At 64.7% G+C, this 54,658-nt stretch carries 61 protein-coding genes, 1 tRNA gene, 1 pseudogene and 1 riboswitch (1 of these 64 cut by a window edge); of the genes and pseudogenes, 32 read left to right on the top strand and 31 right to left on the bottom strand.

Features of this window, described 5'->3' with window-relative positions; translation table 11 throughout:
• Positions 1-120, top strand: partial view of an MFS transporter gene (locus tag ACX80K_RS12975; protein WP_459272298.1) — the 3' end only. The gene continues 1,218 nt to the left of window position 1, outside the view; only the last 120 of its 1,338 coding nucleotides appear in the window; its start codon lies off the left edge, out of view; it ends in the stop codon at positions 118-120.
• 143 nt (positions 121-263) lie between these two features.
• A complete protein-coding gene (locus ACX80K_RS12970; protein ID WP_459272297.1) occupies positions 264-1,373 on the top strand; it encodes a spore photoproduct lyase family protein in 1,110 nt (369 codons plus the stop codon).
• Positions 1,374-1,439: 66 nt separating this feature from the next.
• On the opposite strand, the gene ACX80K_RS12965 is transcribed toward ACX80K_RS12970, so the two are convergent.
• The 3 genes from ACX80K_RS12965 to ACX80K_RS12955 form a co-directional block, all read right to left on the bottom strand.
• Positions 1,440-2,336 carry an NAD-dependent epimerase/dehydratase family protein gene (locus ACX80K_RS12965; protein WP_459272296.1) on the bottom strand — a complete coding sequence of 299 codons (897 nt, stop codon included), beginning with the start codon at positions 2,334-2,336 and terminating at the stop codon, positions 1,440-1,442.
• A gap of 106 nt (positions 2,337-2,442) precedes the next feature.
• Positions 2,443-3,273: an oxidoreductase gene (locus tag ACX80K_RS12960; protein ID WP_459272295.1), complete on the bottom strand. Its 831-nt coding sequence runs from the start codon at positions 3,271-3,273 to the stop codon at positions 2,443-2,445.
• Positions 3,274-3,418: 145 nt separating this feature from the next.
• On the bottom strand, positions 3,419-4,498 hold the full coding sequence (locus ACX80K_RS12955; protein ID WP_459272294.1) for a TerC family protein: 1,080 nt from the start codon (positions 4,496-4,498) through the stop codon (positions 3,419-3,421).
• A gap of 291 nt (positions 4,499-4,789) precedes the next feature.
• On the opposite strand from ACX80K_RS12955, the gene ACX80K_RS12950 reads away from it, so the two are divergent.
• From ACX80K_RS12950 to ACX80K_RS12940, 3 genes are read left to right on the top strand one after another with little or no spacing between them, the layout of a single operon-like run.
• Entirely contained in the window at positions 4,790-5,491 is a 702-nt protein-coding gene (locus tag ACX80K_RS12950; RefSeq protein ID WP_459272293.1) for a histidine phosphatase family protein, read from the top strand.
• Between the two features lie 15 nt (positions 5,492-5,506).
• Positions 5,507-6,061 carry a DUF3090 domain-containing protein gene (locus tag ACX80K_RS12945; RefSeq protein WP_459272292.1) on the top strand — a complete coding sequence of 185 codons (555 nt, stop codon included), beginning with the start codon at positions 5,507-5,509 and terminating at the stop codon, positions 6,059-6,061.
• Positions 6,061-6,828, top strand: coding sequence for an SCO1664 family protein (locus ACX80K_RS12940; RefSeq protein WP_459272291.1), 768 nt, complete (start codon positions 6,061-6,063; stop codon positions 6,826-6,828). The genes ACX80K_RS12945 and ACX80K_RS12940 overlap by 1 nt, the downstream gene beginning before the upstream one ends.
• A gap of 95 nt (positions 6,829-6,923) precedes the next feature.
• Here the strand turns inward: ACX80K_RS12940 and ACX80K_RS12935 are convergent, their stop codons facing one another.
• Positions 6,924-7,382, bottom strand: a complete 459-nt coding sequence (locus tag ACX80K_RS12935; RefSeq protein WP_459272290.1) for an Lrp/AsnC family transcriptional regulator — start codon at positions 7,380-7,382, stop codon at positions 6,924-6,926.
• A 93-nt stretch (positions 7,383-7,475) separates the two neighbouring features.
• Here ACX80K_RS12935 and ACX80K_RS12930 point away from each other — a divergent pair, with 93 nt between their 5' ends.
• The 3 genes from ACX80K_RS12930 (at position 7,476) to ACX80K_RS12920 (ending at position 10,860) form a co-directional block, all read left to right on the top strand.
• Positions 7,476-7,910, top strand: a complete 435-nt coding sequence (locus ACX80K_RS12930; RefSeq protein ID WP_459272289.1) for a rhodanese-like domain-containing protein — start codon at positions 7,476-7,478, stop codon at positions 7,908-7,910.
• Between the two features lie 275 nt (positions 7,911-8,185).
• On the top strand, positions 8,186-8,824 hold the full coding sequence (locus ACX80K_RS12925; RefSeq protein ID WP_459272288.1) for an isochorismatase family protein: 639 nt from the start codon (positions 8,186-8,188) through the stop codon (positions 8,822-8,824).
• A 905-nt stretch (positions 8,825-9,729) separates the two neighbouring features.
• Positions 9,730-10,860, top strand: a complete 1,131-nt coding sequence (locus ACX80K_RS12920) for an excalibur calcium-binding domain-containing protein (protein ID WP_459272287.1) — start codon at positions 9,730-9,732, stop codon at positions 10,858-10,860.
• Positions 10,861-11,087: 227 nt separating this feature from the next.
• Here ACX80K_RS12920 and ACX80K_RS12915 read toward each other — a convergent pair whose 3' ends face one another.
• The gene (locus ACX80K_RS12915; RefSeq protein WP_459272286.1) at positions 11,088-11,261 is read right to left on the bottom strand and encodes a CsbD family protein; all 174 of its coding nucleotides are present in this window, start codon (positions 11,259-11,261) and stop codon (positions 11,088-11,090) included.
• Positions 11,262-11,902: 641 nt separating this feature from the next.
• Between ACX80K_RS12915 and ACX80K_RS12910 the strand changes: the two genes are divergently transcribed.
• From ACX80K_RS12910 to ACX80K_RS12885, 6 genes are all read left to right on the top strand, one after another.
• The gene (locus ACX80K_RS12910; protein ID WP_459272285.1) at positions 11,903-12,520 is read left to right on the top strand and encodes a hypothetical protein; all 618 of its coding nucleotides are present in this window, start codon (positions 11,903-11,905) and stop codon (positions 12,518-12,520) included.
• 181 nt (positions 12,521-12,701) lie between these two features.
• Positions 12,702-13,616 carry a YsnF/AvaK domain-containing protein gene (locus ACX80K_RS12905; RefSeq protein WP_459272284.1) on the top strand — a complete coding sequence of 305 codons (915 nt, stop codon included), beginning with the start codon at positions 12,702-12,704 and terminating at the stop codon, positions 13,614-13,616.
• 357 nt (positions 13,617-13,973) lie between these two features.
• Positions 13,974-14,146: riboswitch (cyclic di-AMP (ydaO/yuaA leader) on the top strand.
• Positions 14,147-14,334: 188 nt separating this feature from the next.
• Positions 14,335-14,706: an NlpC/P60 family protein gene (locus ACX80K_RS12900; RefSeq protein WP_459272283.1), complete on the top strand. Its 372-nt coding sequence runs from the start codon at positions 14,335-14,337 to the stop codon at positions 14,704-14,706.
• 335 nt (positions 14,707-15,041) lie between these two features.
• A complete protein-coding gene (locus ACX80K_RS12895) occupies positions 15,042-15,362 on the top strand; it encodes a hypothetical protein (protein WP_459272282.1) in 321 nt (106 codons plus the stop codon).
• A 242-nt stretch (positions 15,363-15,604) separates the two neighbouring features.
• Positions 15,605-16,024, top strand: coding sequence for a MarR family winged helix-turn-helix transcriptional regulator (locus ACX80K_RS12890; protein ID WP_459272281.1), 420 nt, complete (start codon positions 15,605-15,607; stop codon positions 16,022-16,024).
• A 787-nt stretch (positions 16,025-16,811) separates the two neighbouring features.
• Positions 16,812-17,684, top strand: a complete 873-nt coding sequence (locus ACX80K_RS12885) for a GAF domain-containing protein (protein ID WP_459272280.1) — start codon at positions 16,812-16,814, stop codon at positions 17,682-17,684.
• Positions 17,685-17,727: 43 nt separating this feature from the next.
• On the opposite strand, the gene ACX80K_RS12880 is transcribed toward ACX80K_RS12885, so the two are convergent.
• The 4 genes from ACX80K_RS12880 to ACX80K_RS12865 form a co-directional block, all read right to left on the bottom strand.
• On the bottom strand, positions 17,728-17,889 hold the full coding sequence (locus ACX80K_RS12880) for a hypothetical protein (protein ID WP_459272278.1): 162 nt from the start codon (positions 17,887-17,889) through the stop codon (positions 17,728-17,730).
• A 43-nt stretch (positions 17,890-17,932) separates the two neighbouring features.
• Positions 17,933-18,271 (bottom strand): hypothetical protein, encoded by a 339-nt coding sequence (locus ACX80K_RS12875; RefSeq protein WP_459272277.1) that lies wholly within the window; start codon positions 18,269-18,271, stop codon positions 17,933-17,935.
• A 107-nt stretch (positions 18,272-18,378) separates the two neighbouring features.
• Positions 18,379-19,320 carry an alpha/beta fold hydrolase gene (locus ACX80K_RS12870; protein WP_459272276.1) on the bottom strand — a complete coding sequence of 314 codons (942 nt, stop codon included), beginning with the start codon at positions 19,318-19,320 and terminating at the stop codon, positions 18,379-18,381.
• 616 nt (positions 19,321-19,936) lie between these two features.
• Positions 19,937-20,608: a hypothetical protein gene (locus ACX80K_RS12865; RefSeq protein ID WP_459272275.1), complete on the bottom strand. Its 672-nt coding sequence runs from the start codon at positions 20,606-20,608 to the stop codon at positions 19,937-19,939.
• Positions 20,609-20,860: 252 nt separating this feature from the next.
• Here ACX80K_RS12865 and ACX80K_RS12860 point away from each other — a divergent pair, with 252 nt between their 5' ends.
• From ACX80K_RS12860 to ACX80K_RS12850, 3 genes are all read left to right on the top strand, one after another.
• Entirely contained in the window at positions 20,861-21,031 is a 171-nt protein-coding gene (locus ACX80K_RS12860; RefSeq protein ID WP_459272273.1) for a hypothetical protein, read from the top strand.
• Between the two features lie 127 nt (positions 21,032-21,158).
• Entirely contained in the window at positions 21,159-21,578 is a 420-nt protein-coding gene (locus ACX80K_RS12855; protein WP_459272272.1) for a hypothetical protein, read from the top strand.
• 191 nt (positions 21,579-21,769) lie between these two features.
• Positions 21,770-22,228, top strand: coding sequence for a GrpB family protein (locus tag ACX80K_RS12850; protein WP_459272271.1), 459 nt, complete (start codon positions 21,770-21,772; stop codon positions 22,226-22,228).
• 205 nt (positions 22,229-22,433) lie between these two features.
• Here the strand turns inward: ACX80K_RS12850 and ACX80K_RS12845 are convergent, their stop codons facing one another.
• From ACX80K_RS12845 to ACX80K_RS12815, 7 genes and pseudogenes are all read right to left on the bottom strand, one after another.
• Entirely contained in the window at positions 22,434-22,712 is a 279-nt protein-coding gene (locus tag ACX80K_RS12845) for a hypothetical protein (RefSeq protein ID WP_459272270.1), read from the bottom strand.
• A gap of 89 nt (positions 22,713-22,801) precedes the next feature.
• Entirely contained in the window at positions 22,802-23,353 is a 552-nt protein-coding gene (locus ACX80K_RS12840) for a hypothetical protein (protein ID WP_459272269.1), read from the bottom strand.
• Positions 23,354-23,722: 369 nt separating this feature from the next.
• Entirely contained in the window at positions 23,723-24,079 is a 357-nt protein-coding gene (locus ACX80K_RS12835; RefSeq protein ID WP_459272268.1) for a YciI family protein, read from the bottom strand.
• Between the two features lie 385 nt (positions 24,080-24,464).
• Positions 24,465-25,742, bottom strand: coding sequence for an RNA polymerase sigma factor (locus tag ACX80K_RS12830; protein WP_459272267.1), 1,278 nt, complete (start codon positions 25,740-25,742; stop codon positions 24,465-24,467).
• Positions 25,739-26,104: a YciI family protein gene (locus tag ACX80K_RS12825; protein WP_459272266.1), complete on the bottom strand. Its 366-nt coding sequence runs from the start codon at positions 26,102-26,104 to the stop codon at positions 25,739-25,741. The genes ACX80K_RS12830 and ACX80K_RS12825 overlap by 4 nt, the downstream gene beginning before the upstream one ends.
• A gap of 211 nt (positions 26,105-26,315) precedes the next feature.
• Positions 26,316-26,624 carry a DUF6958 family protein gene (locus ACX80K_RS12820; RefSeq protein ID WP_459272265.1) on the bottom strand — a complete coding sequence of 103 codons (309 nt, stop codon included), beginning with the start codon at positions 26,622-26,624 and terminating at the stop codon, positions 26,316-26,318.
• Positions 26,625-26,779: 155 nt separating this feature from the next.
• Positions 26,780-26,908, bottom strand: a pseudogene (locus ACX80K_RS12815) (SDR family NAD(P)-dependent oxidoreductase); the annotation flags it as partial.
• Positions 26,909-27,014: 106 nt separating this feature from the next.
• Between ACX80K_RS12815 and ACX80K_RS12810 the strand changes: the two are divergent.
• Positions 27,015-27,608, top strand: coding sequence for a YdeI/OmpD-associated family protein (locus ACX80K_RS12810; protein ID WP_459272264.1), 594 nt, complete (start codon positions 27,015-27,017; stop codon positions 27,606-27,608).
• A gap of 236 nt (positions 27,609-27,844) precedes the next feature.
• On the opposite strand, the gene ACX80K_RS12805 is transcribed toward ACX80K_RS12810, so the two are convergent.
• Genes ACX80K_RS12805 through ACX80K_RS12795 form a run of 3 tightly spaced genes read right to left on the bottom strand, consistent with a single transcriptional unit; the run spans position 27,845 to position 30,301 of the window.
• The gene (locus tag ACX80K_RS12805) at positions 27,845-29,065 is read right to left on the bottom strand and encodes an MFS transporter (protein WP_459272263.1); all 1,221 of its coding nucleotides are present in this window, start codon (positions 29,063-29,065) and stop codon (positions 27,845-27,847) included.
• Positions 29,062-29,883: a helix-turn-helix domain-containing protein gene (locus ACX80K_RS12800; RefSeq protein WP_459272262.1), complete on the bottom strand. Its 822-nt coding sequence runs from the start codon at positions 29,881-29,883 to the stop codon at positions 29,062-29,064. The genes ACX80K_RS12805 and ACX80K_RS12800 overlap by 4 nt, the downstream gene beginning before the upstream one ends.
• Positions 29,813-30,301: a PI-PLC domain-containing protein gene (locus ACX80K_RS12795; RefSeq protein WP_459272261.1), complete on the bottom strand. Its 489-nt coding sequence runs from the start codon at positions 30,299-30,301 to the stop codon at positions 29,813-29,815. The genes ACX80K_RS12800 and ACX80K_RS12795 overlap by 71 nt, the downstream gene beginning before the upstream one ends.
• On the opposite strand from ACX80K_RS12795, the gene ACX80K_RS12790 reads away from it, so the two are divergent.
• The 5 genes from ACX80K_RS12790 (at position 30,239) to ACX80K_RS12770 (ending at position 33,717) form a co-directional block, all read left to right on the top strand.
• Positions 30,239-30,637, top strand: coding sequence for a hypothetical protein (locus ACX80K_RS12790; RefSeq protein ID WP_459272260.1), 399 nt, complete (start codon positions 30,239-30,241; stop codon positions 30,635-30,637). The two genes, ACX80K_RS12795 and ACX80K_RS12790, sit on opposite strands and share 63 nt — an antisense overlap.
• A gap of 298 nt (positions 30,638-30,935) precedes the next feature.
• A complete protein-coding gene (locus ACX80K_RS12785) occupies positions 30,936-31,592 on the top strand; it encodes a hypothetical protein (protein ID WP_459272259.1) in 657 nt (218 codons plus the stop codon).
• Between the two features lies 1 nt (position 31,593).
• Entirely contained in the window at positions 31,594-32,208 is a 615-nt protein-coding gene (locus tag ACX80K_RS12780) for a TetR/AcrR family transcriptional regulator (RefSeq protein WP_459272258.1), read from the top strand.
• Positions 32,205-33,179 carry an NADP-dependent oxidoreductase gene (locus tag ACX80K_RS12775; RefSeq protein ID WP_459272257.1) on the top strand — a complete coding sequence of 325 codons (975 nt, stop codon included), beginning with the start codon at positions 32,205-32,207 and terminating at the stop codon, positions 33,177-33,179. The genes ACX80K_RS12780 and ACX80K_RS12775 overlap by 4 nt, the downstream gene beginning before the upstream one ends.
• 127 nt (positions 33,180-33,306) lie before the next feature.
• Positions 33,307-33,717 (top strand): RidA family protein, encoded by a 411-nt coding sequence (locus ACX80K_RS12770; RefSeq protein ID WP_459272256.1) that lies wholly within the window; start codon positions 33,307-33,309, stop codon positions 33,715-33,717.
• 455 nt (positions 33,718-34,172) lie between these two features.
• Here the strand turns inward: ACX80K_RS12770 and ACX80K_RS12765 are convergent, their stop codons facing one another.
• The 3 genes from ACX80K_RS12765 to ACX80K_RS12755 all read right to left on the bottom strand — a co-directional run bounded on the left by ACX80K_RS12765 (position 34,173) and on the right by ACX80K_RS12755 (position 37,376).
• Entirely contained in the window at positions 34,173-35,213 is a 1,041-nt protein-coding gene (locus tag ACX80K_RS12765) for a hemolysin family protein (RefSeq protein ID WP_459272255.1), read from the bottom strand.
• On the bottom strand, positions 35,206-36,588 hold the full coding sequence (locus ACX80K_RS12760; RefSeq protein WP_459272254.1) for a hemolysin family protein: 1,383 nt from the start codon (positions 36,586-36,588) through the stop codon (positions 35,206-35,208). Before ACX80K_RS12760 ends, ACX80K_RS12765 begins: the two co-directional genes overlap by 8 nt.
• Positions 36,589-36,821: 233 nt before the next feature.
• Positions 36,822-37,376 (bottom strand): GNAT family N-acetyltransferase, encoded by a 555-nt coding sequence (locus tag ACX80K_RS12755; protein ID WP_459272253.1) that lies wholly within the window; start codon positions 37,374-37,376, stop codon positions 36,822-36,824.
• Between the two features lie 784 nt (positions 37,377-38,160).
• Between ACX80K_RS12755 and ACX80K_RS12750 the strand changes: the two genes are divergently transcribed.
• From ACX80K_RS12750 to ACX80K_RS12740, 3 genes are all read left to right on the top strand, one after another.
• On the top strand, positions 38,161-38,796 hold the full coding sequence (locus tag ACX80K_RS12750) for a recombinase family protein (protein ID WP_459272252.1): 636 nt from the start codon (positions 38,161-38,163) through the stop codon (positions 38,794-38,796).
• 1,030 nt (positions 38,797-39,826) lie between these two features.
• A complete protein-coding gene (locus ACX80K_RS12745; RefSeq protein ID WP_459272250.1) occupies positions 39,827-40,597 on the top strand; it encodes a hypothetical protein in 771 nt (256 codons plus the stop codon).
• Between the two features lie 347 nt (positions 40,598-40,944).
• A complete protein-coding gene (locus ACX80K_RS12740; RefSeq protein WP_459272373.1) occupies positions 40,945-41,412 on the top strand; it encodes a class F sortase in 468 nt (155 codons plus the stop codon).
• 562 nt (positions 41,413-41,974) lie between these two features.
• On the opposite strand, the gene ACX80K_RS12735 is transcribed toward ACX80K_RS12740, so the two are convergent.
• Positions 41,975-42,790, bottom strand: a complete 816-nt coding sequence (locus ACX80K_RS12735; RefSeq protein ID WP_459272249.1) for an SDR family NAD(P)-dependent oxidoreductase — start codon at positions 42,788-42,790, stop codon at positions 41,975-41,977.
• Positions 42,791-42,863: 73 nt separating this feature from the next.
• Between ACX80K_RS12735 and ACX80K_RS12730 the strand changes: the two genes are divergently transcribed.
• Positions 42,864-43,313, top strand: a complete 450-nt coding sequence (locus tag ACX80K_RS12730) for a MarR family winged helix-turn-helix transcriptional regulator (protein WP_459272248.1) — start codon at positions 42,864-42,866, stop codon at positions 43,311-43,313.
• Positions 43,314-43,400: 87 nt separating this feature from the next.
• Here ACX80K_RS12730 and ACX80K_RS12725 read toward each other — a convergent pair whose 3' ends face one another.
• Entirely contained in the window at positions 43,401-43,523 is a 123-nt protein-coding gene (locus ACX80K_RS12725) for a hypothetical protein (protein WP_459272247.1), read from the bottom strand.
• A 65-nt stretch (positions 43,524-43,588) separates the two neighbouring features.
• On the opposite strand from ACX80K_RS12725, the gene ACX80K_RS12720 reads away from it, so the two are divergent.
• The gene (locus tag ACX80K_RS12720; protein ID WP_459272246.1) at positions 43,589-44,797 is read left to right on the top strand and encodes a cysteine desulfurase-like protein; all 1,209 of its coding nucleotides are present in this window, start codon (positions 43,589-43,591) and stop codon (positions 44,795-44,797) included.
• 221 nt (positions 44,798-45,018) lie between these two features.
• Here the strand turns inward: ACX80K_RS12720 and ACX80K_RS12715 are convergent, their stop codons facing one another.
• The 3 genes from ACX80K_RS12715 to ACX80K_RS12705 all read right to left on the bottom strand — a co-directional run bounded on the left by ACX80K_RS12715 (position 45,019) and on the right by ACX80K_RS12705 (position 47,880).
• Positions 45,019-45,540, bottom strand: coding sequence for a CGNR zinc finger domain-containing protein (locus tag ACX80K_RS12715; RefSeq protein ID WP_459272245.1), 522 nt, complete (start codon positions 45,538-45,540; stop codon positions 45,019-45,021).
• A 328-nt stretch (positions 45,541-45,868) separates the two neighbouring features.
• Positions 45,869-46,612, bottom strand: coding sequence for a hypothetical protein (locus ACX80K_RS12710; RefSeq protein WP_459272244.1), 744 nt, complete (start codon positions 46,610-46,612; stop codon positions 45,869-45,871).
• Positions 46,613-47,142: 530 nt separating this feature from the next.
• The gene (locus ACX80K_RS12705) at positions 47,143-47,880 is read right to left on the bottom strand and encodes a hypothetical protein (RefSeq protein ID WP_459272243.1); all 738 of its coding nucleotides are present in this window, start codon (positions 47,878-47,880) and stop codon (positions 47,143-47,145) included.
• A gap of 250 nt (positions 47,881-48,130) precedes the next feature.
• Here ACX80K_RS12705 and ACX80K_RS12700 point away from each other — a divergent pair, with 250 nt between their 5' ends.
• The gene (locus ACX80K_RS12700) at positions 48,131-48,490 is read left to right on the top strand and encodes a cupin domain-containing protein (RefSeq protein ID WP_459272242.1); all 360 of its coding nucleotides are present in this window, start codon (positions 48,131-48,133) and stop codon (positions 48,488-48,490) included.
• 210 nt (positions 48,491-48,700) lie between these two features.
• Positions 48,701-49,540 (top strand): universal stress protein, encoded by an 840-nt coding sequence (locus ACX80K_RS12695; RefSeq protein WP_459272241.1) that lies wholly within the window; start codon positions 48,701-48,703, stop codon positions 49,538-49,540.
• 417 nt (positions 49,541-49,957) lie between these two features.
• On the opposite strand, the gene ACX80K_RS12690 is transcribed toward ACX80K_RS12695, so the two are convergent.
• From ACX80K_RS12690 to ACX80K_RS12675, 4 genes are all read right to left on the bottom strand, one after another.
• Positions 49,958-50,031 (bottom strand) — tRNA-Met (locus ACX80K_RS12690).
• 175 nt (positions 50,032-50,206) lie between these two features.
• Positions 50,207-50,956, bottom strand: coding sequence for an ANTAR domain-containing protein (locus ACX80K_RS12685; protein WP_459272240.1), 750 nt, complete (start codon positions 50,954-50,956; stop codon positions 50,207-50,209).
• Positions 50,957-51,196: 240 nt separating this feature from the next.
• The gene (locus ACX80K_RS12680) at positions 51,197-51,562 is read right to left on the bottom strand and encodes an Hpt domain-containing protein (protein ID WP_459272239.1); all 366 of its coding nucleotides are present in this window, start codon (positions 51,560-51,562) and stop codon (positions 51,197-51,199) included.
• Positions 51,563-51,598: 36 nt separating this feature from the next.
• A complete protein-coding gene (locus ACX80K_RS12675) occupies positions 51,599-51,793 on the bottom strand; it encodes an excisionase family DNA-binding protein (protein ID WP_459272238.1) in 195 nt (64 codons plus the stop codon).
• Positions 51,794-52,022: 229 nt separating this feature from the next.
• Between ACX80K_RS12675 and ACX80K_RS12670 the strand changes: the two genes are divergently transcribed.
• On the top strand, positions 52,023-52,424 hold the full coding sequence (locus tag ACX80K_RS12670) for a hypothetical protein (protein WP_459272237.1): 402 nt from the start codon (positions 52,023-52,025) through the stop codon (positions 52,422-52,424).
• Between the two features lie 346 nt (positions 52,425-52,770).
• Positions 52,771-54,273 (top strand): amidase, encoded by a 1,503-nt coding sequence (locus ACX80K_RS12665; RefSeq protein WP_459272236.1) that lies wholly within the window; start codon positions 52,771-52,773, stop codon positions 54,271-54,273.
• Positions 54,274-54,658 lie beyond the last annotated feature (385 nt).

The raw sequence follows: 54,658 nt of genomic DNA, 5'->3' as shown, positions 1-54,658 counted from the left end.
GTCGTCCTGATCATCATCGTCAGCACAGCCGTCGCCATGTTCTCCATCTCCTTCGCCAAGGAGACCAAGGACGTGGACCTGGCCGACATCGACCGGAAGGAGCCCGCTCCGGTCGGCTAGACCGGCAGCAGGAAGGGGCCGCCCCGGGAAGCGGACACCTCCCGCGGCGGCCCCTTCGTCGCGTCGCCCTACCCATCGGAAGAGCTGCTCCAGTACCGGCAACGCGCGGAACAGACCCGCCGTCGGGGTTGTTGTAGAAGGTAATGACGACAGCCCAGGAACTGGACCTGACCACCCTCTCTCCGACACGCCTGTGGGTCCCCAAGCACGTGATGATCACGCGGGCTGCAGCCGAGCTGCCGCACACGGCGGAGATCATCCGACGGTGCGAGCGAGCCGGGGTCGACGACATCCGGATCATGCCCGGGAACGCGCTGACAGGCCTCCGCGGTGCCACCGAGCGGGAGACGTACGCCTCCGCGAAGAACACGCTCGCAGTGGTGGTTGCGCCTCCCAGCGCCCTCAAGCCGCAGCCCATCCCGCCGAGCGCCGACTGGCGGATCGACCTCGCGAAGGGGTGCCCGGCGCACTGCCAGTACTGCTACCTCGCCGGATCCCTGCAGGGGCCGCCGGTCACCCGCGCCTACGCCAATCTCGACGACGTGCTCGACGGGGTACGCACCCATGCGGGCCGAGGCTCCGTGACGAGCGGAACCCTCGAGCGCGGCGGCGAGGGGACGACGTTCGAGCTGTCCTGCTACACCGACCCCCTCGGCATCGAGAGCGTGACCGGTTCGCTCGCTGCCGCGATCTCCCGCGTCGGGGCCGGCGAGTTCGGCAGCGACGTCCAGCTGCGCTTCACCACCAAGTTCGACGACGTCGGTGAGCTCGTCACCCTCGATCACGGGGGCAGGACCCGGATCCGCTTCTCCGTCAACGCGGCGGAGGTGGCCAACCGCTTCGAGGGCGGGACCGCGCGCATGCCCGCCCGGCTCGCCGCCCTCCGTGCGGTGGCCGAGGCCGGCTACCGGGTGGGCCTGACGATCGCCCCGATCATGCCCGTCCCCGGCTGGCGGGAGCAGTACGGCGCGCTGCTCGACGACGTCTCCGCGGCGGTGGCCGGCATCGACGACCTCGACCTCACCGCCGAGATCATCACGCACCGCTTCACCCCCGCGAGCAAGGAGGTGCTGCTGGGCTGGTACCCGAAGACCAAGCTCGAGATGGACGAGGACCTGCGGAGCCAGAAGCGGTCGAAGTTCGGCGGCGTGAAGTACGTGTACCCGAAGCGGACCATGACGGAGATGCGCGAGTGGTTCACGGAGGAGCTGGAGCGGCGCCTGCCGGCCGCCAGGCTCCTCTACTGGACCTGATCCGCAGGCACGCGCTGAGAGCCGACTGCTTCCGGTCACTCCGCGCGGGTGGCCGGGAGCATCTGTTCAGGGTGCGACCTCCCGCGGGAGGGCCTTCCCCTCGGCGTCGAGGTAGTCGCGCCAGGATCGCCGGGGCGCCCACCCGAGCTTCCTCCGGGCCTTCGCACTGGAGATGCCCGAGGCGTCCGTGCGGTCCAGCTCGCGCAGTTCGATCCGGTCGCCGTAGTACCTCGTGAGGATCTCGGCGAAGTCGTAGCCACCCACGTTGTCGGGCGACGCGATGTAGAAGACCTCGTGCCCGGGAAGGTCCGATCCGGTGGCGAGGACGATGGCGTCGGCAAGGTCGTAGACGTCGATGTAGCTCCAGAGGTTGGGGCTCAGGACGGAGGCGTCGCGGATCTGCGGCCCCAGATTGTGCTCGTAGTTGCCCTCGAACTGGACCCAGCTGGGCCGGATCGAGATGCACCGGATGTCCGACCGGGCGACCGCGGCGTCCATGAGCTGCTCACCGAAGTGCTTGGACAGGGCATAGGGGTCCTGCGGGCGGATCGGGTGCTCCTCGTCCACGGGTGCGTAGTCGGGCAGGAAGTCGCGCTCGGGGAAGAAGAACCCGGGGACGGTCTCGCTCGAGATGTAGACGAAGCGCTTCACGCCGAAGCGGATCGCCGCTTCGAGGACGTTGAACGTGGCCATCAGATTGGTCTGGAACACGACGTGGGGAGGGTTCCCGGTCGGCTCGGGGATCGCGGCGATGTGCACGACGGCGTCCGCGCCGTGGACGACGGCGTAGGCCTCCCCCGCGTCGGTGAGGTCCGCCATCGTGTACCGGGGCGCGTCGTCGGCCTTGCGTTCGAAGCCGGGCCGGGTGAGATCGGTGGTGTGCACCTCGTGGCCGGCGTCGATCATCGCCTGCGTGGTGGCGCGACCGACCTTTCCGTGCGCGCCGGTGATCAGGACTTTCATGGTGTCTCCTCGGGTGGGGGTCGGCCGGGTGCCGGTCGACCGGGATGCTGGGGGTGGGACCCGTCTCCGCAGGGGCGTCGTCTCCCAGGGACGCCGCCCGGACCGGCTACTCGTCGACCCCGGTGCTCTCGCTGACGTGCCGCCAGGCCTCGAGCGAGTCGAGCTGCACCTGGAGGACGTCGGCGTGGGCGTCCGTCGCGTCGGCCCCGAGGATCAGTACCTCGGGGGCGTCCGCGGAGTCCACGGCGGTGATGATCGCCGCTGCCGCTTTGGCAGGGTCCCCGGGCTGCGTGCCGTGGCTGGTGTCGTTCTCCTTCCGGCGTCTGCCCGCGGTGTCGGCGTAGTCGTCGATGGTGTCCGCGGACTGCTGGAGGGACCGGCCGGAGAAGTCGGTCCTGAAGCCGCCGGGCTCGACGACCATCGCCGTGATGCCCAGGGGTTCGAGTTCCTTGCGCAGTGACCCGGTGAGCCCGTCGACCGCGGACTTCACGGCCGCGTAGTAGCCGGAACCGGCCGGGGTGATCCGTGCGCCGATCGAGGACAGGTTCACGATGGTGCCCGCGCGCCGGGCCCGCATCTGGGGCAGGACGGCCTTGATCATGTCGACGGTGCCGAAGAAGTGCGTGTCGAACAGGGTGCGCACGTCGCCGTCGTCGCCCTCCTCCACGGCGGCGCGGTACCCGTAGCCGGCGTTGTTGACCAGCACGTCGATCCCGCCGAACGTCTCGGTGCCGCGCTCCACGGCCGCCCGTACCTGGCCGGTGTCGGTCACGTCGAGGGGGAGGGCGAGCGCCGTGTCGGGGTACGCCGTCGTGAGGTCCTCGACCTTCGAGGCGTCGCGGGCCGTGGCCACCACGTTGTCGCCGCGCTGGAGGGCGGCTTCGGCGAGCGCGCGTCCGAGTCCTGTGGAGCAGCCGGTGATCAGCCAGGTGGTCATGATGTCTCCTTCGTAGCGCCGGTGCTCTACCGGGCACACCACCAGTCAACGTCATGTGCTCGCTTTTCGCGCGGTCCGTCACGACACCGCCGGCCCCCGTTCTCGCGGGGACCGGCGGTCGTCGTTCGTTCGACGGTCCCTTCTGCTACTTCTGCGCGCCTGCGGTGATCGCGTCGTCGTCGGACCGGGGATCCTCGTCGCGGCCCTCGGGGACCGCGCTGACCACCTGCCCGCCCTGCACCTCGTCGCGGTCGTTCCTGCCGCCGTCGCCGCGGGTCTTGAGCAGGCTCGCCACGGTGGCGACGGCGACGGTGGCGGCGATGAACAGCAGCGAGAGCCAGATGGGGATCTCGGGCACCCAGAGGAGCGGTTCCCCGCCGTTGATGAAGGACAGTTCGTTGACGTGCAGGGCGTGGAAGACGAGCTTGACGCCGATGAAGGCGAGGATGACGGCGAGTCCCTGGGCGAGGTAGACCAGGCGTTCGAGCAGCCCACCGATGAGGAAGAACAGCTGGCGCAGGCCCATCAGGGCGAAGGCGTTGGCGGTGAAGACGATGTACGCCTCGTTGGTCAGCCCGTAGATCGCGGGGATGGAGTCGACGGCGAAGATCAGGTCGACGAAGCCGATCGCGATGATCGTGAGCAGCATCGGCGTGACGAAGCGCTTGCCGTCCTTCTTCACGGTGAGCCTGTCCTGGTGGTACTCGTCGGTGACGGGCAGGACGCGGCGGACGAGCTGCATGAACCTGCCGTCGGCCGGGTTGGAGTCGTGGCTGCCGAAGGCCTGCCGGTAGGCGAGGACGAGCAGCAGGGCGCCGAAGATGTAGAAAATCCAGGAGAAGTTCTCGATCAGGCTCGCCCCGACGGCGATGAATCCGCCGCGGAGGATCAGGGCGATGATGATGCCGACCATCAGCACCTTCTGCTGGTACTTCTTCGGGACCGCGAAGCCGGTCATCACGATGAGGAAGACGAACAGGTTGTCGATCGACAGGGCCTTCTCGGTCAGGTAACCGGCGAAGTACTCACCGCCGAACGTCCAGCCGGACATGACGCCGATGCCGACGCCGAACAGCAGGGCGAGGCCGATGTAGAACGCGGACCAGCGGGCCGATTCCGCGATGGTCGGTTCGTGGGGTTTGCGCACGTGCGCGAAGAACTCGTAGACGAAGAAGAGGATCGTCACGGCAATGGTGATCAACCAGATCAGGGGGGTGACCTGCATGAGGGGTGCTCCAAAGGGTAGGCGTCGGACATAGGCGCCAAGGTCTCCTCCGCCCGGATGGAACCGGAACCGACAGGCCCGGGATGCTTCAGTGCATCCGTATTGACGGGCCGATCACAGACGGGAGTACTCCCCTTGATACGTCCATGCTAACGCATCGACATCTCCTGTCATCCCCCTTCCTCCGGTCGACCGGACCGGCGGCCCCGGCGCACCCGTCGACCCGCAGGGTGCCCGGCCGCTTCTCGATGGAGTGCACCTGGCCGCCGGGCAGATGGTTAGGCTGGGCGGATGGCGACAGTAATCCTCGTGCGGCACGGCCGCACCACAGCGAATGCCACCGGGCTGCTGGCCGGCCGGACCGCAGGGGTCAGCCTCGACGACGTCGGGCGAGACCAGGCGGCCCGCACCGGTGAGCGACTCGCACCCGTGCCGCTCGTCGGCGTGGTGTCGAGCCCCCTCGAGCGCTGCCAGCAGACCGCCCGGTTCATCCTCGACCGCCAGGCTGGAACCCCGTACGCGCCGCTCGATCCTGCCCTCACCGAGTGCGATTACGGCCAGTGGCAGGGCCGCATGCTCACCGAACTCGCGGCGGAGGCCCTGTGGCCCGTGGTGCAGTCGCAACCATCGGCCGTCACCTTCCCCGGCGGCGAATCGATGGCAGCGATGCAGGCCCGGTCGGTGGCAGCGATCCGGCGCCATGATGCGGCCTTCGAAGCCGAACACGGGCCGGGGGCCGTGTGGGTGGCCGTGAGTCACGGGGACATCATCAAGTCGATCCTCGCCGACGCGCTCGGCATGCACCTGGACCTGTTCCAGCGCATCACTGTGGGCCCCGCCACGGTGTCGATCGTGCGCTACGGTGCGAGCCGACCGAGCGTCTTCGCGACGAACACCGACGCGGGCGATCTGTCCTGGTTGTCGGACAGCGTCCCCTCCGGTGATGCGCCGGTGGGTGGTGGTGCGGGGCACACGGCCCCACCGGCCCGATGAGCCTAAAATAGGCCTATGCCTACAACTGTTCACGAATTCGCCTGGCCTGATCGGGTCGTCGTCGGCACCATCGGGGTCCCAGGGGAGCGCACGTTCTACCTGCAGGTGCGCACGGGGAAGCAGATCGTGAGTATCGCGCTGGAGAAGCAGCAGTCGGCCCAGCTGGCCGAGAAGATCGACGAGATCCTCGACGAACTCGGCACCCTGGAGGGCAACCCCTTCAGCATCCCCACGAGCACTCCCGTCGAACTCGTCGACAACGACGACCTCGAGGCCGTTCAGGAGCAGTTCCGCACCGGCACCATGAGCCTCGGGTGGGACCCGACGACGGCGCAGGTCGTCATCGAGGCCTACCCGCTCATCGAGGTCGAGGATGACGACACCGATGAACCGCTCGTCAACGAGGATGCCGGCGCGTCCGAGATGCTGCTCGTCCGCATGCCGGTCGGCACCGCCCGCGCGTTCGCCAAGCGCACCCTCGAGGTCGTGGGCGCCGGGCGTCCGACCTGCTCGATCTGCGGCTACCCGATCGACGCCGACGGGCACACCTGCACCCTCCCCGAGGTCTGATGCCGGGGCCCGACCTGGTGACTGCTGAGCTGACGCTCACCGGCCGCATCACGACGGCGTCGAACGCCACCTTCCTGGGCAGCATCGGCGACGCAGCAGTCGTCTACAAGCCGATCCGGGGCGAGAAGCCGCTGTGGGACTTCCCCGACGGTTACCTGGCCCACCGCGAGGTGGCCGCCTACCTGGTCTCCGAGGCCCTCGGCTGGAACGTCGTGCCGCGCACCTGGCTGCGCGATGGCCCGTTCGGTGGGGGCATGGTGCAGCTCTGGCAGGAGACGGACCCCGACCAGGACGCCGTGGACCTGATGCCGGCGGACGAGGTGCCGGCAACAGGGTGGAAGCACGTCCTCGACGGGCAGGACGAAGAGGGGCGGATCGTCGCTCTCATCCACGAGGACACGGCGGCGCTGAGGCGCATGGCGGTCTTCGACGTCGTCGTCAACAATGCGGACCGCAAGGGCGACCACATCCTCGAGATGGCCGACGGACACCGGCACGGAGTGGATCACGGGCTCACCTTCCACAGCGACCACAAGCTGCGCACGGTGCTGTGGGGGTGGATCGGCGACGAGCTGACCGCCGAGGAGCTCGAGGGCGTCGATCGCGTGCGCGACGGGCTGAAGAGTGAGCTGGGCCGGGACCTGGCGGAGTTGCTCACTGCCGGGGAGATCTCTTCGCTCGCCGCACGCTGTGCCGCCCTGCGCGCGACCGGGCGGTTCCCGGGCCCTCGAGGTGAGATGCCGGCGGTGCCCTGGCCGCTGTTCTGAGGAGCTGAGGCATCACGCTTCTCCGGTTGCTCCCGGCTGTTTCCGATCCACTCGATCGAAAGCCCCTCTGCGGAGTATCGGACAGTCCTCCGTCGTCAGGCGGGGGCTATGTGGCGGGACGGCACGGGGCTCGAGTAGACCACGCTGGTGGTGATGCCGCCGAGGGTGGCGAGACGTCCGGTGATCCGCTCGAGATCGCGCATGGAACGCGCAAGGACCTTGATCATGAAGCAGTCGGCGCCCGTGACGTGGTGGGCTTCGATGATCTCGGGTAGCGCGTCGACGAGGTCATGGAACGGCTTGTAGTTGCCGTTCGGGTAGGCAAGGCGAACGAAGGCCGTCACGGTGTATCCCAGCGCCTCCGGGTCCACCGTGATCGAGTATCCCGTGATCACGCCGCCGTCGGTCAGGCGTCGGAGGCGGTCACTGGTGGCGCTCGGTGAGAGATTGATGACCCGGGCGAGCTGCGCGACGCTCATCCGCCCGTCCTGCTGCAGATGCTGAATGATCGCGTGATCGGTGAGATCGAGATCCAGGCGTGGGTTTGACGGCATGATGGCGAATCTACCGTGGAATCCAGCGTGAGAAGAGGTTCATGGGCATGATCGGCCGTTCCCTGCCGCTGGTGGAAGAGGTTCCATTGATGCATGACGACGTCTCTTTCCGCCACTGACTTCTTCGCCGCGAAACTCGCCTACGAGACCGACCCCGCGGACCTCGCCGCTGAGCGCGCTTCCGGTTCTGGTCCGCTTGTCATCGACACACGATCTGCCGAGTCGTGGCGCCAGGGCCGCATCCCCGGCGCCGTACACCTGCCGAACGCCGACCTCGCAGCGGGCATCGCCGAGGTGGCACCCGACCCCGATGCTGCCATCGTCGTCTACTGCTGGGGGCCCGGTTGCAACGGCAGCACCCGGGGAGCGCTCATTCTCACTGCGGCGGGGTACACGAACGTCCGTGAACTCATCGGCGGTTTCGAGTACTGGTCGCGCGAAGGCTTCGCCACCGTGGGCGACAGCGGACGCACGCGTCGATCGCCGGACCCCTTGGCAGCACCGGTCCCAGTCCCAGCGACGGCGTAGCGACGGCGACGATGTCGTCCCGGTCGCTGCACGGAATGTGCGGACGAACGTGCGTCGGCTCATAGGTACCTGCCCGGCCAGGTGGTCGATGGTGAGCAGTCGACGGAGGTTGCCCAGTGCCCAGCTATCGGGTCGTCGGTGGAGCGCTGCGGGACGGAGCGATCGAGGAGCATGTCCGGTGTCGCTCGCCCAGGGTGGCAAAGGCCTGCCAGTGCGTGAAGGATGAGACAAGCGTCAGCTCCGGCGATCACTTTCCCCACCCAGGAGAATGCCCCATGAACATACCCCGTCGCGCCCTCGTCCTCGTCGATATCCAGCAGCAGTACTTCGATGGTCTGCTCGAGATCCAGTACCCGCCGCACGAGCAGTCCTTGCCATGCATCACTGCAGCTATCGATGCGGCCACCGCCGCCGGCATCCCGATCGTGGTCGTCCAGCACACGGCAGGCGAAGGAGCTCCCGTCTTCGCCCCGGGAACACCGGGGTACGAGCTCCATCCCGAGGTCGGGAGCCGCCGCGCCGCGACGTGGAAAAGCGTCGTGAAGCACTACGGGTCGGTCTATGCCGACACCGACCTCGCACAGTGGCTGCGTGACCAGAACGTCGACACCGTCACCCTGGTGGGGTACATGACCAACAACTGCATCCTCGGCTCGGCCGTCGAAGCCGAAGGCCTCGGCTTCACCACCGAAGTCCTCTCCGATGCGACCGGTGCGATCAACATCGCCAATGACGCCGGCTTCGCTGACGCCAGGACCGTGCACACCACTTTGCTCGCACTGCTCAACTCCAACTGGGCCTCCGTCGGAACCGCAGAGGCCTGGGCCGCAGCCCTGACCGCCGGGCAGCCACTCCCCGGAAGCGACCTGGGCACTTCAGCAGCCGCCGGCACCGCACGCGCCGACCGACCCTGATCCTGTCCGGGTAGCGCGGGGAAACCCGGTTCGCAGGAGATTCCGGGCGTGGTCGGCCGGGGCGTGCGGCGGGTGCGTCCGATCACTGTTGTCCGGGCCGCGGGTTATCGCTCCCTGTCAGCTGATCAACTACTTCGGACGCTCCGCCATGCCCGCTTCGTCCTCGCCTTCATCCTCCTCAACTGGCAACCGGTAGGGATCGGCGGACCGAGAGCGCCATACCGCCGAGATCCGGCACGCTCGATCGGTCTTCCACCCGCCTCATCGACCGGCTGGTGGAAGCCTGGTTCCCTGATGGCCCGTGCCGAGCTCCACGGTGGTCATCAGCCCGGCGAGTAGTGCTGTCAGGCAAGTAGTTTTTTCTCGGTGTTCGAGTATCCAACAGGCAGGTTGTTGGTAGTAACCGCTTGCTTTCTTCGGCCGATCGCTTTGATGACGCGTAGTTGTTGCTCGTGATTCCTCCTCTCCATGTTCATAGATTGAGTGTTGTACGACTGAATACTTCGCGCGATCGACCGCGCCTTCTGCATTCACTTGAAAAGTATTCGTAGCATTCGCACGCTCTGAACGTGGCACTGGGTGATTCGAACTGTCGGAGAACGATCGAACAGTTCAGGGGTCGCTTCCGGACCACGGTCCTCGGAGCGCCGCGGTGCGCGGGTGCCACTTCAGATGAATGGAGAAGGAGGCGCATTCGCGCTGCCCTCGGGAATCTCGGGTCTGCTCTCACTGGGTAGCTCCAGCGTGGGCGCCGCAGCTGGAGAGATACCCGAGGTCCGCTGCGCCATCGGTTCCGACAGAACCCGATCGTCACAACCGACATCGACCTCGACGGACGCGACGACGGGGCGCGCCTTTCGCGCACATTCACGCCCGAACTCAACCAACAGGAACAACAGGTAAATATGAACAAGCGCTCAGGGCTGCTCGCCCTCGCCGTCACTGCCGGCCTCAGCACATTCTCCGTCGCCCCGGCGTTCGCAACAGGCCACGTGGCCGGACCTGTCGGACAGGTCTGCGACGAAGGTACGAGCGGAAAGCAGGACGTTACCGGGCCTGGACGCTCAGAGGTCACCGTCACCGCCCCGGAGGGACAGCTCATCTCGAGCTACTGCGTCAAGGCCGGCTCCTCCAACCAGGGCAACGGTCCCGAGACCGTGGTCCTGCCCGTCCCCGAGTCCCAGGTGACGATCAGGCACTCCACCGGGAAGGACGTTTCCCACTACTCCTACACGCTGGTCCCCGCGCCTGTCGTCGTCACTCCCATCCCGGATACCCCCGAGGTACCCGAGACCCCGACCCCGGAGGTCCCCGAAGTTCCCGAGACCCCGACCCCGGAGGTCCCCGAAGTACCCGAGACCCCGATCCCCCATGTTCCCGAGCTACCGGCGGTCCCCGTGCCGGGAACCCCTGAGGTACCTCACACGCCGGAAACTCCCGACGTGCCTACCCCGGAAACCCCGGCAACTCCCGAGACACCGGCGGAGCCGACTCCCGAGCTTCCCGTAGAGGAAGCCCCTGTCGAAGAGGTACCGGTCGAAGAGGTGCCGGTCGAAGAGGCTCCTGCCGGAGGGACTCCTGTCGTCGTCGTGCCTGTCGAGGTGCACGTCCCTGTGACCGTGGAGGTGCCCGTTACGCCCGTCGTCATCGTGGACACCCCCGACAACGTCCTCCCGGTGCTCGACTATGCAGCGGTCGGTGTCTACTACGAGAACTGCGCCGAGGTTCGGGACGTGCTGGGCCGCTCCATCCTCCTGGGCGAAGAGGGCTTCCGCGCCGGCCTCGACCGGGACAGTGACGGTATCGGCTGTGAGCTCGACACCGACCGCACCGGGACTGACGAGGTCACCGTGAACAACGCCGGCAACGGTGGACTCCTTGTGATCGACGAAACGACCGGCACCACAGAGCAGCTCGCCTACACGGGCACCGACGACAACGTGAAGATCGCCGGGGGCATCGGCGCAGGTCTCCTGGCGCTCGGTGCCGGCGTGGTCCTCGCGGGCCGCGGCCGTCACCGCGCCGCCAGGGCATAGCACGATCCAGAAGATCAAACGGCGGGGCCGGTTCTGACGAACCGACCCCCATAGGGCGGGCTCACCGTTGACGATGCGCAAGTAGCGAGCAGCAAGTGAGCCCATCGTGCTCTCCGTGGAAGCGCCTCGCTGTAGTGGGGGAATGAGAAAGGGAGTGCGCCCGTTGCGGGCGCACTCCCTTCTTGTCGTTCATCATCTCGCGGCCGGATCAGGCGCGCGACGGAGTCCTACTTCTTGAAGACGTCCTTGATCTTCTCGCCGGCCTGCTTGAGATCGCTCTTGGCCTGGTCGCCCTGGCCTTCGGCTTTCAGGTTCTCATCGCCCGTCACGTGGCCGGCGGCTTCCTTGCCCTGACCGCCGAGCTTCTGTGCGGCGTTGCCGATCTTGTCATCGAGTCCCATGAGGCTCTCCTTCGAATTGACTTCAGTGGTTATGCCTTCGGCGTTTCAGCCGACGGGCCCAGTGTAGGCACAGCGCTACATCAGCAGAGGAGGCCCACCGGTCGCGCGATCTGAGCAGATCAGGTGCGGTGGGCGCCGTCTGCTCGGCCGGTCACGGTCTGACCCGCCAGGTTGGCTCGGTTCCTGACCCGCTGGGCTCTGCCCCTGCGTTGCTGGGCGGCGGACGGTGCGGCATTGGCCTGAGCTGCGATCCTCGGTGCTTCTTCTTCTGCCCTATCGAGGTAGCCCTCCCAGAGGCGGAACATCGGACCGATCAAGCCTCCCCCGACGACGATGACGCCGGTGATGCTCCGTGATGCGAGGGGCTCGTTTCCGGGCGCCCCAAGCGCCACCAGCAGATGTCAACCCCACAGGAGGGGTCGACAAGCGAAGAAGGCAAGCATCCTTACTATCAGTATGCTTACGTCTTGTAAGCGGAGGCGATGCCTCCACGAAGGAGTTATGAAGACGCTCTTTCAGCGCCCGAATGCGGGCGAACAATCACCCGTATGCTGCCGCGGCCTTCCATAGCGGATCCTCGACGCCCGAAGAAGGTTTCGACGAAGCGGCACGTGTACGACTGAGACGAAAGAAGATCTGACATGGCAGGAAACAACACCTCCGGGGCGAGTACCCCGAGGAGCCGCCGCAATGACGTCGTGGCGGCGGAGAAGGAACGCTTCGGCGGCATCAAGTGGGGGTCGGCGTTCTTCGGCTGGCTGACCGCGATCGGACTGACCGTCCTGCTCAGCGCCCTGGCCACCGCGATCGGTGCGGGCGTGGGAGCCGCGAACACCGGCAGCGCGTCCGACGCCGCGAACCAGGCCACACAGAACGCGGAAACCATCGGCATCGTCAGCGGCATCGTCCTGGCGATCATCCTGTTCCTGGCCTACTACTGCGGCGGGTACGTCGCCGGGCGCATGGCCCGCTTCGACGGCGTGAAGCAGGGCGTCGCCGTATGGGCGTGGGGCATCATCATCGCGATCGTCGTCGCGATCCTCGCCGCCCTCGCCGGGGACCAGTTCAACGTCCTCTCCAGCATCGGCGGAGCACCCCGGATCCCCGTCGACGGCAGCCTGCTGACCGCCAGCGGCCTCATCGCCCTCGCGATCGCCGTCCTCGTCCCCCTGATCGGGGCCATCCTCGGCGGCAAGGCCGGCATGCGCTTCCACCGCAAGGTCGACCAGGTCGGCATCGACCACCAGGCCGGCATCTGACCCACCCGCGACACAACAGCATCGCATCAGCATCACATCAGCATCGCATCAGCATCACATCAGCACGACCAGCACCCTCGACCAGCGCCATGAGGAACTGGCTCGACCCTTAGCTACTGCCCTACCTATATCGGAAGGGACCCGGGTATTACCTCCGGTTCCTTCCAGAAGGAGCTTTGCCATGATCACGCAGAACGACATCGACACCATCCTCTCCGGCCGCGGACACGTCCTGGACTCCCATGGAGCCAAGATCGGGTCGGTCGGCCAGGTGTACCTGGACGACCAGACGCAAGATCCGAGCTGGGTCACCGTCAAGACCGGCCTGTTCGGCACCTCGGAGTCCTTCGCGCCCCTGCAGGGAGCGAACGTCAACGGCAACGATGTGACCATCGGTTACACCAAGGACCAGGTCAAGGACGCACCCCGCATCGAGTCCGATGGCGCCCTCAGCCCCGAGGAAGAAGACCGCCTCTACCGCCACTACGGGCTCTCCGGCCACACCGGAACCACCGGTACGACCGGCGACACCCATGGGGACTTCCTCGACTCGGACACCACCCGCACGACCGGCACGACCGCGGGAACGACCGGGTTCGAGGCCGGCTACCAGGCCGGCGACGAGCGCGTCGACCGCAAGGACGCGCCAGGAACCGTCGGTTACGACACCTCGGGCCCCACGACGGACGACGCCATGACCCGCTCCGAGGAGCAGCTCCACGTCGGCACCGAGCGTCGTGAGGCCGGCCGTGCACGCCTGCGCAAGTACGTCGTCACCGAGAACGTCACCCAGACCGTTCCCGTGACCCACGAAGAGGTCCGGATCGAGCGCGAGCCCATCACCGACGCCAACCGTGGCGACGCGTACGACGGCCCCGCCATCAGCGAGGAGGAGCACGAAGTGGTCCTCCACGCCGAGCGTCCCGTCGTCGAGAAGGAAGCCGTCCCGGTCGAGCGCGTCCGCCTCGACAAGGAGACCGTCACCGCCCAGGAAACCGTCACCGAAGAGGTCCGCAAGGAAAAGATCGAACTCCTCGACGCCGACGGCACCGACCTGGACGGCACCACCAACGGCACGGACCGCCGCACCAGGTAGGGTCATCGGCGGGTAGATCCGCCGGCACCACCAAGAAACGCCTAGGGGCGCTGCAAATATGCAGCGCTCCTAGGCGTTTCCAGCTCGAGAAGGGTGGTCGTTCAGGGTTTCGGGCTCGGAGAAGCTGTCTCGCATGAGGAACAGTCGACCGAGCACGGGAGTGTGCTGCGCGCCGTCCTGCTTCAGCTACTTTCCAGCCTGCCGATCGCGGGCGCCAGCCCCTGCTGATGCGCTGGATGAGGTGACCGCGATGTGACATCGGGAAAGAGCCCGAGTTAGCGTGGAAGGCGTGCCGTGCCCTGACATCAGGGGCAGCACCCTTGGATGGATTGCCTAGCTCTGCCACTATCGCAAGGTTCCGTTTCAACGTTCATCTGGCAGAGGCGGGGGAACCAATGATCGGGCCCCTCGGGGTCCTAGGGGTCAAGCCGCACGAGGCCCGGACCATAAGAACGGTTCGGGTCATCTCCGGCCGGGGTGACTTCCATCCGCATCCGACAGCTCACCTCGCAGGCATCTGGAGAGGTTCTGAACATGTCCAATATTTCCCATGCCCCACGCCTTCGCAGCAGCAGCCCCGGAAGGGTGGTCCGTCCGGTGGCCGCGCTCGGCGCGGCGTCGGCGCTGATGCTCGGGGTCCGCGTTCCAGCCCAGGCCTCCGCCGGCACCAGCGCGGGCTGCTGCGGATGGCGCCTCGGAGAGCCCGACCGGGCCCTCCGTGACCTTCCCCGGCGCGGGGGCACCCGAGAGCCCCGCGTCGTCCACCAACGCGGCGATCCTCGCTTCGGCAGAATCCCAGCTGGGCGCGGGCCAGGACTGCACAGTTCTGGGTGAGCAGGCGCTGAAGGCGGCCGGGGTCGGTGGTGTCGGGGATGAATCCCCGGCCGGCCTGATGGAGTCGGCGACCCCCGTCGCGGTCCCCCACCCGGGTGATTTCATCTATTACGAAGACGGTGGCGCGGGAGTTCCGCACAACGCCGTGTACATCGGCGGCGGCGAGGCGATCCACAGCGGATTCAACGGCGGCCAGACCGTCGTCAACAGCGCTGACATCGGCTCAGGGCCTTCCTACTACCGGGTCAACGCCTAGAGTCCTACCGCACGACTGAACAGTACGGATCCGAGAAGTACCCGGCGGGGAGACCCCGCCGGGCACTTCTCCTCCGGCCCCCATCAGCATGCCCGTCCATCTACCGGCACGAAGACCCAGGTGTGACGAGAACCCTCCAGCCATGACTCCCTTGGAAGGCGATCCCGCCACGCATGATCCGTCAGGGGCGCCGGCCACGCCGAGATCGCCGAATTTGGCGAATCGGCCTTCCTGGACAGCGACCTCATGGACGAGCAACCCTGCCCTCGGCATCACGAAGGTGAACGGCCTTCAAAAAAATGTCATCCGGCCTACGGCCCGAAACGGAGAGCACGATGTCCCCTGAACCCCTCACCATCCCAGACGAGCCCCGTCCGCCCGTCGTCCGGGTAACACCCATCCCCGCCGGCAGGGAGTACGTGACACCGCTCGGAGCCACGACCATCGCAGCCCACGACGTCGTCCTCCTGGAACTCCTCGGCAAGGACGGGAACCCCGAGGCATGCCTCATCCAGCCCCCGGACGCCGCGATCGGCCTCGCCCTGTCCATCCAGGACGCCGGGACGACCCTCATCAAGCAGGAAGTCGACAACGACGGCAAGAAGCTGTCCCTGCCCACCCGCATCAGACGCATCAACAAGGCCCTCAGCGTGTAGGACTCGACCTCGTTCAAGGGATCTTCGCCCAACGCTGTCCGTCCCATCTGCTCCGGGGCATGCCCACGATCGAGTGCCCGCTCCGGTGGTGCGCGCAAATGGAGCTCAACCGGTCCCGCAGATCCCCCGGCACCTCGGGGGTTCAGCCCTCGGTCCCAGGCTCCTCCGGTTCTCCGCGATCGTCCTGGGTCTTCGGTGGGAGGAAGCACGAGTTACGGTGAGTGATGAGAGAGAAGGTGCACGTGAATACAGCACACTGGTCCACCAGTCGCCTGTTGAGTACGGCCGCCCGATTGAACGATCAGCACGAGACCCAGCGCCTGACTGATCTGGGCGTCACCCACGCGGGCGCGACCACACTGACGGCCCTGGAGGACAGCGGCCCGATCACCCAGACGCACCTTGCCGCCCTGGTACGGGTCACAGGGTCCACCATCGGACAGATCCTGGAGAAGCTCGAATTCAAGGGGCTCGTATCCAGGGCCCGCGACTTTTCGGACGCTCGTTCCATGCAAACCCGTATCACGGTGCGAGGACGGAACCTCCTCCATCGCATCGATCAACGAGCCGCAGATGCGGCTGTGTCGGCTGCATTGCCTGATCAGGTGCTGCGCAAGCAATTGATCGACATCATCACCCGACTGGGGCCGGTTCCCGCCTGACGAACGATCCAGGAGGACGTCGTCCAGTGCCCCGCGCTGTCGACGACGGCCGGGCACCGACCGCCCGCCACTGGTCCGGGTCCTCGTCGGTTCAACAAAGCCCCTGCCGGCTCAAGGGCGCCCGGCCGGTTGAGGCCTTTCGACCCTGACCGGCCTGGAGATCTCTCCGTACCCTCGACAGCAGGAGATCGTCGCGCACCATCACCGGCCGACGGCAGCAGAGGTACCCCCGCATCCGGTGCCTCCAGGCGCCCGGTGGACGGTCCACCGCCACTGACCGCGCAACCCAGCGAGGGGCCTTCGACCGCGAGACCCCCGGGGCCACCGGGGACCGGACGATCAGGTTCTGCAGGCAACTGACAGGGAAACGAGATTCACGATGACGCGCTACAGCCCGCAGGGACGAATCCAGACCCGGCAACACCATGAGCTGGGATCATCGGAAGATCTCCGCATGACTCTCGCAGCCGATGTGGCGGAGCTGCTCGCGCGCGCAGCACCTATGCGTCCGTCCGCTCGCAAAGGTACAGCGGAGACTCTCCTCCTTGATGAATCCAGCTCCGCCTTGACGGACAAGCAAGCACTCCTGCGCGCCGCCATCGCGGACCTGAGAGTGATGAACGTCCTCCTTCACGAGAACCGGCACTGATCCTCCTCACCGACCTGGAGCACCACGAACAGAGCCACCCGGCTTTGTCCAGCGAGATCCTTGGACGGGTGGGCTCTAAGGTTGACCGTGAGGACAGACCGATACGGCTTGTTCAAGCCTGTCGAAGGAAGTGCAGCAGTGATCAGCAGGTACCTGCAGCAGTGGACGACCATCCAGACGGTGCGCGTGGCCGGTTTCTCCATCGGCGATGTCTGGTCGAGCTATCTGAACGTCGGGGGCGAGCAGGACGAGATCGAGATAGCCGGGTACCTGGCCGGCATCACCGTGCTGCCCACCGTCGATCGGGACCGGATTGCGCACGCGATCAACCAGATGATCGCGGATCGTGACGTACCCGTCGACGGTGCCCACTACAGCACCGATCTCGTGGCCTACGGATCCGGCTTCGCGGATTCGCTCCGCAGGCTCATCCTCTCCCCGGACGGCTACCGGTTCGACCGTCCCGCGCGCACCGAACCAGCAGGCATCGCCGGCGACGGCAGTACACCTCTGCCAGGGCAGAGCCACCTGGATGAGAACGAGGAGCGCCGGTGCCGTGCGCTGATCGAGACCGGTCTGCTGGAGACCGGGGCCGAGGAACGGTTCGATCGCCTCACCGCCGAAGCGCGAGAGCATTTCGGGGTCAGCTCGGCATCGATCGCGTTGATCACCGACGACCGCCAGATCATCAAGTCCGTCATCGGCCCGATCGGGCAGGACGTGCCCCGGGACATCGCCCTCTGCGCCCGAACCATCCAGGCCGACCGGACCCTCGTCATCCCCGACGCTGCTCAATCCCCGGAGTTCAGGAACCACCCGCTGGTCATCGGAGCGCCACACATACGCTTCTACGCCGGCCACCCGATCTGCAGCACCGCGGGGTGGCGGATCGGCACGCTGTGCCTGATCGATGACCGCCCCCGGCCCTTCAGCGAAGCCGACGAACGGGACCTCAGGCTCCGCGCCGCCCAGGTGCAGATCGAAATATGGCTCGGGCCCACTCCCACCTGAGAGGCGACCTCGGCCGGAGCGGCGTGCGCGGGCGAGTCGCCTCCTACGTGTAGCTGGCCCGATTGATGACCATGAGGTCGGCCACGGTCACAGAAGCCCCGGACTCCATTCGTGCGCCGATGGCTGCCATGGCCTGGTTCCGGCGTTCCGGCAGCACGTCCTTGTCGGCTGCGGCCAGGGCGCCGGGCAGTTCCTGACGTGTCATTCACGGTGGTGCGGTAGTTGATGGCTCAGCGTGCGTCGAGGACCTAGAAACCTCCATGGGGCCAGTCGAAGTGGGCACGCGCTTCCGTGACCGGGAGTCGAAGGATCCGGGCGATATCGTGCCAGCTGGCTCCCTCGTTGCGGGCCAGTCGGACAGCAGCGGCCAACTCCCGATCGGCACGCTGCACCTGCTCCTGACGGTTCTCCAACAGCGTCTTCCAGTCGGCGAGGAGCCATCCACGGCGCGCCAGGTCCTCGTCGCTGTGCAGCTCGAAGCAGTCTCCGAGAAGGCGGTAGGAATGCAGCAACTTCGCGGCCTCGTCCGGCGTCAGGCCGTCGAAATCACCGGTGTCGTCAGGGCCGGCGTAGGGGGGTTGCCGCATCGCTCCCACTCCTCGAAGTTCGGACTGACTGGAAACGCCCCCCTTGAGGTAGAAGGATAGTGAAGTTCCAGGCCGGCCGCGTGGTCCCCCCTCAGGTCCCTGATGGGCTAGCCCCGGCTTCTCGCCCGCGCCTGGGCCTGCTGCTCGCGGCCTAGTTCCACTAAGCGGTCGTCATCGGTCTTGTTGCCCTTGAACTCGATGACGGCGCCCTCCACCTCGTCGACGAGGGCCTTCGCCGCGTCTGTCGGGCTGAGCGGGGCCTTCTGCTTCGGCACTTCAGGAACGACGGCGATGCTCGCACCATCGCCACGCCCTGCGCCGACGCGGACCGTGGCGACGTCGTCGCCGCTCGCCTGCGCACCGCTCGCGTGCCGGACGCAGAGCCCGGCCACCTCGCGAGCGTGAGCGTGCATCACCGAGTGGACCGCGCCCTCGATCTCGACGACGTCGACAGTGCGGGAGAATGCACTGCCCAACCGCGCGACCCAGGGGCGCGGGCACACGGCGTCGTGCTCGCCGCGGATGACGAGTACCGACGCGCCCACGCGAGCGGCCGTCCGCTCGATCGGGTAGGACATCATGCGCGGCAGGATCTTGAAGAACCAGCCGAACCCGCACGTGAGGTAGGCGACCACGGCGAGGATCTTCACGCGGGAGGGCTCATGGAGACTGGCGCGCAGGAAACGAAGGGCCTGCACGGGGATGGTGCGGGCTGAGGCGTCGATGACCGGGCTGATGAGGACGAGTGTGGTGAGATCGGGCCGTGCGGCGGCGAGATCGGTACCGATCTGCGTGCCCATCGAGTGCCCGACGATCGCAGGATCCTCGAGCCCCAGATCGTCGATGGCCTTGCCGACCAACTCCGCGAACTGGCTGATCGTCAGGGCATGACGCGCGTGCGGCACTCCGCCGAATCCGGGCAGGTCCAGAGCATGCACGGGCCCGAACTGTATGAGGTGCGGGGCGAGCTGCTCGAAATAGTGCGAGGAGACCCCGATGCCGCAGACGAGGATGAAGGGCCTCTCCCCCACCTCCCCGACGGAACTCACGCGCGCCCAGGCGCCATTGCCTTGAATCCGTCGCACGGTTATGTCCGGGCGCGGTTCCGACTCTTCAGTTCTCATCACGCCTCATTCTCATACGAGACGCGGGGAAGTCTGATTCAACGGTCCGGGCCTGGTGCGCCTCCCGCCACCTGGCCGCGTGACGGCTCGATCGGTGGGGTTCATCTCATCTGATCGGTGTGCCTCTGAAAGTCCTAGCGGCATGCTCGGTGAGACACCTTACGGTGAGACGACTTTCCAAGATAGTGCGTGCCCTGCCATTTCGCAGAAGTTCTAGAGCTCATCGGGTGCCCACCGCGTATCTCAGAAAACTGTAGTTTTTCGAGACACTCCGAATGCTTGATTGGCCAGAACCAGCGTTTCACTTGAGGTAGCCCTGCGCCCGTTCTCATCGTCCCGGCTATACGTACACTCCCCGACCTGACGGCACCAGCCAATACTCGGGGTCCCAGCAGGAACAATGAACGACCGGCTTGCGGTCACTCAGACGCTGCGTAACTGATGCTGTGGCTCGTCCTGATTGGCAGGGTCAACTTTAATTCCACTCGCCCGGATTCTCCCGGTCCTTCCGCTATTCGCTGGACCAGGTGAAGTAGGAGACTCAGGTCTTCTCTCGCTGGCCCACTATGTTCACGCCTAAATAGACGGGAGAGACCGATCGGTTCACCTTCTTTGGCATCCACCAATGTTCTTTGACGAAGGAGAGGTTGAGGGTAGCTCCTGCCGGCCCTTGCTCAATCCTAGGCTTCGCCTCACAAGCTCGCACCAACTTGAGAAGGCCCTTGTTGTCCATGTCGTCCTCGTACAGGTTCATCGTTACAGACACGTACTCAGGAGCGCTTGCGTAAATCATGAAGAGATACCGGCGGCGGTAGTCCGCCTCCTGCAGGTCGGCAAGAACCGCGGGCAGGATGGCAAACAGTCCCGCGGCGAGGTTGGAAGGCTTTCCGTACTGGGCTCCATTATTAGCGGTTACGACCAGTTGGACGACGCATTGGGGGTGTAGAGCGTTAATCTCCCGCTGCCGCTTGGCCTCAAGCCTTTCCGAGATCCACTTGCTGAGGCTCCGAACTATTGTGACAACCACACCGAGAGGAATATCGGACATACCCGTTGCCCCTGCCCCAAAGCCGTGAATGGGGTGAGCGGCGGCCTGATAACCCATCCGCGCGAGGGTCTGGACGATAGTTCCGCTGATCTCATCCTCGTTACCTCCACGGCCCGCAGGCATGTGCGTGACGCCCACTGTGCAGCTTTCGGCGTACTTCTGCACATCAGATTGTGTAGCAGCCATTCGCTCCATCCATCCCTCAAGCCAGGTGAACCCTCAGCATAGTGAAGGCGGATCCGCGCATAGTGATGCACGGCGGCGTTGTGCAGAGCAAAGCTTCATTGAGCTTATAGAGAGACGGACTACGTCCCACTTGTTATGCGGAAAGTAGAGAAACCATCCTCATCGTGCAGTCGCCTGTTACCGTGCCCGTTGAGCTAGGGTCGGAACAGCGATTCTACAGAAGGAGACCCAATGCAGCAGTGGATGTGGGCCATCCCCGCCGTGCCACTTGGCATTGTCGCTTATATCGTGCTCCATAAAATCAACACGCGAGGATCGGGTACCAACACCCGACGCCTGTACTTGATTGTCTCGCTGCTCCTGCTTGCGATAATCGCCCTGCTGTTTGTGTCCGTGGCCTGAGCATAGAAACGAGCTCGACAACCACCAAGCGTTACCTTGACCGCTTGAATCCGTCTGCCCGCTGATGGATCCTTGGGCGGGCAGCCTTAGTGTTTAGGTCAAGCCAAGACCGCGAAGAGGTATGGATATGAGCTCCGCGCCAGATCCTGATCAAGATAGTTTCGTAGCATTGCTCATGGAGCGTGCGCGCGTAAAGAAGCTCAATCCCCGGTTGGACCGCCTGCATGGTTACGGACCCGGCACGTTCGACGCCGTGACAGTCAGTGATGTGCCCCTGGTACGAATCGACGTCCTGGATCCATGGTCGCTCTACCTCGTTTACCAAAAGCCTGATGGGGTGGCAGGTAGCACGCCCTTCGACGGCGGAGAAGTATCAGAAGAGTCGGTGGAGGAGATCTTGGAACTAGCCCTTGTAGCTATTCAAGAACGGCCCCGTATCAAGCGCTACCTCGGCGTCGGGCGTCGGTATCTGAGTTTCGGGCAGCCCAAAGCTGCTCTTCGACTCGAAGTCATCACGGCTGTATGCGGCACGGACAGTGCTACCTGATGCCGAAGTACCCGGTAGAGGATCCACTTACGGACATGCTCGGAGTACTACAGTGCATACTGCGCAACGTTCATCGCGATCCCTGGTGTTGAAGCGCTCCATGCGAACGGCGTCTTCATCGGGCCCGACCTGTAAGGTGTAGCGAAATCTCCCCGGTCAGCGTGACGCGACCCTTCTGAAGGGATGACACAGTGCATTGGCAGCTCACCACTGCAGAAACGGTGGCGCAAGCCCGCGCGATTCTCGAGCACCACCGGCGCGGCCTATCTCGTGAAAACGTGCCCGGCGAGCTCACCCTCACCGGCGGCAGCAGCATCGAGGGCCTCCTCACCAAAGGAGATATCGACCTTCACCTGCGGGTTACTTCGGACGACTTCGCTGTCGCGGTGTCACGCCTTCGGGGCCTCTACGCCGTGGCGCGGAAGGATATCTGGACTCCTTGGTTCGCGGTTTTCGAGCAAGCCTCCACGCCGCCTGTAGGAGTTGCAGTAACTATCCTTGACTCCGAACACGACCGCAGATTTGTACGGTCGTGGGAACGAATGCGCCTGGACAAAACCGCTCGGCAGCAATACAACATGCTCAAAGTACAAAGTGACGACGTGGAAGAAGCCAAGTCACTGTTCTTCACCGACCTCGCTTTCGAGTAGGACGCTGTCATTTCTGAGGCGCTGTCCGCCCCGATCCCGAGGGTGGTCAAACACGATCGCAGCAGGTACGGCCAGAAAAGCGGGATTGTCGCTCCTGACAAGCGTGCCTCAATCGGTTCACCTGAATGTCGAACTTTGTGGAAGCAAGACGATCTTGGGCGCCGAGCGCGCATAAAGGCATCCACAAGCGGGCACTTGAGGTGTTCTAGGTCGGAACCGATACGTACCCGTCGGTCCACAGGTCATTACCGAGAGTCGCAGCGTCGATGAGGAAGCATTCGGGTTCGTCCTTGAACCCCGGCTGGGTGCGCGCTCGATCGATGCGCGCCTGCGCTTCACTGTGGGATGCGTAGACACCAAGCATCTTCGCGTCGTCCCCAGATTGTTCATCGAGCAGGATCTGACCGTCATCACCAAAGTGATCAGTCGGAGAACCGTCGAGCCACTTTGCGTGATGGATGTGCCACACCATGTAAACGTCCATGGAAGCAGTCTTTCATCCGAAGCTATTCACGAGCCCGGCGCCCTCTTGCCGATCATCAGGCCGACATCTTTTCGCTTACGACCTCTTGGCTAGCGGAGACGTTTGGCCTTTACGCGTGCGGCCTCGCGGTGGGTGAACTCCTCCGTAGGAACGGGGCTAGCAATCGCGGCGAGACCTTCGAGGTAGTGATCTCCGGTCCTGACGACTGTGATGCTCCGCAGCGGATAGCCGAGCGGAACGTCGTGCCAGGTTGCGTCCGGGCGGACCTCCCAAAGGTAGAGATACCGTCGCGTTAGCTCGGCCGGAGCACCTATCCACATGGCGTCGTACTTCCTATCTCGTTCGATGGAGAACAGGACACCTGGAGCGAGGAAGGACCAGAGCATGCTCGAGGTTGTATCCAGGTCGGGTGGCGGCCGATCCACTAGGGGAGTGGGCGGCCATTCAGGCCGGGTCTTAGCGAACTCTTGCTCGAATGTCCGGTCGGGTCGCACGTGTGCGATCTCGCGAAGACGGACAGCTGCGTACCCGTCGAAGAACCCTCCATCCATTGTCTGCGCGAGCAGAACCCACTTTCGGCCCACCGCGACGACGAAGCCGTCGAGTCTCTGACCGGGACGCGATACCCGGTCGATGCGCATTAGGGACTGCTCCTGCTGCGCGGTCAGCAATCGCGATCGGATCTTCTCGGTAGTAGGCACAGCTCATCTTGTCCCACGTTCGGTGAACCATCCTTCACCGGAATCTTGCTTCTGAGCGGTAAGGCTTTCTGGTGAAGCGGGAATCGCGAACAACTGGGTCGTCACGCTGGCGACGGCCGCGATGATCAGGATCGTGCCAAGTAGTGGGAGAGCCATCCAACCTCTTCAGAGGAGCACGGGCGGGGTCCGAGTCGCGCGTGACGCGCACCGTGGCGGACAGCGCGAACGCCCACTGGGCAGGGTGGGCCTCCGCCAGCACGGTGGCGACGGTGTCCGCCTGCATGGCGGACACCGTCGCTGTGTGGGGAGTTATACGAACGGGTTCGTCGAGGGGTCCACGAGCGGGCGAACCTCGACGCCGCCGAAGGGGGCCGGCGCGTGCTTGCCGATCTCGACGGCGTGGTCGATGTCGCGCGCCTCGTAGGTGTAGTAGCCGCCGAGGGTCTCCTTGGACACGACGAACGTGCCGTCCGTGACCGTGTCACCGTCGATCTTCTTAGCGTCCTTCGGGGACGCAGGGGCCCCTCCGCCCGTGAGGGTCCCACCGAGCTCGGAAATCTTCTCGGTGAACGTGCCGTGCGAGGCGACCAACTCGCCCCACCCCTCGGGCGACATGGTCGAGTACCGGCTCTGGTCTTCGTGGATGAGAACGATGTACTGGGACATGGCAGTGCCTCCTGCGTTGGGTCGCGGGCCGGCCTGTCCGGCTCCGTCATCACTACAGCGAACAACCTGCCGCCGGATCGACATCTAGGCCAGGATTCTTTTCCGAACCTTTCCAGCGCCACCGGCGTGCGTGTCGGAGTCCGCTGCGCGCGTTGAGGTGCACTCTGGGTGCGGGGATTCGGCGGACCGCCATGTCCGCTGCGAGTACGGTCACGGCAACCTGCTCAGCTCGCACGGAACCGGCCAGGGCGCTCGTGCCACGACTCATCTGGCTCACGACGCCTTCTGCGTTGCTGTCGGCACCGGCCGTCGCAGCCCGGACAACGCCTCTGCTCGTGCACGCGGGCTGCCATGAGGGTTGAGTGTCAGACCTGTGATCGATAGGTCATCGATGGGTGCGTGCTGCGAGGAGTCGGCGCTCGGCGTCGTTCGCGGTCAGTTCCAGGGCGCGGAGATCCGCCGCCAGAGCTTCGTCGTCACGACCGAGCCGCCTGAGCAGGTGCGCACGGACGGCGTGCCAGAGGTGCGCACGCTCGAGGTCATTCTTGAGGGTGTCGACCTCGCTGAGCGCTGCAGCGGGGGCTCCGACCCGGTCGAGTGCGACTGCACGGTTGAGCCGCACGACAGGCGATCGGTCGTAGCCGAGGAGCAGATCGTAGAGGACGAGGACCTGCAGCCAGTCGGTTTCGGCTGCGGTCTTGGCATCGGCGTGGCACGCGGCGATCGCGGCATGCAGCTGCCAGCGGCCGGGGCGACGTAACCGGGCGGCCTGGTCCAGCTCGGCGCGTGCGCGAGCGATGAGAGTTTCGTTCCATCTTGACCGGTCCTGATCGGCCAGCAGCACGAGCTCGCCGTCCACGGACCGGGCTGACTCGCGCGCGCGGTGGAACAGCAGTAACGCGAGGAGGCCGTGAGCCTCCGCCTCATGTGGCAGGGCAGACGCGATCACGCCTGCCAGCCAGAGGGCGTCGTCGGCGAGGCCGCGGTTCGAGGTGGCGTCGCCGCCGGCGATGAGATGGGCTTCGTTGTACATCACCGACACGACTGTGAGAACGATGTCGAGCCGCTCCGCCCGATCCGGCCCGTCCGGGATACGCAGCGGGATACCGGTGGCGCCGATCTTCCGTTTGGCGCGCACGATGCGCTGCGCGGTGGCGGGCTCGGTGCTGAAGGTGGCACGTGCGATCTGCGCGGTGGTGAGGCCACACACCGCTCTCAATGTGAGTGCGAGTTGAGCATCCGGCGACAGCGCGGGGTGGCAGCAGCCGAATAGCAGCGGCAGCCGGTCATCAGTTTCATTGATCTCGTCGAACGAGTCTGTGTCGGCTGGATCCGCAGTCGCAGTCCCCCATTCGGCCTCGGGTGCCATGCTCGCCAGCTTCTCGCGGTAACGGGTTGCTCGGCGGATCCGGTCGAGGGCGTTGTGACGTGCAGCCTGGGTGAGCCACCCGCCGGGGTTCGGCGGGATCCGGTCGCCCCGCCACGCGCGCAGTGCTTCCTCGACGGCCTCGGCAACTGCTTCTTCGGCAATATCCAAGCTACCCAGCGACTTGGCCAGGGAAGCGACGATCCGGCCTGACTGTTCACGCACGACCCGCGCGAGGAGTAGATCGGATGCCGCGGCCCCGCCGCCTGGCCCCGCCGCCGCATCCGATCCGGTCACTGCTCTTGCTGGCTGAAGTCCACCATCGGGCGGATCTCCACGCCGCAGCCCGGGTGCTCCAGCCCCGGCCACGTCCTCGTCAGGGCGATTGCTGCATCCAGGTCCGGGACGTCGATGACCTGGAAACCGCCGACGACCTCTTTGGCCTCGGAGAACGGTCCATCGACGACCACCGTTCCGCCCGCCCTGTGCTTCACGGTCGTGGCCGTCTCGACCGGCTGCAGCTGCGCACCGACAGGTGCGATGTGCGCCGCGTGCTCACCGAACCACTGGTACATGCGGGCGTAAGTCTCCTGCTGCTTGTCCTCCGGCACCTGCGCGTCCAACTCGGGGTTGGTGGTGAACATGATCACGTACTTCACGGTGTTTCCTTTCGTCAGTGGAACCGTTACACCCATACAGCGAACGAGCAAGACCACCATCGACACACGCCGAGGAATTCTTTTCGGGCCCGGATTCGGCACTGGATTCGAAACCGATTACGGGAGCGTCAGTGCGCGGCCGTAGAAAGGGTCGCTTGAGCATCTCCTAGCGCTCGATGACGGACAATCTTGCTTCCCCCGAAATCTTGGTTCAGGTGTCAACGGCGCGTGGTGTTCTGCGGATGCGTTGGGGTGAGCTCTTGGGAATGCGTTCAACGAGACCTCGGGCTTCGAGGTCAACTTTGGTGTAGCGGACGTAGTTGGACAGGCGTCCGTTTGGGAACGCCGGGTGGGACCCTAACCTGCTCTGGGCCTCATCGACGACGACCTTCAGGGGCACGGTGTCGTCGTCAGCGGCGAACACGTCGATAGCGCCGAGGATGACCTCCACGAGCAGATCGTATTGCTCGAGGGATATGGTCCACCCGTCCAGACCATCCGGTCGTGTGGCGTTGAACATCTGGACACGTCCGCGTTCACGCGCCACTTCATCCTCAGCCCATGCTCGGGCCGACACCGGTTCTGAATGCGGGTCAGCGGACATGAGAGCCCTCCACAAGGTCCTTGAGTTGCTGCAGGTCCTTCACATGCAAGGCCCGGATCGAGCGTTGCAACCACCGGTGCGGCCTGGTCGGCGTCCCGGGCGGTAATCAGCACCTGCAGGCCGGCGGCGGCGAATTGCTGCGCGACCTCCCGATCGAGGCCGTGCGCCGCGCCGGTCACAAGGGCGACAGGTCCGTTCATGATCTGCTCCATTCCGCAGGGTCCTTGGATCATAGGGGACCGATTTGTACCGTGGAAGGATGAGGACTACCCGACCGTCGATCCGGCAGGGCCTTGGAGCGCCGAGGTGAGCGTCGCTTACGACCAGGTACAGGTCGACTCCCGCGGGCAGTGGCGGGAGTGGCTGACCGTTCATGCCGCCGGCAGTCCCGGCATCTGGCTCGTCACATGGAAGAAGGGCGCCGGGCCGTACCTGTCCTACGACGATCTGGTCGAGGAGGCGCTGTGTTTCGGCTGGATCGACAGCCAACCCAGGACGGTCGATGAGGACCGCAGCAGCCGGCTGGTCTCCCCGCGCCACCCGGGAAGCAACTGGTCACGGGTCAACAAGGAGCGGGTGCAGCGGCTCACCGAGGCGGGCCTGATGACTCAGGCCGGGCTCGACGCCGTACGCGCGGCCCAGGCCGACGGCAGTTGGACCGCCCTGGACGACGTCGAAGACCTCATCGAGCCCGACGCCCTGCGTGCCGCACTCGATGCCCACCCGTCCGCGCGGGCACACTGGGACGACTTCCCGCGCTCAGCGAAGCGGGCAATCCTCGAGTGGATCAGCACCGCCAGAACCGACACCACCCGGGAACGCCGTATCCACCAGACGGTCACCGAGGCGGCCGACGGCCGGCGGGCCAACCAGTGGCGCCAGCCCAAAACCGCCAAGTAGGCGGAAACAGCCACGGTCCGGCCGGTACCGGTTCGACACTTGCCATGTGTGCACGCTGGGAGGACCCCCCCCCACCCACCAACGACCGACAAGCCCGGCGTTGCATGATGTCTAAACCCTTGACCATCCCTGTTGCGAAAGCCCTCAACGGACCCAAGATCTACATGATTCCAGAGCGGATGCACTGTGGCGTTGGGTGTACCCCGGCGCAACAGCTGATCTGTTGGGGCGGAGTATTACGGGCGGGGACGTTCTTGATGAGACCTTCCGGTTCGAAGGCTGAGAGCCACCAAGCCGGCCAGGAGGTAGAGGCTGGCCTGTACCTGCAGCGCAATAGTGAGCCCTACCCCAGTGCCGACGAGGCCGCCGGCGAGCATCCCCAGGGATTGGAATGCGGTGAGCGCTGCGAACAGCAGGCTGGTGACGCGGCCGCGATGAGTGGCCGGGCTTGAGTACTCGGCGATCGTCAGCAGAGCGGTCATGGCGGTGAGACCGGGCGCACCCACCAAAACGAAGAGGACCACGTACACTGCGAAATTGGTGGTCAGAAGCGGCGCGTTCCATACGGCGAACGACAGTAAGGCGAACAGGAGCAGAGAGCCTGATGCGAGGCGTGACGGCGATGCCTTTGCGACGACTCGGATGAGCGCGAGACCAGCGACAAGCGCCCCGACGGCCTGAACTCCCCGCAGTACCCCCACTTCCGCTTCACCTCCGCCGAGATCTCGGAGGACGAACAGCAGGAAGAGGATTGTGAACAGGCCCTGCGCGACGGCCATCAGGGCAGCGACCAGCATGAGCCGCGCCAGTCGAGACGTGCGTCTGACCACTCGCAAGCCGTCACGCATATCGGCGAGAGGGTGCGACGTCGGTGCTGCGCCCGCAGTGGTAACACGAGGCCCACTACCGAGGACCACCGTGGCGACCAAATAGAAGACTCCGGCAGTAGCTACGAGCGGGGTGACACCGCCCACGCCAATCACGAACCCTCCGACAGGTGCGCCCACAAGCCGAGCGAGGCTCGAGCCGATTCCCAGCAACTGATTGGCTCCCGGAACCTGGTCGGCTGACACCAACGCCGCTGCCGTCGACGGACGGCATGGCTCGATGATCGCGCCCAACAAGGCCTGAGCGACGACGACCACGTACACCAGCCACAGATCGTCGCCTCCGGTGACGAAAAGCAACGGTACGAGCGCCACCATTTGTAGCGCCGCCGTGGCCCCCATCAGGCGCCACGCATTGACCCGATCAATCAGTACCCCTGCTATCGGCGCACTGACCACCGTGAGTGCGGTCTGCACGATGAACACCGTCGAAGTGGCCAACGGCGACGCAGTAAGGGAGAAAACGAACAACGGCAAGGCGACCAGCAGAGCCCAGTCGGCCGTTTCTGCAACCACTCCACCTACGAACAACCGCCGTATTCCGCGCGCCGCCCAAACGGTGGCGTTCATTGATCCGTGGATGTGAGTCGTGGATCAAGAAACGCCCGCACAGAAACGCGAACAACCTCGCTTCCATCGGGCACTTCCCGACGCGTGGGACGCAAGTACGGCCGCACGACGTCATCGATACGACGACCTAGATCGACCAGCTCTGCCGGCGTGAGCAGCACCGCGTAATCATGCAAAGTCACCGCATCGCTCCACGCCGTCGGCACCCTGTGCTCCTGATCCAGGTAGTCAATCAGTAGGGCGTGAGCCTCGTGTACCGAAATCAACTTCACAGCGGACTGAGCTATTGCGTCCGCTGGACCTTCCGCCGGTCCGAGTTCAATGCCCGTGACCGTGGCCCGCCAAGGCTTCGTGCGACGGTCCTCTGCTTCATCGTCGCGCTCGACCAGCCCAACCTTCGCGAGTTCACGCAAGTGCCACGAGCAATTCGACGGACTCTGACCTACTACCGCAGCACACTCACTTGCCGTCTGAGGCCCCGTACTCATCAGGTGATTCAAGATGGACAGCCGAGCCGGTACGGCCAAAGACGCGACTACCGCCCTCGAGGCAACCAAGCGCCGCTCAACATATTTTGAAGTCACGACTTCAGAATATGGCCTGCCGGACTCCTGATGGAAGGTCTTGTAGAACGAGCCTGAACGGATAGTGCCCGCTGGATGGCCAACCCCGGCACAGCCCTGTGAGAAAGCTTTCGGTCGTGCGGTGCCTGTCCAGCGGTGCGGGCTGGCACCGCGTGATCGGGGATTAGTCGCGCGCTGCGAGGAACTGGTCGAGGGCGGCGAGGTCGTCGGTGTTGATGTGGTCGACGCCCGCATCTGCAAGTTCCGACCAGACGGCGTCGCGTGCCGCACCGGGGAGGTCAGGGGTCGCCCAGAAGCGGACCCGTGCGCCCTGTTCGTGGGCGGTGGCGACATAGGCCCGGAGCTTCTCGCGCTCCGCGGTCGGCATCTCGCCCACGCCCTGCCAGGTGAAGAGTTGGTTCCAGTTGTTGCTGATCAGGGGCATGAGGCTCGAGGGCAGCGCCGATCCCAGGTCGGTGGCGCGTCCGTCGTAGAAGCTCGAGCGGTGCTGGTCGGCGGCCATCGTTGCCAGGGGGCGGTTGCCGCTGACGACGACGCTCACGGCACCCTGCTTCACTTTGCCGTTGCTGAAGCGCGTGAGCAGGGAGCGGTGCTCGTCGAGCTCGGCCTCGAGGGCGGCGTAGGTCTGCTCGGCGTCACCCTTGATGTCCACCAGCAGCTGGAACTCTCCGTCCCACCCCGGGTACACGCTGCCGGCCCTGCCGTCCACCAGCTCATCGAGCGGATCGAGATAGAGGCTTTCGAGCGTGACTCCAGCAGTGACATCTGCGAGGTCGTGGGCTACGAGAAGCTCGCCGTCGACCAGCCATACGTCCGCTTCGACACTGGTGAAGCCGTGCTGGAGGGCATCGAACAGCGGGCGGTCGTGTTCGTAGTCGTTGTGGGCGTGCGCTGCCTCGCGGGGGGTCCCGAGGACAACGTCATTCGTAGGCTTAGACGCGTTCGCCGGAACGGCAACGGAGACAGCGAGCGACGAGCAGACAAGTAACAGGGCGAAAGGCCGGGCGATGGACATGGTCCTCAACTTTCGGGTGGGGGCAGGTGGCCCTCCGACGCTAGATAGTTGAGGTGAGCAACAGGGTGATCCCCGCTGGAACCCGGGTGAACATCCGACGACGCCGACCGCCGAAAGTCCTCCGGGCCGGGTGTGCGGGCGGCTCCTGCCAGCGGGAAGCAGGTCAGCAGCACGCCCAGCGATTCTGCGGGACGTCTCTTGTGTGGTGTCGTACGCCGAGCGATAATCTAACCAATATGTTGGTGGATTAAACGGGAGAGGGTGTGTGATCATGCATCGACTGGCAGCCGCTCTCGTCGCCGGGTCGCGGACGTGGTGGGTGATCGCCGTGGGCGCCGTCGCGACGGCGGGCTCCCTGATCCTTCTGCAGGTTGTGGGTGCCCGTGTGGATCGACTCGTCGGATACCCGCCGTTTGACCTGCAGACGCCTCTGGGCGTCGAGGCGGTCCTCTCGCAGGCCCCCCTGTATGAAGCCCCCGCACGCCGGGCCTACCTCTTGTTCCTCGTGGTCGACACCGTCTTCCCACTCGTGGCGTCCGTGCTTCTCTGCCTCGTTCTGGCGCGATCGCTCACCGTGTTGGAGAGGCTGCGGGGGCTCCCGTCGGTCAACAGGGTGGTGCTCATTCCTCTGGTCGGGGCGCTGTTCGATTGGACCGAGAACGTCTTCTTCGCCCTGGCGATCTGGAACCCGGATGGCCTTAAATCATGGGCGGTGATCGCAGTGGGAGTGAAAGCGGCAAAGATCGTGCTCAGCGTCGTCCTCGTTTCCGGCCTGGTACTCACCTTCGCGGTCTTTGTGCTGACCTGGTCGACCGTGGCGCACCTGCGTACCCGCCGGCAGAGCATGCAGATGCTGAGCATCGATGAGCCTCCCACCAGTGCATCTCCCAGGCCATCTTCGGGCTCCGAGCCCGCGGCGGGAGCCTGAGATGGCACGGCCGAAGAGCCTGAATAATGCTTCCCGCGCGACGTTGCTCACCGAGGCGGAGAAGCTGTTTGCGGCCCGCGGATTCTCATCGGTCAAGCTGCGCGACATCGCGGAGGCCTCGGACCTGCATCACGCCTCGATCTACTACTACTTCCCGGGCGGCAAGGAACAGATCTACGTCGACGTGATGACAGCCAGCTTCCACGAACATCGCCGCGGGCTCGAGGAAGCCGTGGCAACTGCTCCTCCTGGGGTCCGGGGCCCGCTCTACGCCGTGGCCGATTGGTTCACCTCCCACCCCCCGGTAGATGTGGCTCGCATGGCCTTGGCGGATTTCCCTGCCCTCCCCCCGGCCGCCGCGGACGACCTCACCACCCTGGCGTATGACTCGCTGCGGAAACCGATCGCGGCCGCCCTCGCCGCGGCGCGGGACGCGCGATCCGAGGCGCTGTCGATCACGGACCTGGACCAGGCAGCGATGGCCCTGGTGGCCCTCGTGCAGAGCGTCCACTCCGTGCCGGCCCGATACCTGCCGACCCCCGAAGCGAAAACGGAGCTCGGACGCGGTTTCGTGGACATGCTTCTGGACGGATGGATACGAAGGGAGCAGAAGTGACTGCCACAACCATGAAGACCATCGCCATCGAGCGATACGGCGGGCCGGAGGTGCTGGCCATCATGGACCTCCCGGCGCCACGGATGGCCCCGAATCAGGTCGTGATCAGGGTCGCCGCCGCGGGCCTGAACCCGGCCGACACTGCGCTGCGCGCAGGACAGTTCAGGTTCTTCATCCGACACCCGTTCCCTCTTGTGTTGGGCTCCGACCTCGCGGGAACAGTAGAGCAGGTCGGTGAAAAGGTGACCAGGTTCTCGGTCGGCGACCGCGTGCATGGTCTCCTGCCCCTGCTCGAAACCGGCGCGTACGCCCAATTCGCAGCCATCGACGAGGACTCGTTGTCGCTTGTGCCCGACGCTCTCACTCTCACTCAGGCAGCAGCGATACCACTCGCGGCGCTCTCGGCCTATCAGGCGCTCTTCGAGCGAGCAAAGATCAAGGCAGGCGACACAGTACTGATCACCGGCGCATCAGGCGGTGTCGGCACTTTCGCAGTACAGCTGGCCCACGTGGCCGGCGCCCATGTTGTAACACTCACCAGTGCCCGCAACCAGGAGACCATGCGGACACTCGGCGCGGATGTCTGCCTCGATTACGGACAAGCCGATGCGCTGAAGAGCATCGGACAGGTCAACGCCATTCTCGACTGCGCACGCACCCTCCGACCAGCCCACGCCCACCGGCTACTGGTCCGAGAAGGCACCTACGTGTCGGTGGTGCCCTTAGCCAACCCCGTGCGCATCCTTCGCGCCGCTCTCCGCGGGCGCCGATTCCGGTGGCTGAAGGTACGGCCCGACGGTCACGCACTCCAGCACATCGACCAATGGATCTCCGACCGCCGCGTCGCCCCGGTCATTGAGCACGTTTACTCCCCGCAGGAGATCGCTGACGCGCATCGACGCATCGATAGCCACCGAGTACGCGGAAAGCTCGTACTGCAACTGGATTTCGCCCACCGCAGCAACCTCTAGCTGCGGCGACTCCTCCCCTGGTCAAACCAAAAAGACCTGACCTATCTGTTGACCTTGATTCTCGGGTCATTCGCCGGTTTCTCGCCGGTGCTGACGGCGCCCACACGGATGATAGCGACGGGTTGTCGTGTCTGATACCCCATGGGATGATGCCGCCATGGGCAGAGAGCTTATTCGCACCGACCGTGCCCCCGGCTCTTCCCTCTACAGCCAAGGTGTTCGGGTCGGCAATCACATCTACGTCTCCGGGATGACCGGCACCGACCCGGCCACCGGCGCCCTTGCCGGCGGAACGATTCAGGAGCAAACTCGCCAGGCCCTCACCAACTGTCTCGCGATCCTAGAAGCTGGCCATGCGAGCTCTGACGACATCGTCGAGATAGGCGTCCTCTTGACCCACCCAGCCGACTTCGCCGGCCTGAACGAGGAGTACGCCCGGGCGTTTCCAACTGATCCGCCCACCCGCTACGTAGCCAGACTCGGTGTCGAGCTGCCCGGAGTCCTCGTCTCCATTCGGATGACCGCGATCACCACCTGACCAGGCAGTGGCGGTCAGCGGCGGGCATCTCAGAAACTGCGGATTTGATCGCTAGAGGGCGGTCGTCGGTGATCGCTTAGTGGAGATAGTTGCCGTTGACGAGAATGCTGGCAGCGGCTCTGAAATGCAACGGTAAATCGCGGTGATCCTCCAGCGCTGCGTGACGGACTTACAGGAACGCTGAACGCTCCCAGATGGCCTGCTGCTGCCCGTCGTGAACTTCACACGTACCTCCACCATTCATCCTGCCCAAGGAGTGGTGCATTGACCGGTTGAGACCGCCAGTGATTGTGTCAAGGAAATGGACCCAGGGGGACGGTTGATGGTGGCCCCACCACGGCGCCGTTTGACCGTACGGAAACCACTCTCGAAGTCCTGAGTCGTCCTCAGTCGGAGTATTGATGGTGCTGGCGCAGGCCACTGAGCCCGGGTGTGCCTGCGCCAGCAGTGGCGCCCTATGGGGTGCTGGTGGCGTCCTGGACTTCGCCGACGAGTTCCTCGAGGATGTCCTCGAGGAAGAGCATGCCGGTGGTGTTGCCTGCGGTGTCGAAGACCCGGGCGATGTGGGCGCCGGTACGCCGCATGGTCGCCAGCGCGTCCTCGAGGTCGCTGCTGCGGTACGCGGAGGCGAGCTTGCGGACCCTCTTGGCCGGCACCGGGGCGGTGAACGATTCCGGGGTGGACAGATCCGTGACGTCTTTGAGGTGCAGGTAGCCGGCCGGTTCCCCGTCGCGGGTGAGGATGTACCGGGAGTAGCCGTGCTCCCCCACGGTGCGCTGGATGTCCGCGGGGCTGGCCGTGACGGGCAGGTGCACGATGTCCGTGATGGGGACCTCGACGTCGGCGACGGTCTTGGACGTGAACTCGAACGCGTTGCTCAGGGTGCCGCTGCCGTCGGCGAGGACGCCCTCCCGGGTGGACTGCTCCACGATGGTCGCGACCTCGTCGAGGGTGTAGGCGCTGGTCGCCTCGTCCTTGGGCTCGACCTTGAACAGGCGCAGGATCGCGTTGGCGATCCCGTTCAGCGCCCAGATGACCGGCCGGACGACCCTCGACACGAACACCAGGGGCGGCGCCAGGAGCAGGGCTGCCTTCGTGGGCACGGAGAACGAGATGTTCTTCGGGACCATCTCGCCGAGGACCACGTGCAGGAAGGTGACCAGCAGCAGGGCGATGACGAACGCGATCACGCCGACGGCTTCGGGCGGGATCGGTGTCAGGGCCAGCGGGTACTCGAGCAGGTGATGGATCGCCGGTTCGGACACGTTCAGGATCACGAGGGAACAGACGGTGATGCCGAGCTGACTGGTGGCCAGCATGAGGGTGGCGTGTTCCATCGCCCAGAGGGTGGTCTTCGCGGCCTTGCTGCCTTCCTCGGCCCGCGGTTCGATTTGGGAGCGGCGCGCGGAGATGACCGCGAACTCCGCGCCCACGAAGAACGCGTTGACGGCCAGGAGCACGACCAGCCAGATGATGCCGGGCAGGTACTCACTCATGGGTCAGGTCCTTCGTCAGCTCGTCGATCGTCCGGTCGTGGCGGCCCTGTTGAGCAGCGCGGGGATCCTGCGGGTAGTCTGCGGGATCGGTGGGTGTGAAGCGGATGCGTTCGACGTGGGCGGCGAGGACCCGCTCGACGCGCAGGACGCCGTCGTCGAGTGCTACTTCGTCGCCGAGTTCGGGGATCCGGTCGAGTTCATCGGTCATGAAGCCGGCGATCGTGTCGTAGTCCTCCCCCTCAGGCACCTCGATCCCCGTGCGCTCCTTCAACTCGTCCGGGCGCAGTGACGCGTCGAAGGTGATCGATTTGCCGGTGCGGATGACGCCGACGCGGGTGCGGTCGTGTTCGTCCTCGAGCTCACCGACGATCTCCTCGATCAGATCCTCCAGCGTGACGATGCCCGCGGTGCCGCCGTGCTCGTCGGTGACGATCGCGACCTGCAGTCCCTGCCGGCGCAGCAAGCCCAGGAGGGTGTCAACGCTCATGGATTCGGGCACCCGGAGGGGTTGGACCATGAGTTTCTCGGCCGTGGTGATGTTCCGTGCGTCCAAGGGCACGGCGAAGGCCTGCTTGAGGTGGATGACGCCACGGATGTCGTCGCTGTCCTGACCGATCACGGGGAACCGCGAATACCCGGTGGCCACCGCGATGGCGACGATCTCCGCTGCGGTGTCCGTGCTCCGGACGGACGTCATCCGCACCCGGGGCGTCATGACGTCGTCGGCGGTGTGATCGGAGAACAACAAAGTACGGTGCAAAAGCTCGGCGTGATCCTGATCGAGGGAACCCTCCAGGGCGGACCGGCGTACCAAAGAACTGAGCTCCTCGGCGCTGCGGGCCCCGGAGAGCTCCTCCTTCGGTTCGATGCCGAAGGAGCGGATGATCCTGTTCGCCGTGTTGTTGAACAGCAGGATCACGGGCTTGAGGACCGTGGTGAACAGGGCCTGGAACGGAACCACGACCCTCGCGGTCTGTCGCGGCAGGGCCAGGGCGAAGTTCTTCGGCACGAGCTCGCCGATGACCATGGAGAACACGGTGGCGAGGAAGATGCCGACGACGGCGCCGATCCCGGGCACGATGCCCTCGGGCAGGCCCGCGCCGAGCAGGGGCTCGCGGAGCAGGGAACTGATCGCGGGCTCGAACGTGTACCCGGTGAGCAGGGTCGTCAGGGTGATGCCCAACTGAGCACTCGACAGATGCGTCGAAGTGATCTTCAGGGCCTTGATCGTGGGCTTGAGGCCCTTCTCGCCGCGGGCGTCCCGGGCTTCGAGCTCGTTCCGGTCGAGGTTCACGAGCGCGAACTCGGAGGCAACGAACAGGCCGGTACCGACGGTGAGGATCAGGCCGACGCCGATCATGACTAGTTCATACATGGTGCCGCCCCCCATCCTCGATCGGCCGGCAAACTAGAAAGCCGGCGGTCAGGCGGGTGAGGGGCATGGGTCTATGTGATGGGGGGTCGTCCATAATGCCATCCAGTCTAACGAACAGCTGTCTACTCTTCCGGGCAAGGACGCCCATCCGGCCTACGCTGACAGCACAACCCCACTGGAGGATCGACCAGCGAAGCGTGACCGGGCGCTCTGACTGGCTGAAGATGTGAGTGTCAGGGGCGATCGATGCGGTACACGTAGTGCAACGGGTCGTCCACCGGATTTTCTGGCGACATCGGCCCTTCGGCGATCCGCTGCAGCCCCGCCTTCTCAAGAGCCCGCCACGAGGCAGTATTCGCGGCCACCACGGCGACAAGCACAGCGGGTGCGACCGGGTAATCGCTCCAGGTCCTCTGAACCGCGTGGGCGAGCATCCGTGAGCCGAGCCCACCACCGCGTAAGGCGGCATCAGCTATGAGGTAGTCGAGCTCGACTGCGCCCTCCGGCACGTCGACGAGCGTCTCAAACTCGGCCAGGTCCTCGGGGTAGTCGTGAATCACTGAGCGCTGCAGCAACCCGAAGGGGCGGCCGTTGAGCGACATGATCAGGTCCTCTCCCGGTTCCTCGCCCCGCACGCTCGGTCCGAAGTCACGCTCGACGGCCTCAACCGTGTACTCGTTGTTCCACCACCGCGCGACCTGCGGCTCACCCAACCACTCGGCCAGCAGGGCGAGGTCGGCGGCAGCCAACGGACGCCAGGTCAGAAGACCTTCATCGATCACTCCCATACCAATACTGTAAGGAAGGGTGTCAGCTGAAGACCAGCGTCCCGCAAGCCGGTCGCTCGACCCTCATCCTCCAACCGGAGTCGTGGTGCGCGCCAACACTCCAGCGAGCAGCCAACACTCCAGCGAGCAATGAGCGCATGAACCGGACGGTGAGAATGTACGGAAAGGTGCCATATGCGTACACCAAGGGGGCTTCCGACCGTTGCCCAGCTGTCCAAGCGAAGAATCCTTTGCTTGGACGTATTCAAGCCGACCAGAGTCCGAACCGACCGTACCTTCACCGGCCAGTTTCTTGGGCGAGGACTGCAGGAATGGGCCGCCTAGACAGGACGAGGCAGAACGAGCAGTTGGAAGTTGGTGCCGAAGAGCTTGCCGTGCCACTAAGAATTGTCATTTGCGCTGATATCGGTAATCCGGCTTCGTGCGATTCACCAGCACCATTACGACTTGGTCCTTGCGGAACCGAAGGCCTGTATAGGGCCGCAACTATGGGGCCCTTAGATCCGCCTGAGTCCGTAGGGTCACCCACCTATGAACGATTGAGCCCGAAGGGTGGAGCCCAAGACCATCCACTTGTGGATGCGCCTCTAGACCTCCAACAAGCAACTACAGCTACCGTCTCGCTACCGATGGGTAACAAGACACTTCGTCGAGACACAACTACTCCCCCGCCATTACTACTCCTGTCATGTCTTGCTACCCTGTCTCACAAGCTAGAGTTGGGAATCGTGGTAGAAGCGTTGATTGCGAGACAGTTTCTGCGGCATCGGTGTGGAGAAGTGGTATGGGCAACCTAATCGGGTACGCGAGAGTGTCGACGCGCGCGCAGGACTCGGACCGTCAGGTCACCGACCTGCTGGCCACCGGCGTCCGGCGCGATGACCTCTATGTCGATCATGAGGTGAGTGGCGCCCATGCCCGCCGGCCGCAGTTCGACAAGGCTCTCGGCGCGTTGCAGGAGGGCGATACCCTGATCGTCACCACCCTCGACCGGCTCGGCCGGTCGACGTCGAACATGCTCGCCCTGGCCGATGAACTCCGACTACGCCAGGTGAACTTGCGCGTGCTGAACTTCGGCGGCGGCAACGTGGACACCGGCACACCGATGGGATCAATGGTCTTCACCGTCATGGCGGCCCTCGCGCAGATGGAACTCGAGATCAAACGCGAACGCGTCAATGATTCCAACACGAAGCGTCGTGATGCCGGCATGGACCTTGGCGGCCGGCGCCCGGCATTCTCCGACAGCCAGATCGCGAACGCACGTCGGCTCATCGAACAGGGTCAGCCCGCGTCTCATGTCGCCCGTGACCTCGGCATGTCCCGGGCCACCCTCTACCGGCGCATCGCGAACCTCGACGCCCGGCAGTGGATCACCACCCGCACCACTTCCGCCCATTCCCAGGACCCGAAACCATAGTGTGCCGCCAGCAAGGGGGCAGATACGACGGGCTTGACCTGGCAAGGTTGAAGCCAAGGGCCTCAGCCGGTGAAGTTTCGTTATATGAACACCAGGGAAGACGGGGCGCTGATTCTCGATGTGCTGAACAGGGGAATCATGATGAATGCAAGGCACCCCACGGTCCTGCCGCGACGAGTCCGGCCTCTTCGATGAGAGCGCCGACCACAGCAGTACTGAGGATCTTTTTGCGGGTGATCACGATCGTGCCCTCCGCCGGAGCGACTAGGGAAGCACCAACACTGGCGACAGATCGAAGGTGAACCACCGATGCCACAAGCCCGATATATGGAATTCGTCACACCGGCGACGAGAGATGGGTCGAGCGCCCCTGTTCATAGGCTGTCGGAGATACGGGCGGGAGAAATGAAGGAGCGCCGGCGAACATCGGGACGGAGGTCCCTTTGATGTTCGTCGACGCTCGGACCCGGCGGACCGGGTCAGTCCCCACTCGCACGTGAAGATGGGGATGACTGTACAGGCCAGGCCTGTGAAACACCCGCGAAAGTTTACTCATCGGTAACCGCCTCTTGTCCGGGCGCGTTCGAGGTGTTCATCCCCTCCAGATCCAGATCTTGAAGCACAAACCGGCGCCATCACCTCCGGCAGTCCTCCTACGGTTCTTCCACATCCGCCGAGGGTGTCGTGCGTTAGTTTTCTGGCGCCCCGATCGAATTAATCGGGCCAGCCTCCCCAGTTGGCCGGCACAAGGGCGCCGATCTTCCGCGGAGCCAGGAGGGCAAGGTAAGACCCATAGCACGGGCCTCGCTTGTGCTACGGGGCGTTCGCTTGTTGGTACGCAAGCTATCTATTGTGACTGGTGCATGCCTATGGTGAGCCGGTAGGAGGAAGGCACAACGACGCGCCGGATTATTCTGGTAGGTATTGGTTCCTGGGGGCAGCCATCCGTGCGACATTGTGCGCCGAATCACAGTCAGTGCGACTCCGGATCCGGACTCGTTCTCATCGCACAGTGAAGGACATAGATCCCATGAACAAGAAGATGCGTTTCCTTGCAGTACCGGCCCTCGCCATCAGCGCTGTCGCTATGGCAGGATCGCCGGCCATGGCCGCCCACGACGGCACCTACTCCTCGACCCTGGGTCAGCTCAGCGGCACGACCGGTACGGGCACGATCAGCCTCGACGTCAAGGGTGACAAGGCGACCGTAAACCTGCAGGTCTCCGGTCTTGCCCAAACCTTCATGGACGCACCGTACCCCCACGTCCAGCACATCCACGGCGGAGCACTCGGCCAGTGCCCCACCACGGCCGCTGACGCCAATGGCGACGGTATCCTCAGCACCACCGACGGCGCAGCATCCTACGGTGGCATCCTCACCACGCTGACCACCTCCGGTGCCACGACCCCGGCCGAGGGCCTGAACCTCGCGCTCGGCGGACAGGGCGGCACCTACACCATCCAGCGCGAAATTACCCTGGACATGCCCACGCAGGAAGCCCTTGCCGCCGGCACCGCTGTCGTCGTCGTCCACGGCCTGGACCCCGCCACGGTCACCGCCACCGCCGAGGCGTTCAACGCACCGAGCGACCTCGAGCCCTCGCTGCCCCTGGGCGCGACCTCGCCCGCACTGTGCGGTGTCCTCACCGAGCAGCAGATGGGTGCCATGCCCAACGGCGGCGCCGACACCGGTGTAGCTACTGAGACCGGCTCCAACACTGGCGTCCTCGCCCTCGGTGGCGGACTCGTCCTCGCCGCCGCAGCCGGCGGAACCTACATGATCCGCCGCAACAACGCATAACAAGCACCAACCCATCCGCCCCGTAACGGATAACGGCACGACCAGCAGTCTCAGCAGAACGATCTGATCGGACCACGGAAAAAACCCTGATGATCAGCTCACCCAGCGACCGCCGCAAACACCACCTGGTGTCTGCGGCGGTCGCTCTGTTAATCCTCACCGGCTGCTCCACCCCCACCAGGACCGACACCGGCACCGGCACGAATGCTGATAGCGGCACCTCTGCAGCTCCGACAATTGGGTCAACACCCTTACCTACACCGGCTGATTCGGCTCCAGCGGCACCGGTGGCAACACCGCCACCAGCGACTACCGCCCCGGCGCCGGGGACACCGCCCGCACCCGAGATGCCGGCAGTTTTGCCAGCATCAGCGCCCGTATCCTTTTCCATTCCCTCGACCGGCGCCCGATCGGACCTTCTCAGGACCGGGTTGCGGGAGAACGGATCCCTGGAGGTGCCTCCGGATGGGCCCGGCGCACCAGCGAGTTGGTACAACCAGTCACTCACCCCCGGCGAACGCGGGCCCGCGGTCCTCTTGGGACACGTCAACGCCACCGACGGCGGACCCGGAATCTTCGCCGACCTCCGCGCACTCAAGGCCGGCGACACCATCGAGGTACTGCGCGAAGACGGCATCACCGCGACGTTCACCTTCAACCGCGGCGAGCAATACCCCAAAAACGAGTTTCCCACCCAAGAGGTGTACGGCAACACCGCCGGAGCCGAACTACGCCTCACCACCTGCGACGGATACGACCCCGAAACCGGCGAATTCGACGACAACTACGTCATCTACGCCACCCTGGCCAGCTGACCGGCCCGCCGTTAGTAACAGCCATACTCATACATCAGAAAAAGGATCTAGCCGTGCGTCGTCGCGTTGCATGGTCAACACCGCTCATCATCCTGACAGCGGCACATATCTCTCTCCTCGGATCAGCGCCAGCCCTCGAAGGAACCCTCGGCATCAAGACGACCTTTGACTGGACGCCTGACGGGCAACCGGTGATGCGCATGGGCGCACTTCAGGCGGGTAGCAAAATTTGTCGCGCTCAGTGCAAAACTATGATGGTGCTTCGCACGCGGCTTATGCACCACCTTCGAGCCCTCCTGCCAATTGCACATGTCAGGTTTCGCAGTCGCCTGAACCAATCCTCAAACTCGCCTGCAAGGACGGAGGACCACCACACCCCGGCCCGATCTCCCTGTCGATCGAAGCCGCGCCAACGATACCGATGACACCGACGTCAGTGACGCCGGCGGGTGACGCACTAGCAATCCGACCTATCTCTTCGATTCCGCTGATTTTTGCAGGAGTCAGGCGGAACCTGTATATGCCTTTACTGGAGTTGAGGGACTAGGCGGATCGCAGCGCGTCATGCTGTGCTGGATACTTCCTGCCATGCTTCCCACGTCGCGATTCGCTCGGCGAATGCTGTACGTGCCGCTGGGAGGACAGTGGCTCCGAGCGCGAACCGCAGGGGCGGTTCATCGGCATCGACGAGAGTCAGGACGGCGTGCGTCGTACCGTGAGGGTCGCGATGCTCCTCGCTGGTCACGCTCGCAAAGAGACGAGTCCGAACGTCGTCGTACACCTTCATCCCCGCACTGGCCTTCAGGGAGGCAGCGCTACCGAAACCAGTCGCGTACGCGCCGGGTTCGATCAGGGTCACCTTGATGCCGAACTCCTCAACCTCGAGCGCGAGGCTCTCGTGAATGGATTCGATCGCGGCTTTCGTCGCGCAGTAGTAGCCGATGACGGGCAATGGGCTCACGCCCAGGGAACTGGACACCGTGATGATGTGACCACCGCGCTGCTTCCTCAGTTGTGGCAGTACTGCCTGAATGACACTGATCGCGCCGAAAAAGTTGGTATCGAAGAGCGCGCGAATGTCGACGTGCGAGGCTTCTTCGACTGTCCCGACGAGCGTGTAGCCGGCGTTGTTCAGGACGACGTCCAGCCTACCGAAATGCGCTTGAGCCAGGGAGACAGCGTGCTCGACCTGAGCAGGGTCAGTGACATCGAGCCGAAGGGGCAGAACGGCATCACCGAACCGCCCTACAAGATCATCCAAGTCCTCTACCCTGCGCGCGGTTGCAGCAACTTTGTCTCCCCGCTCGAGGGCCGCCTCCGTCCAGATCCGACCGAGCCCGCGGGACGCTCCTGTAATGAACCATGTCTTCCGTGCCATGTCGGACTCCTAACTAAGGTGTACTACTGATCATCAGCAGTACTGACGATCAGCCTATGGGTAGGGTGGGAGCATGTCTAATCAAGGTTCGCCCGACCCCTCGGATCCACTGGCCTACCTCCTCAAGCACGCCTTCCTGCGGCTGGCCGCGATAATTGACACAGCACTCGAGCCCCTGGGCATCGACGGCAAAGACTTTGGGGTACTTCGGCTACTCGCGCACCGCGCGCCAACATCCCAGCTCGAGGTTGCGAGGCTTCTCGGCGTTGACCGGACAACGATGGTGTCGCTCCTCGACGAACTCGAACACAAAGGCATCCTCGAACGCACCCCGGACCCAGCCGACAGGCGCCGAAATGTCATCGCCCTCACCGAGCAGGGAGTGCTGGCTTACGACGCGGCGGACATCGCTCACCAGAAAGCGGAGAAAGAGTTTCTCGCTGTCATCACCCCGGCCATGTCCGAGCAACTTCGTGCAGCACTTCGCTCCCTACACCGACACCAACCGCTCTCGGACACGTAGAGCCTTCCGTGTCACTATGTTGGCGACGCGCCCGGAACAGGCACCCCCACCGCAGTCACAGGACAGCGGGAGTCACGCAGACTCGCGTTACTCGATGCCCGGCACAAAGGTGACGCCCTGGTCGCCCTCCTCGGTCATGTCGGTCACGTCGGTCACGTCGGTCACGTCGGTCACGTCGGTCACGTCGGTCACGTCGGTCACGTCGGTCACGTCGGTCGCGTCGGCTCTCGCCCGCGATGTTTCCCGTATAGACGCTCACCTGAGACAGTAGCGGCATGACCCTGGATATCGAGGCCTTCCGCGCGCACTTCCCCGCCCTGCTCACCGGCACAGCCTATTTCGACGGCCCCGGCGGAACGCAGGCCCCCGCCGTCGTAGGAGCGGCGATAGCCGGCGCCATCACCGCGCCGCTGTCCAATCGCGGTTCGGTGATGGACTCGGAGAGGAACGCCGACTCGGCGGTCCGCGAGTTCCGGGAGGCGATGGCCGATCTGCTGGGGGCGCTTCCTGGCGGCGTCGTCTACGGGCGAAGCGCCACGCAGCTCACCTACGACTTCTCCCGCCACCTTGCCAAGACCTGGCAGCCGGGTGACGAGGTCGTCGTGTCACGCCTGGATCATGACTCCAATATCCGCCCCTGGCTGCAAGCAGCCGACGCGGTGGGCGCCACCGTGCGCTGGATCGATTTCGACCCGGAGACCGCGGAGATCGACGAAGCGTCCGTCAGAGCCGCGATCACCGAGCGCACCAAGCTGGTGGCGATCACCGCCGCGTCGAACCTGCTCGGCACGAAACCGCCGGTGGGCCGCATCGCCGATGCCGCGCACATGGTCGGCGCGCTGGTCTACGTGGACGGGGTGCACTACACCGCTCATGCGGCGGTCGATGTGAAGGCGCTGGGAGCTGACTTCTTCGCCTGCTCGCCCTACAAGTTCCTCGGACCTCACTGCGGTGTTCTCGTGGCCGACCCGGAGCTGCTGGAGTCGCTGCAGCCGGACAAGCTGCTGCCATCCACGAACGAGGTTCCCGAGCGGTTCGAGTTCGGCACCCTCCCGTACGAGATCATGGCCGGCGCTACGGCGGCCGTGGATTTCCTCGCCTCGATCGCGCCCGGCGTCGAGACCGGCCGCCGTGCGCGCCTTCTTGCATCCGCGCACGTGGTCGATGAGCACGAGCACGCCTTGCGCTCCCGCATCGAGGCAGGGCTGGCCGACCTGGGCGACGCCGTCACGCCGCACTCCAGAGCCCAGGATCGGACACCGACACTGCTGGTGACGTTCCCCGGCCGGTCCTCCGCGGATGCCTACCGATTCCTCGCGGAACGGAACATTCTCGCGCCCGCCGGTTCTTTCTACGCGTACGAAGCCTTCCGTCGCCTGAATCTCGGGGACAGCGCCGCCCTGCGGATCGGCCTGGCGCCGTACAACAACGACGACGACGTCGACCGCCTCCTGGCCGCGCTCGGCGAGTTCATTTCCTCGTAGCGCGGGGGGTCTTTGCGCTGCACGGATTGCGCGTCGATGCGGGCGGCGACGAGCAGGATGCCGTGGGTTCGTCCGTGTCGTATCAGGATGTTTCGGGAATTCGCCTGCTGAGTTGGCGGAGCGAACACCACGCGAGGCAATCAGCTAGCTGCCATTGTGTTGCGCCGGACGGCGTCATCAGGGACGAAGGGCACACTGGAGTGGTCGCCTGCTCCTGTTCTTCAGCCCTGCGTTCGTGAACGGTGCCGTCGGACGGCGGCACGGTTGGCACATCGGACCGAGCAGTACTGCTGACGACCATTGCGGCTGACGTCGACGATGACGAGGTTGCACGGGTCGGCGGCACACCGCCCGAGCCGGTGCATTCCGCGGGTGACGAGATGAAGGGCAGTCCCGACGCTGATCACCGCTTGCAGCACCGAGGGCAACGCCTGGTTGTTGTCGCGGTAGTGAAGATGCCACCCTTCGCCGTCGTGGTCCGTCAGCCGGGGATACGCCGTCACCGCGGCCATGCGCGTGTTGAGTAAGGAAGCCCGATCAGCCGGTGTCAGCGCGTCGACCACGTCGAGCCATCCGTCGATGACCGTGCGGGTCCGTGGATGATCGGCTGGATGAGCAGGGAACGCCATCGTCATACCGAACTCTCGTGTGCGCTCCACGATCGCAGCCCGATCTTCGGGCCAGTCATTGGCGAGTGAGGCGGCGAGCAGAACGGCATATTCGCCGTAAGGGTTGAGATGCATAAGGGCATTACATCATCGTGGAGTACATGACGACGACCCGAGGCACGATCGAGAACTCCACCAGCTCGCCCATCGCGAACCATGAACACTCCTGGATGACCGAATCCCGTCACAGGACGTCCGAGGGCTTCATCGTGTACGTCCGCTGTTCCCAGTGCCGGGCACGACGGGTGGACCAGCAAGCCGCTGTGTGCCCCACTCCCTCGGGTATCAGCAACGTCATCCGGTCTCTCGGCGTCCGGCCGAAGGCTGACAGTGAGGACGGTGCCAGCCTGGTGGACCGGAATTCCTGGTCGTCGGCAGCACGCGCACCGCGTGCACCACGAGCTCATGCTGGGATCGACCCCTCGAGGGCTCCCTGAGGCTGCGACCCGTCACCGAATGTCACCATCCACCGAGTCTCACGCTGGTCCTGCTGCCAGCGCACCAGGCTTACCAGGGATGCGAGGCACAGTGCTACGCCGGCCATTTCGAGGAACTCCTCGACGGCGTTGAAGGCAATGTACGTGGGCGAGTTGGGGACTTCCAGTAAGGAAGTGCCCCGGAGTGACAGATCGCTGAAGATCTCTCCTACCAGCGCGCCCCCGAGAAACAGACACCCGGAGACGATCACCCCGATCCGTGCCTTCATCGGGAGGGAGAGAACAAGTCGCAGAAGAAGCAGAACCAGCACCAAGGCGATGACGGTTCCGGGAATCACCCATGCGTACCTCAACCCGATATCGAACCGTTGGGCGAGTACGGCTCCGGCCGGATTCAACCGCTCGTGCAACGACGTCGACTCATCGATCGAGAAGACGAGGGAAACAGAGCTGAACAGCCACCACGACCTCCGGTGGCTCGGAGCCCTGAGCGCAAAAACCGCCGCCACGGCGGCTACCGCAAGCCAAAGTGCCGCCGTGAACCACGTGGGGATGTTGACCTCGCGGTCGAGGTTGAAGAAGTCGCTGAGGAACAGATACCCCCACCGTGGCTCCGGCGTCGACCGCAGGAACTGCCAGAGGGACAAGCTGATGGCCGTCAAGAGCACCACCGGGATCAGGAGTATCCCGAACGATCGCCTGATGGACAAGCGCCGCCACGTTCCACTAACCATGACCACCGGATCCCCTGCACACACTGGGGGACATGGCCCTCCTTCCTTTCCTTCGCGGCCAGTAGGACTGTGCCCGACAGCGCAGTGATCGACAATCCATCGGACTCACCCGCCTGATTCATTCGCACCCCACCAAGCAACGGACAGGCGCCGGAGAACCCTGAGAGCGAAACGGCTGTATGTGCTTCGCATGCGGCCGGGCTCTACGACGTCGTGCTCGCATCCGCTACAGCCACTCTGACGTACTCGGATGAGCCCGTCGTGAAGGCAGAATGAGAACTTCTTCATCTTTCAAAGGTTGGAACGTAGCACTGGTTGCCATGGTTAAACCCTCAATGGAGGTCCGGTTCGACGAGTACGTAGAGGCCGGAGAATCACCAAGACCCCGCCTCCCAATGGGAGACGGGGTCTTTCCGTGCCGGTGGTGTTGTTCGGGCGGAGGGTCTCCTTCGACCTGAATGGCGTCAGGTCGTCCCCTCATTCGGCCCGCTGAACGCTGTGGGGGATCAGTGGGAAGGCCCTGCCGATTCCTTGAGCTCCTGGCACAGGTCGACCACATCCCTGGTGGTGTTCTTCAGGACCTCGGTCGATTCGGGTTCGACAGCGTTCTCATCACCGGTGAGAACGGTCTTGATGGTCACCTTTCCGTCCTCGAAATAGCTGAGCTCGGGGAATCCCGCTGCAGCCAGCGCCGCGGCATCGGTCTCACTGATCGGATAGACGACAGAGGGCCCCCCGATTCTCTCCTCAATGGTCAACCCGTCCGCCGAGATGTACACGTTGCCCGGTCCGGAGTTGTCGATCTCGTCGAGGAAAGCACCGTCAGGGAAATCGCCGCCAGGTTCGGCGATCACATCCGTGGTCATCTCACCCCGGACCTTGATCACGGTGGTCCCGTCTCGCTTCACCCGAACTTTCTCGTACAGGTCCTGGACGTCCCCAGCCCTCAAGGTGATCGTGGTGCCGCACGCCGGGAACACGACGTCCTCGTAGTAGGTTGCGGGCGCCGGCTGGTACCCGTCGGTTTCCGCGGGCGGCCATGGTGCCGGGATGTCCTCCTCGGAGGCCGTGGCGGCCGACGCCGATCCGGCGACGAGGGACAGCGTGGCGAGGAGGGAAAAGCACAACTTGTTCTGAGTATTCATTTCAGGCTCCTGAGTTCGGCAGGAGTCCGATTGCCGCGGATCCTGCCCGAATAAGCATTGGATGCCGTGAAGGCGACGGTCCGCTGACAGGACCGACATCGCCGTGTCCGCCAGTCCGGGCGCACATCGCGAGAACCTACGCCCGCCCTTTCGGGCTGTCAATAGAATCCGGCACCGCCTGACTACCCCATCTACAGAAGATTGCCCGCCCGCTCGATGTTGAACGACGACCTCGAGAGTCACCTGTCGTAATGGGCAGACAGTGAATCGACTGTGTCTCAAGATGCGTGCCCGTAGTGTTGCGCCTATCAGCGGCATCGGAAGAACACATCGAAGTGCAGGAGACGTTATGCCCAATGTTGAGACGGCCGCGGCCAAGGTCTTGCAGGAAGCCGTGACCACCGAGAAGGGCCGGTCCGCCGCACTCCTGATTCATGACGGGCCGTTGCGTCAGACCATCCTTGGGCTCAAGGCGGGCCAGGCACTCGCCGAGCACAACTCACCACCTGCTGCGAGTATGTATCTTCTCCAGGGGCGGGTACGTGTCACCGGGCAGGACCAGTCCGAAGTCGGCACCGGGGAGATCGTCGCTCTGACTCACGTACGCCACGGCGTGGAGGCATTGGAAGATTCCGTGTTCCTGCTGACAACGGTCACCAGCCAAGCCGGCGACAGCCACGGGGGCGACCCCACGGGGAAGCATTCCTGATCTGAGGATCCACCGGTCGATGCTCTGACGACCACGAGGTCGATTCTTGCATCAGCTCAGCGCGCGGTCCGGGTGCGGTCATCCTCGCGCTGTGCCGCCCGCGCGTAGTGCAGCGAAGGACAGGGCACACTAGGGGTACCTAGCTGTGATCGGACGCGGCACGTGAAATTTCGCGAAGGCACTGCAGCAACCCGACATAGGAGTATCACCATGAACGCCAGCACCTCACCCAAACCGATCATCGTCGGTTACGACGGCTCCGACGGATCCCAGCGGGCGGTGCGGTGGGCGGCCCGGCATGCCTCGGCAACGGGGATACCCCTGCTCGTCGCCCACTGCACGGCATGGCCGTTGTTCACCACCAACCTGGGCCCGGTAGAAGGCATCAAGGACAGCGGATTGCAGCACGAAGCCGAGAAGACGCTTGCTGAAGGCCTCGAGCTCGCCGCACAGGCTGCGCCTCACCTCGAGATCACACAACGCCTCCTCACCGGCTTCCCGGCCGAGGTACTGACCACACTCTCCGCAGACGCCTCGTTGCTCGTCACGGGAACCCGCGGCCTCGGTGGTTTCGCCGGATTGCTCGTAGGGTCCGTCAGCCTGCACCTGGCAGCTAGCGCATCCTGCCCGATCATGGTCGTGCGCGAGGACCAGCCCGCCCAGGACCACGTTCTGGTCTCCGTGGATGGATCACCCGAAAGCGACCGCGCCGTGCTCAAGGCCGCGGATCTGGCAGAAACCCTGAAGCAGTCCCTCCACCTCCTCCACGTACTCCCCCACCGCCGGCACTCGCCGGACGTCTCTGCCGACGCTGAACGCGACCCCATTATCCAGCAATCACTGAACCTGCTGCCGACCGGCACGCAACTGACCATCGCCGAGGAAGCCACGACGGCCACCTCGACACCGGGAGCGATCATCGAACGGGCCCGTACCGCGTCCTGTGTCGTCCTCGGTGCAAAGGGTCGCAACACGCTCGGCGCCCGACTCGGATCCACGGTCCACGCCGTCCTGCATCACGCCACTGGCAACGTCATCGTCGTGCGCTGACTCTTCCGAGGAGAATGCCCTGCACCACGTTGCACAATGACGGTGACCCGTATCTGCCGGAGCAGGTGAAAAAGCGGGGCGGTGGGTCGACGGAACCCGAGGCCGGCTGGAGTGAGACGGGTCCAGCGGAAGAGGTGGATGCAGAGGGCGAGGATCACGGCTGCGGCGACCGCGACGAGGAAGACCGGCAGGAGGAAGTGAGCTCCACCCGGAACTCTCGGTCGATCTGCACAGTCCCTGCATCATCAACCCAGGGAACCCGGAAGATGATCTGCCGCTCGGGTTCGCACCATCGCTCCAGTACCGCAGCATCGTCGAACTCGGGGTGTTTCCCTCGACACCGGCCCCAACGAGTTGAACCCGGGGTAATGAAGTTCGGGCACCTACTCGACACGATCGTGAGTAGGTGCCCAGGTGTTGCGGGGACAGGATTTGAACCTGTGACCTCTGGGTTATGAGCCCAGCGAGCTACCGAACTGCTCCACCCCGCGGCGTATGAACGACCTTACGCACCACAGGAGGAAGACACCAATCAGGATCACCCTGGGGCGCCTGAAGCGTGCGGACTGATTCCCGTGGAGCCGGGGTTGTTGTAAGCCGTGTAGAGGTAGGCCTAGCAGCCGGAAGCCTCAGATGCGTCGCTCGGGGACTGCCTGGTGTCGCGGTTCATCGTTCTTCCTGCCCCGCGTGGACGAGCTGCTGGGCGACGTCTGACAGTCTGCGGCTGGTGCGGGTGCTTTCGTCCTTCAGGATCGCGAAGGCGCGCTCGGCGCTGATCTTGTGTCGTTCCATCAGGATGCCCTTGGCCTGCCCGACGGCATCTCGCGTGGTGACAGCTTCCTGTAGTTGCTGCAGCTTCTCGATCTCTCGTTGCAGGAGCGCGCGGGAAACGGTCACCTCATCCCTGGGAGCGGCGTGCACATGCGGTTCCTGGCCAGCGGCCGGCTCCACCTCAGGCACATCAGCGAGTACCGATGAGCCAAGCTGGGAACCGGCGGTAGGAGCTCCGGGGTGTGAGGCGGTGGAGGGCTTCGATGCAGTCCCGGGTGGCGCGTCGACGCTCCTGTCCGGATACCGCCCAAGTGAAGCGTAGGCACCCGCTCCTGCCGGCTCCGTCTCCAGCGCCGCGGTGGCAGGAGCGGCGGAGTGCGATGCCACAGCTTCGTAGGTGAGCTCCTCCACGGACGACAGGCCGAGGACCGTCATGGCTTGGTACAGATGGCCCTGAACCGTTCGCAACGGAAGGACAAGGTCGGACGCGATGTCCTGGCATGTGCGTCCACTGGCGACCATCAACGCGATCACCGCCTCGCGGTCGCTCAGGTCACCCACCAGCGAAGGGCGGGTCAGATCGAGGGAATCCGCAGGGAAGCGCGAAGCCACCAGCTGCGGAGAGTGATCGGATGCGTGTGTCATGGAATCCCCCGATAGGCATAGCAATAGAAGCTTCATGCCACGGTCCGGGGCAGAAGCATCAGCCTCGCCGTTCGGAAGCTGATGTGTCAAAAGGTGTAATGACCAAGTCGGCATCCGATGACTTGTGGTAGCTGGAACACCGGATTCCCCTGCCTGGTCACGGTTCGACCGGCGCCCTGATCAGTCAGGTCTGGAACGTGGACCAGTCGACGGGAATCCCGCGTTCACGCGTCGGCCCCGCTAGGGCCCAGCCGTCGCGGGTATCGCCGGGACGGGAAAGCCGGCGACGGCGTCCCTGAACGTATCGGCTTGTCCCTGGAGCGTCAGCACGAACTCCCGGCAGTGCTCCGATCCCACTGGATGCTGGGTGAGGGCGCGGGCCGCTGATGCCTGTAGCTGGGATGCCCCTACCATCGCCGCACTGGAGTGCAGGCTCAGAAGCGCCGTGCAGATCTCCTCTTCGTCGTGGTCCTCGAGGGCCAGTTCGATGCGGGCTATCCGGCTGACCAGGAGTGCGTTGAAGGTGGTCAGGAAGTCGACTGCGACGCCCAGGTCGACATCCTCGACGAGTGTCGAGAACGCGGTCGCATCAAGGGCAGGGATCATGAGGTGCCTCCGCTTGCCGGCTGCCGGGGACATGCATCAGTGCGCGGGATCGACGGAGTCGAGGTAGCGCTGAACCGCCACCTTCGACACCCGGTAGGAGCGACCGAAGCGGATACCCTCCATCGCCCCGGACTGCACCAACCGGTACACCGTCATTTTGGAAACCCGCATACTGGCAGCTATCTCCGCGACCGTCAGCAGGTCCGTCGACATCGATGCGTTGCGTGCCATAGCTACCCCAGCCCCCATACCGTGCGCCACCTTGGCCACTCCACCAACACTGATCTGTTCCTGCCGTTTCCGCACGAGTAGCGGCTACCTATTCCCCGACGCCGCCCACCAGGTACCACGCGGGCCGCCGGTTCCTGCTGCCCGTCCGGACTGCAGCTTCCCAAATAATCGAACCTGTGTTCTATTTAACCCTGCAGGACGACCGTCGAAGGCGAGGGAGGAGCAACAGATGACAGCGCAGCCAGTGGACACCACACCACCGACAGGACCGACCCAGAATGCGCCACAGGAGGGCAAGGGGAATTGTGCGTGGCATGTTCTCGACGAGCCGGCCGCCGTCCGGTTCCTGCCCTCCGGGACGCCGCTGGCACTGCGCTGGCGGGGCAGCATCTGGCAGGTCATCGGCGAACCCCTGGCGTGGTCGAGCACGGACAGGAGGCAGCTACCCGACACCACTTCCCCGGGTGAGGACAGCAGGCGGAGCAGCCTGGGCAGTGTCGTCACGACGCGGTTCTGGCGCTTCCGTGCCCAGACCGGGCCGGCGTCCCCGGTCCTGGAGTTCGACATGAACGCGGATGCGCGGTGGGACGACTGGCGGCTGCGCCGGGTCACCACCGTCGACGGCTACTGATCGGCTCGGACAGCGTCCGGCAGGGTCGCCGGCAGTTCGCAGGTAGCGGTAGGGGCAGCGTGGCCGTCTTGTGAAGCGGCAGCGGTGACGCTTCGCGGGACAGTCAGGCCCCCTGCATTGGCCCTGCCGAGGGCTTCACGAAGGCAGTGATGCCTACGGGGCAGTTCTCACTGGAACTGACCCTTCAGGGCCGCGGTGCTCTCCCGAGAGCAGCGCTTCGATTCTCCGAACCAGTTCCAGCAGGCCAGCCGCTCTTCCGGGGGTTGCCTCGCTCGGGGTTGACGCTAGTTCTCGGTCGTCCTAGCGTCGGGGCAGGACACCATCCGACCCTCATGGGAGAACCGTCATGGATCTCAACGGCACGCCACTCGAACATGCAGACATCGCGGGAATCCAAGCTGCATTGTTCACCGGTCGGGTCACTGCCCGGCAGTTGGTCGACGCATACCTTGCCCGGATCGAGGCTTTCGACCATGCCGGCCCTCAGTTGAACGCGGTCGTAACGATCAATCAGGCCGCCCGGGAACAAGCTGACGCGTTGGATGATGCTTACCGCCGAACCGGCCAAGCGGTCGGGCCCTTGCATGGTATTCCCATGGTCATCAAGGACTGCCTGGAGACGGCTGATATGCCGACCTCGTTCGGATCAGAGATCTTCGCTGACTACCGCGCGGAGGAAGACGCAACAGCTGTCGCCAGACTGCGCGCCGCAGGGGCCATCATCCTCGCGAAAACGACACTGCCTGACTGGGCCACTTCGTGGTTCAGCTACTCCTCCCATACCGGGGTGACGAAGAACCCCTACGACCTCGACCGCGATCCAGGAGGATCAAGCAGCGGTACAGGCGCCGCCATCGCGGCAGGGTACGCGACCGTCGGGCTGGGCACAGACTGCGGAGGATCCGTGCGGCTACCCGCCTCATTCTGCAACCTGGTCGGGGTTCGTTCCACTCCCGGCTTGATCAGTCGAACCGGATGCAACCCTCTGGTCAGCGCCCAGGACACCATCGGGCCGATGGCCCGGTCCGTGGAAGACGCTGCACGGGTCTTCACCGTCATGGCCGGTTTCGACCAGAGCGACCCTCTTACCTACGCCTACTCCGTGGCACGCGCTCCCGCGTCGTACGTGCACAGCCTGGTCCCCGACGCCCTACGGGGGCGACGTATCGGTGTACTGCGCAGTGCATTCGGTGCTGACACTGATCCCAACGCTGCCCCCGTCAATCACGTGATGGCCAACGCGCTCGAGGAGTTGAGGGCAGGCGGTGCCTCTTTGGTCGATGTCACCATCGATGACCTGTCCGGGTGGATCGGTCGCACATCCCTTTACACGATCAAGTCCAAGCACGACATCAACACTTGGCTCTCATCGAAACCTGACCCACCGGCCCGCACCGTCGCCGAGATCATCGACTCAGGCCGGTACCACAAGAAACTCGACCTCCTCGAGGCGTTGGCAGCCGGACCCGATGACCCGCTGAATGACGTGAACTACTACACCGCCTATACCGCGCGCGAAGCGTTCATGAAAACGGTCGTCAATCTCATGGAGGCCGACAACCTCGATGCGTTGGTTTATCCAACCTGCCAGGTGGTTCCACCCACCCACGAGGACACTGATTCCGGGCTGTGGAACACCCTGAACTTTCCCACGAACACGGTTATCGGTTCACAGACCTGGATGCCCTCCATGACGGTACCGGCCGGCCTGACCGACTCCGGACTGCCCGTCGGAATGGAGATACTGGCACGTCCTTATGATGAGCCCACCATGTTCGCAGTCGGCTACGGCTTCGAACAGGTCATCGGGCACCGGTCTCACCCCCGGAGCGCACCGATAAGCGCCTGATCGGGTCCTCGTGCTCAGCCCCTGAAGAACTGAGGATGCTCCCGCTTGCTGGCCGCGTTCGAGACGAATGTTGAGCTACATGCGCCGTTCGGTGGCACCAGTCGCCACAAAGTCGGGCAGGCGCGATTACCTCAGTCAGCATCTTCGCTTCTCGGAGTCGTCACCACGCCCGTCGGGACGCCCCGCACGCCCCCCCCCCCCCCCCCGTCGGGCGGCGAACTCGAGCGCTCCACCGCCCACTCGGGCTGGGCGTCCGCGTGTGGCGGTGCAGTTGAAGGTTCCGGGCTTCAGACCGTTATGACGGCAGGAAGCGGAGGGGGGGAGGTTGGTCCGGACCGAGGTTTTCGGCACGATTGGTTTTGTCTCTGGTTTACAAGCACCCCCG

It is taken from the genome of Arthrobacter sorbitolis (assembly GCF_054510995.1).
The sequence above is the reverse complement of the archived record's forward strand: the minus strand, read 5'-3'. Positions and strand labels throughout refer to the sequence as shown.

Bases quoted from the DNA above. Each gene is read 5' to 3' on its own strand.
- ACX80K_RS12875 (WP_459272277.1), bottom strand. From the start codon at position 18,271: ATGCGGCAACCCCCCTACGCCGGCCCTGACGACACCGGTGATTTCGAC.
- ACX80K_RS12925 (WP_459272288.1), top strand. From the start codon at position 8,186: ATGAACATACCCCGTCGCGCCCTCGTCCTCGTCGATATCCAGCAGCAG.
- ACX80K_RS12670 (WP_459272237.1), top strand. From the start codon at position 52,023: ATGACAGCGCAGCCAGTGGACACCACACCACCGACAGGACCGACCCAG.
- ACX80K_RS12800 (WP_459272262.1), bottom strand. From the start codon at position 29,883: ATGCGGGCGTCGACCACATCAACACCGACGACCTCGCCGCCCTCGACC.
- ACX80K_RS12760 (WP_459272254.1), bottom strand. From the start codon at position 36,588: ATGTATGAACTAGTCATGATCGGCGTCGGCCTGATCCTCACCGTCGGT.
- ACX80K_RS12970 (WP_459272297.1), top strand. From the start codon at position 264: ATGACGACAGCCCAGGAACTGGACCTGACCACCCTCTCTCCGACACGC.
- ACX80K_RS12820 (WP_459272265.1), bottom strand. From the start codon at position 26,624: ATGTTCAACGCCACACGACCGGATGGTCTGGACGGGTGGACCATATCC.
- ACX80K_RS12785 (WP_459272259.1), top strand. From the start codon at position 30,936: ATGCATCGACTGGCAGCCGCTCTCGTCGCCGGGTCGCGGACGTGGTGG.
- ACX80K_RS12755 (WP_459272253.1), bottom strand. From the start codon at position 37,376: ATGGGAGTGATCGATGAAGGTCTTCTGACCTGGCGTCCGTTGGCTGCC.
- ACX80K_RS12705 (WP_459272243.1), bottom strand. From the start codon at position 47,880: ATGTCGGTCCTGTCAGCGGACCGTCGCCTTCACGGCATCCAATGCTTA.
- ACX80K_RS12845 (WP_459272270.1), bottom strand. From the start codon at position 22,712: ATGGACGTTTACATGGTGTGGCACATCCATCACGCAAAGTGGCTCGAC.
- ACX80K_RS12750 (WP_459272252.1), top strand. From the start codon at position 38,161: ATGGGCAACCTAATCGGGTACGCGAGAGTGTCGACGCGCGCGCAGGAC.
- ACX80K_RS12700 (WP_459272242.1), top strand. From the start codon at position 48,131: ATGCCCAATGTTGAGACGGCCGCGGCCAAGGTCTTGCAGGAAGCCGTG.
- ACX80K_RS12965 (WP_459272296.1), bottom strand. From the start codon at position 2,336: ATGAAAGTCCTGATCACCGGCGCGCACGGAAAGGTCGGTCGCGCCACC.
- ACX80K_RS12680 (WP_459272239.1), bottom strand. From the start codon at position 51,562: ATGATCCCTGCCCTTGATGCGACCGCGTTCTCGACACTCGTCGAGGAT.
- ACX80K_RS12780 (WP_459272258.1), top strand. From the start codon at position 31,594: ATGGCACGGCCGAAGAGCCTGAATAATGCTTCCCGCGCGACGTTGCTC.
- ACX80K_RS12715 (WP_459272245.1), bottom strand. From the start codon at position 45,540: ATGCATCTCAACCCTTACGGCGAATATGCCGTTCTGCTCGCCGCCTCA.
- ACX80K_RS12920 (WP_459272287.1), top strand. From the start codon at position 9,730: ATGAACAAGCGCTCAGGGCTGCTCGCCCTCGCCGTCACTGCCGGCCTC.
- ACX80K_RS12695 (WP_459272241.1), top strand. From the start codon at position 48,701: ATGAACGCCAGCACCTCACCCAAACCGATCATCGTCGGTTACGACGGC.
- ACX80K_RS12835 (WP_459272268.1), bottom strand. From the start codon at position 24,079: ATGTCCCAGTACATCGTTCTCATCCACGAAGACCAGAGCCGGTACTCG.
- ACX80K_RS12860 (WP_459272273.1), top strand. From the start codon at position 20,861: ATGCAGCAGTGGATGTGGGCCATCCCCGCCGTGCCACTTGGCATTGTC.
- ACX80K_RS12905 (WP_459272284.1), top strand. From the start codon at position 12,702: ATGATCACGCAGAACGACATCGACACCATCCTCTCCGGCCGCGGACAC.
- ACX80K_RS12805 (WP_459272263.1), bottom strand. From the start codon at position 29,065: ATGAACGCCACCGTTTGGGCGGCGCGCGGAATACGGCGGTTGTTCGTA.
- ACX80K_RS12730 (WP_459272248.1), top strand. From the start codon at position 42,864: ATGTCTAATCAAGGTTCGCCCGACCCCTCGGATCCACTGGCCTACCTC.
- ACX80K_RS12935 (WP_459272290.1), bottom strand. From the start codon at position 7,382: ATGCCGTCAAACCCACGCCTGGATCTCGATCTCACCGATCACGCGATC.
- ACX80K_RS12665 (WP_459272236.1), top strand. From the start codon at position 52,771: ATGGATCTCAACGGCACGCCACTCGAACATGCAGACATCGCGGGAATC.
- ACX80K_RS12960 (WP_459272295.1), bottom strand. From the start codon at position 3,273: ATGACCACCTGGCTGATCACCGGCTGCTCCACAGGACTCGGACGCGCG.
- ACX80K_RS12930 (WP_459272289.1), top strand. From the start codon at position 7,476: ATGACGACGTCTCTTTCCGCCACTGACTTCTTCGCCGCGAAACTCGCC.
- ACX80K_RS12675 (WP_459272238.1), bottom strand. From the start codon at position 51,793: ATGGCACGCAACGCATCGATGTCGACGGACCTGCTGACGGTCGCGGAG.
- ACX80K_RS12740 (WP_459272373.1), top strand. From the start codon at position 40,945: ATGCCGGCAGTTTTGCCAGCATCAGCGCCCGTATCCTTTTCCATTCCC.
- ACX80K_RS12720 (WP_459272246.1), top strand. From the start codon at position 43,589: ATGACCCTGGATATCGAGGCCTTCCGCGCGCACTTCCCCGCCCTGCTC.
- ACX80K_RS12685 (WP_459272240.1), bottom strand. From the start codon at position 50,956: ATGACACACGCATCCGATCACTCTCCGCAGCTGGTGGCTTCGCGCTTC.
- ACX80K_RS12955 (WP_459272294.1), bottom strand. From the start codon at position 4,498: ATGCAGGTCACCCCCCTGATCTGGTTGATCACCATTGCCGTGACGATC.
- ACX80K_RS12745 (WP_459272250.1), top strand. From the start codon at position 39,827: ATGAACAAGAAGATGCGTTTCCTTGCAGTACCGGCCCTCGCCATCAGC.
- ACX80K_RS12735 (WP_459272249.1), bottom strand. From the start codon at position 42,790: ATGGCACGGAAGACATGGTTCATTACAGGAGCGTCCCGCGGGCTCGGT.
- ACX80K_RS12855 (WP_459272272.1), top strand. From the start codon at position 21,159: ATGAGCTCCGCGCCAGATCCTGATCAAGATAGTTTCGTAGCATTGCTC.
- ACX80K_RS12915 (WP_459272286.1), bottom strand. From the start codon at position 11,261: ATGGGACTCGATGACAAGATCGGCAACGCCGCACAGAAGCTCGGCGGT.
- ACX80K_RS12950 (WP_459272293.1), top strand. From the start codon at position 4,790: ATGGCGACAGTAATCCTCGTGCGGCACGGCCGCACCACAGCGAATGCC.
- ACX80K_RS12765 (WP_459272255.1), bottom strand. From the start codon at position 35,213: ATGAGTGAGTACCTGCCCGGCATCATCTGGCTGGTCGTGCTCCTGGCC.
- ACX80K_RS12880 (WP_459272278.1), bottom strand. From the start codon at position 17,889: ATGACACGTCAGGAACTGCCCGGCGCCCTGGCCGCAGCCGACAAGGAC.
- ACX80K_RS12840 (WP_459272269.1), bottom strand. From the start codon at position 23,353: ATGCGCATCGACCGGGTATCGCGTCCCGGTCAGAGACTCGACGGCTTC.
- ACX80K_RS12945 (WP_459272292.1), top strand. From the start codon at position 5,507: ATGCCTACAACTGTTCACGAATTCGCCTGGCCTGATCGGGTCGTCGTC.
- ACX80K_RS12895 (WP_459272282.1), top strand. From the start codon at position 15,042: ATGTCCCCTGAACCCCTCACCATCCCAGACGAGCCCCGTCCGCCCGTC.
- ACX80K_RS12910 (WP_459272285.1), top strand. From the start codon at position 11,903: ATGGCAGGAAACAACACCTCCGGGGCGAGTACCCCGAGGAGCCGCCGC.
- ACX80K_RS12940 (WP_459272291.1), top strand. From the start codon at position 6,061: ATGCCGGGGCCCGACCTGGTGACTGCTGAGCTGACGCTCACCGGCCGC.